Source organism: Thomasclavelia sp. (assembly GCF_047249845.1).
In the GTDB taxonomy this organism is placed as follows: domain Bacteria; phylum Bacillota_I; class Bacilli_A; order Erysipelotrichales; family Coprobacillaceae; genus Thomasclavelia.
In genome coordinates, this window is record NZ_JBKTWO010000018.1 from 1 (window position 1) to 49,713 (window position 49,713).

At 26.9% G+C, this 49,713-nt stretch carries 54 protein-coding genes; 40 read left to right on the forward strand and 14 right to left on the reverse strand.

All coding sequences use genetic code 11. The features are described from left to right. Window positions 1–31 precede the first annotated feature (31 nt). Window positions 32–691 carry a LytR/AlgR family response regulator transcription factor gene (locus ACLR9T_RS06395; RefSeq protein WP_413108705.1) on the reverse strand — a complete coding sequence of 220 codons (660 nt, stop codon included), beginning with the start codon at window positions 689–691 and terminating at the stop codon, window positions 32–34. Window positions 692–865: 174 nt separating this feature from the next. After that, the gene (locus ACLR9T_RS06400; RefSeq protein ID WP_413108706.1) at window positions 866–1,747 is read right to left on the reverse strand and encodes a hypothetical protein; all 882 of its coding nucleotides are present in this window, start codon (window positions 1,745–1,747) and stop codon (window positions 866–868) included. 1,061 nt (window positions 1,748–2,808) lie between these two features. On the opposite strand from ACLR9T_RS06400, the gene ACLR9T_RS06405 reads away from it, so the two are divergent. Then, window positions 2,809–3,483 carry a LytR/AlgR family response regulator transcription factor gene (locus ACLR9T_RS06405; RefSeq protein WP_413108707.1) on the forward strand — a complete coding sequence of 225 codons (675 nt, stop codon included), beginning with the start codon at window positions 2,809–2,811 and terminating at the stop codon, window positions 3,481–3,483. 120 nt (window positions 3,484–3,603) lie between these two features. Beyond that, entirely contained in the window at window positions 3,604–3,816 is a 213-nt protein-coding gene (locus ACLR9T_RS06410; protein ID WP_413108708.1) for a hypothetical protein, read from the forward strand. Window positions 3,817–3,845: 29 nt separating this feature from the next. Here ACLR9T_RS06410 and ACLR9T_RS06415 read toward each other — a convergent pair whose 3' ends face one another. Continuing rightward, window positions 3,846–4,382, reverse strand: coding sequence for a helix-turn-helix domain-containing protein (locus tag ACLR9T_RS06415; protein WP_413108709.1), 537 nt, complete (start codon window positions 4,380–4,382; stop codon window positions 3,846–3,848). 432 nt (window positions 4,383–4,814) lie between these two features. On the opposite strand from ACLR9T_RS06415, the gene ACLR9T_RS06420 reads away from it, so the two are divergent. Next, window positions 4,815–4,973 (forward strand): hypothetical protein, encoded by a 159-nt coding sequence (locus ACLR9T_RS06420; protein ID WP_413108710.1) that lies wholly within the window; start codon window positions 4,815–4,817, stop codon window positions 4,971–4,973. Window positions 4,974–5,073: 100 nt separating this feature from the next. Continuing rightward, window positions 5,074–5,940 (forward strand): AraC family transcriptional regulator, encoded by an 867-nt coding sequence (locus ACLR9T_RS06425; protein WP_413108711.1) that lies wholly within the window; start codon window positions 5,074–5,076, stop codon window positions 5,938–5,940. Between the two features lie 73 nt (window positions 5,941–6,013). Here the strand turns inward: ACLR9T_RS06425 and ACLR9T_RS06430 are convergent, their stop codons facing one another. The 3 genes from ACLR9T_RS06430 to ACLR9T_RS06440 form a co-directional block, all read right to left on the reverse strand. Beyond that, a complete protein-coding gene (locus ACLR9T_RS06430; RefSeq protein ID WP_413108712.1) occupies window positions 6,014–6,694 on the reverse strand; it encodes a dihydrofolate reductase family protein in 681 nt (226 codons plus the stop codon). Between the two features lie 256 nt (window positions 6,695–6,950). After that, window positions 6,951–7,892: a GTP-binding protein gene (locus ACLR9T_RS06435; protein WP_413108713.1), complete on the reverse strand. Its 942-nt coding sequence runs from the start codon at window positions 7,890–7,892 to the stop codon at window positions 6,951–6,953. Further along, window positions 7,892–8,872, reverse strand: a complete 981-nt coding sequence (locus ACLR9T_RS06440; RefSeq protein ID WP_413108714.1) for a CobW family GTP-binding protein — start codon at window positions 8,870–8,872, stop codon at window positions 7,892–7,894. The genes ACLR9T_RS06435 and ACLR9T_RS06440 overlap by 1 nt, the downstream gene beginning before the upstream one ends. 195 nt (window positions 8,873–9,067) lie before the next feature. Between ACLR9T_RS06440 and ACLR9T_RS06445 the strand changes: the two genes are divergently transcribed. From ACLR9T_RS06445 to ACLR9T_RS06515, 15 genes are all read left to right on the forward strand, one after another. After that, entirely contained in the window at window positions 9,068–9,655 is a 588-nt protein-coding gene (locus tag ACLR9T_RS06445; protein ID WP_413108715.1) for an AAA family ATPase, read from the forward strand. After that, window positions 9,655–10,995 carry an MATE family efflux transporter gene (locus ACLR9T_RS06450; RefSeq protein ID WP_413108716.1) on the forward strand — a complete coding sequence of 447 codons (1,341 nt, stop codon included), beginning with the start codon at window positions 9,655–9,657 and terminating at the stop codon, window positions 10,993–10,995. The genes ACLR9T_RS06445 and ACLR9T_RS06450 overlap by 1 nt, the downstream gene beginning before the upstream one ends. Window positions 10,996–11,082: 87 nt before the next feature. Continuing rightward, window positions 11,083–11,778: a biotin--[acetyl-CoA-carboxylase] ligase gene (locus ACLR9T_RS06455; protein WP_413108717.1), complete on the forward strand. Its 696-nt coding sequence runs from the start codon at window positions 11,083–11,085 to the stop codon at window positions 11,776–11,778. Window positions 11,779–12,289: 511 nt separating this feature from the next. Next, window positions 12,290–12,427 (forward strand): hypothetical protein, encoded by a 138-nt coding sequence (locus ACLR9T_RS06460; RefSeq protein ID WP_413108718.1) that lies wholly within the window; start codon window positions 12,290–12,292, stop codon window positions 12,425–12,427. A 59-nt stretch (window positions 12,428–12,486) separates the two neighbouring features. After that, window positions 12,487–12,660, forward strand: coding sequence for a hypothetical protein (locus tag ACLR9T_RS06465; protein ID WP_413108719.1), 174 nt, complete (start codon window positions 12,487–12,489; stop codon window positions 12,658–12,660). Continuing rightward, a complete protein-coding gene (locus tag ACLR9T_RS06470) occupies window positions 12,650–13,027 on the forward strand; it encodes a hypothetical protein (RefSeq protein WP_413108720.1) in 378 nt (125 codons plus the stop codon). The genes ACLR9T_RS06465 and ACLR9T_RS06470 overlap by 11 nt, the downstream gene beginning before the upstream one ends. Before the next feature lie 378 nt (window positions 13,028–13,405). Then, the gene (locus tag ACLR9T_RS06475) at window positions 13,406–13,606 is read left to right on the forward strand and encodes a hypothetical protein (protein WP_413108721.1); all 201 of its coding nucleotides are present in this window, start codon (window positions 13,406–13,408) and stop codon (window positions 13,604–13,606) included. Continuing rightward, complete coding sequence (locus tag ACLR9T_RS06480; RefSeq protein ID WP_413108722.1) at window positions 13,599–13,907, forward strand: spore coat protein; 309 nt, start codon at window positions 13,599–13,601, stop codon at window positions 13,905–13,907. Before ACLR9T_RS06475 ends, ACLR9T_RS06480 begins: the two co-directional genes overlap by 8 nt. Window positions 13,908–14,221: 314 nt before the next feature. Further along, on the forward strand, window positions 14,222–15,070 hold the full coding sequence (locus ACLR9T_RS06485; RefSeq protein WP_413108723.1) for a S66 peptidase family protein: 849 nt from the start codon (window positions 14,222–14,224) through the stop codon (window positions 15,068–15,070). Between the two features lie 102 nt (window positions 15,071–15,172). Continuing rightward, a complete protein-coding gene (locus tag ACLR9T_RS06490) occupies window positions 15,173–15,925 on the forward strand; it encodes a DeoR/GlpR family DNA-binding transcription regulator (RefSeq protein ID WP_413108724.1) in 753 nt (250 codons plus the stop codon). After that, window positions 15,922–16,842 carry a 1-phosphofructokinase gene (gene pfkB / locus ACLR9T_RS06495; protein WP_413108725.1) on the forward strand — a complete coding sequence of 307 codons (921 nt, stop codon included), beginning with the start codon at window positions 15,922–15,924 and terminating at the stop codon, window positions 16,840–16,842. Before ACLR9T_RS06490 ends, pfkB begins: the two co-directional genes overlap by 4 nt. Next, window positions 16,842–18,731 (forward strand): fructose-specific PTS transporter subunit EIIC, encoded by a 1,890-nt coding sequence (locus ACLR9T_RS06500; protein ID WP_413108726.1) that lies wholly within the window; start codon window positions 16,842–16,844, stop codon window positions 18,729–18,731. Before pfkB ends, ACLR9T_RS06500 begins: the two co-directional genes overlap by 1 nt. A gap of 145 nt (window positions 18,732–18,876) precedes the next feature. Further along, the gene (locus ACLR9T_RS06505; protein ID WP_413108727.1) at window positions 18,877–20,649 is read left to right on the forward strand and encodes a DUF885 domain-containing protein; all 1,773 of its coding nucleotides are present in this window, start codon (window positions 18,877–18,879) and stop codon (window positions 20,647–20,649) included. 225 nt (window positions 20,650–20,874) lie between these two features. Beyond that, window positions 20,875–21,735: an AraC family transcriptional regulator gene (locus tag ACLR9T_RS06510; RefSeq protein WP_413108728.1), complete on the forward strand. Its 861-nt coding sequence runs from the start codon at window positions 20,875–20,877 to the stop codon at window positions 21,733–21,735. 82 nt (window positions 21,736–21,817) lie between these two features. Further along, complete coding sequence (locus ACLR9T_RS06515) at window positions 21,818–23,146, forward strand: MATE family efflux transporter (RefSeq protein ID WP_413108729.1); 1,329 nt, start codon at window positions 21,818–21,820, stop codon at window positions 23,144–23,146. 6 nt (window positions 23,147–23,152) lie between these two features. Here the strand turns inward: ACLR9T_RS06515 and ACLR9T_RS06520 are convergent, their stop codons facing one another. Both ACLR9T_RS06520 and ACLR9T_RS06525 read right to left on the reverse strand, forming a co-directional pair. Further along, window positions 23,153–23,653, reverse strand: coding sequence for a Gx transporter family protein (locus tag ACLR9T_RS06520; RefSeq protein ID WP_413108730.1), 501 nt, complete (start codon window positions 23,651–23,653; stop codon window positions 23,153–23,155). Between the two features lie 9 nt (window positions 23,654–23,662). Then, window positions 23,663–24,022 (reverse strand): NusG domain II-containing protein, encoded by a 360-nt coding sequence (locus tag ACLR9T_RS06525; RefSeq protein WP_413108731.1) that lies wholly within the window; start codon window positions 24,020–24,022, stop codon window positions 23,663–23,665. A 260-nt stretch (window positions 24,023–24,282) separates the two neighbouring features. Here ACLR9T_RS06525 and vanG point away from each other — a divergent pair, with 260 nt between their 5' ends. From vanG to ACLR9T_RS06565, 8 genes are all read left to right on the forward strand, one after another. Continuing rightward, the gene (gene vanG / locus ACLR9T_RS06530; RefSeq protein WP_413108732.1) at window positions 24,283–25,335 is read left to right on the forward strand and encodes a D-alanine--D-serine ligase VanG; all 1,053 of its coding nucleotides are present in this window, start codon (window positions 24,283–24,285) and stop codon (window positions 25,333–25,335) included. A 107-nt stretch (window positions 25,336–25,442) separates the two neighbouring features. Continuing rightward, a complete protein-coding gene (vanT, locus tag ACLR9T_RS06535; protein ID WP_413108733.1) occupies window positions 25,443–26,573 on the forward strand; it encodes a serine racemase VanT catalytic subunit in 1,131 nt (376 codons plus the stop codon). Window position 26,574: 1 nt separating this feature from the next. After that, window positions 26,575–27,759: a M15 family metallopeptidase gene (locus tag ACLR9T_RS06540; RefSeq protein WP_413108734.1), complete on the forward strand. Its 1,185-nt coding sequence runs from the start codon at window positions 26,575–26,577 to the stop codon at window positions 27,757–27,759. A 58-nt stretch (window positions 27,760–27,817) separates the two neighbouring features. Continuing rightward, on the forward strand, window positions 27,818–28,279 hold the full coding sequence (locus ACLR9T_RS06545) for a YbaK/EbsC family protein (protein WP_413108735.1): 462 nt from the start codon (window positions 27,818–27,820) through the stop codon (window positions 28,277–28,279). 190 nt (window positions 28,280–28,469) lie between these two features. Continuing rightward, window positions 28,470–28,997: an ECF transporter S component gene (locus ACLR9T_RS06550; protein WP_413108736.1), complete on the forward strand. Its 528-nt coding sequence runs from the start codon at window positions 28,470–28,472 to the stop codon at window positions 28,995–28,997. 5 nt (window positions 28,998–29,002) lie between these two features. Beyond that, entirely contained in the window at window positions 29,003–30,037 is a 1,035-nt protein-coding gene (locus tag ACLR9T_RS06555; protein ID WP_413108737.1) for a uridine kinase, read from the forward strand. A 657-nt stretch (window positions 30,038–30,694) separates the two neighbouring features. Next, the gene (locus ACLR9T_RS06560) at window positions 30,695–31,267 is read left to right on the forward strand and encodes a hypothetical protein (RefSeq protein ID WP_413108738.1); all 573 of its coding nucleotides are present in this window, start codon (window positions 30,695–30,697) and stop codon (window positions 31,265–31,267) included. A gap of 41 nt (window positions 31,268–31,308) precedes the next feature. Continuing rightward, window positions 31,309–31,530 carry a CDP-alcohol phosphatidyltransferase family protein gene (locus ACLR9T_RS06565; RefSeq protein ID WP_413108739.1) on the forward strand — a complete coding sequence of 74 codons (222 nt, stop codon included), beginning with the start codon at window positions 31,309–31,311 and terminating at the stop codon, window positions 31,528–31,530. A gap of 458 nt (window positions 31,531–31,988) precedes the next feature. On the opposite strand, the gene ACLR9T_RS06570 is transcribed toward ACLR9T_RS06565, so the two are convergent. Continuing rightward, the gene (locus ACLR9T_RS06570; protein ID WP_413108740.1) at window positions 31,989–32,417 is read right to left on the reverse strand and encodes a metal-dependent transcriptional regulator; all 429 of its coding nucleotides are present in this window, start codon (window positions 32,415–32,417) and stop codon (window positions 31,989–31,991) included. Window positions 32,418–32,516: 99 nt separating this feature from the next. Here ACLR9T_RS06570 and ACLR9T_RS06575 point away from each other — a divergent pair, with 99 nt between their 5' ends. From ACLR9T_RS06575 to trhA, 6 genes are all read left to right on the forward strand, one after another. Further along, window positions 32,517–32,774, forward strand: a complete 258-nt coding sequence (locus tag ACLR9T_RS06575; RefSeq protein ID WP_413108741.1) for a FeoA family protein — start codon at window positions 32,517–32,519, stop codon at window positions 32,772–32,774. Further along, the gene (gene feoB / locus ACLR9T_RS06580; RefSeq protein ID WP_413108758.1) at window positions 32,761–34,902 is read left to right on the forward strand and encodes a ferrous iron transport protein B; all 2,142 of its coding nucleotides are present in this window, start codon (window positions 32,761–32,763) and stop codon (window positions 34,900–34,902) included. The genes ACLR9T_RS06575 and feoB overlap by 14 nt, the downstream gene beginning before the upstream one ends. Before the next feature lie 182 nt (window positions 34,903–35,084). Beyond that, window positions 35,085–35,498, forward strand: a complete 414-nt coding sequence (locus ACLR9T_RS06585; RefSeq protein ID WP_413108742.1) for a peptide deformylase — start codon at window positions 35,085–35,087, stop codon at window positions 35,496–35,498. Window positions 35,499–35,792: 294 nt separating this feature from the next. Then, window positions 35,793–36,251 carry a GNAT family N-acetyltransferase gene (locus ACLR9T_RS06590; RefSeq protein WP_413108743.1) on the forward strand — a complete coding sequence of 153 codons (459 nt, stop codon included), beginning with the start codon at window positions 35,793–35,795 and terminating at the stop codon, window positions 36,249–36,251. A 23-nt stretch (window positions 36,252–36,274) separates the two neighbouring features. After that, window positions 36,275–36,787: a GNAT family N-acetyltransferase gene (locus ACLR9T_RS06595; protein WP_413108744.1), complete on the forward strand. Its 513-nt coding sequence runs from the start codon at window positions 36,275–36,277 to the stop codon at window positions 36,785–36,787. Window positions 36,788–37,005: 218 nt separating this feature from the next. Next, on the forward strand, window positions 37,006–37,680 hold the full coding sequence (gene trhA / locus ACLR9T_RS06600; RefSeq protein ID WP_413108745.1) for a PAQR family membrane homeostasis protein TrhA: 675 nt from the start codon (window positions 37,006–37,008) through the stop codon (window positions 37,678–37,680). 91 nt (window positions 37,681–37,771) lie between these two features. Here trhA and ACLR9T_RS06605 read toward each other — a convergent pair whose 3' ends face one another. Next, window positions 37,772–38,557, reverse strand: a complete 786-nt coding sequence (locus ACLR9T_RS06605; protein WP_413108746.1) for a class I SAM-dependent methyltransferase — start codon at window positions 38,555–38,557, stop codon at window positions 37,772–37,774. A gap of 181 nt (window positions 38,558–38,738) precedes the next feature. Between ACLR9T_RS06605 and ACLR9T_RS06610 the strand changes: the two genes are divergently transcribed. After that, window positions 38,739–39,593 carry a DMT family transporter gene (locus ACLR9T_RS06610; protein WP_413108747.1) on the forward strand — a complete coding sequence of 285 codons (855 nt, stop codon included), beginning with the start codon at window positions 38,739–38,741 and terminating at the stop codon, window positions 39,591–39,593. 44 nt (window positions 39,594–39,637) lie between these two features. Here the strand turns inward: ACLR9T_RS06610 and ACLR9T_RS06615 are convergent, their stop codons facing one another. Further along, the gene (locus tag ACLR9T_RS06615; RefSeq protein WP_413108748.1) at window positions 39,638–40,591 is read right to left on the reverse strand and encodes a Gfo/Idh/MocA family protein; all 954 of its coding nucleotides are present in this window, start codon (window positions 40,589–40,591) and stop codon (window positions 39,638–39,640) included. A gap of 107 nt (window positions 40,592–40,698) precedes the next feature. On the opposite strand from ACLR9T_RS06615, the gene ACLR9T_RS06620 reads away from it, so the two are divergent. The 3 genes from ACLR9T_RS06620 (at window position 40,699) to ACLR9T_RS06630 (ending at window position 42,618) form a co-directional block, all read left to right on the forward strand. Continuing rightward, window positions 40,699–41,289 carry an HdeD family acid-resistance protein gene (locus ACLR9T_RS06620; protein ID WP_413108749.1) on the forward strand — a complete coding sequence of 197 codons (591 nt, stop codon included), beginning with the start codon at window positions 40,699–40,701 and terminating at the stop codon, window positions 41,287–41,289. A gap of 116 nt (window positions 41,290–41,405) precedes the next feature. Beyond that, window positions 41,406–42,254, forward strand: coding sequence for a YwqG family protein (locus tag ACLR9T_RS06625; RefSeq protein WP_413108750.1), 849 nt, complete (start codon window positions 41,406–41,408; stop codon window positions 42,252–42,254). Between the two features lie 4 nt (window positions 42,255–42,258). After that, on the forward strand, window positions 42,259–42,618 hold the full coding sequence (locus tag ACLR9T_RS06630; protein ID WP_413108751.1) for a YkvA family protein: 360 nt from the start codon (window positions 42,259–42,261) through the stop codon (window positions 42,616–42,618). On the opposite strand, the gene ACLR9T_RS06635 is transcribed toward ACLR9T_RS06630, so the two are convergent. From ACLR9T_RS06635 to ACLR9T_RS06645, 3 genes are read right to left on the reverse strand one after another with little or no spacing between them, the layout of a single operon-like run. Then, window positions 42,613–43,329 carry a DNA alkylation repair protein gene (locus ACLR9T_RS06635; RefSeq protein ID WP_413108752.1) on the reverse strand — a complete coding sequence of 239 codons (717 nt, stop codon included), beginning with the start codon at window positions 43,327–43,329 and terminating at the stop codon, window positions 42,613–42,615. The two genes, ACLR9T_RS06630 and ACLR9T_RS06635, sit on opposite strands and share 6 nt — an antisense overlap. Next, entirely contained in the window at window positions 43,326–43,727 is a 402-nt protein-coding gene (locus tag ACLR9T_RS06640; protein ID WP_413108753.1) for an SRPBCC family protein, read from the reverse strand. The genes ACLR9T_RS06635 and ACLR9T_RS06640 overlap by 4 nt, the downstream gene beginning before the upstream one ends. Window positions 43,728–43,732: 5 nt before the next feature. Beyond that, the gene (locus tag ACLR9T_RS06645; protein ID WP_413108754.1) at window positions 43,733–44,581 is read right to left on the reverse strand and encodes an AraC family transcriptional regulator; all 849 of its coding nucleotides are present in this window, start codon (window positions 44,579–44,581) and stop codon (window positions 43,733–43,735) included. Window positions 44,582–45,118: 537 nt separating this feature from the next. Here ACLR9T_RS06645 and ACLR9T_RS06650 point away from each other — a divergent pair. The 3 genes from ACLR9T_RS06650 (at window position 45,119) to ACLR9T_RS06660 (ending at window position 49,475) form a co-directional block, all read left to right on the forward strand. Next, window positions 45,119–46,636 (forward strand): diguanylate cyclase, encoded by a 1,518-nt coding sequence (locus tag ACLR9T_RS06650; protein WP_413108755.1) that lies wholly within the window; start codon window positions 45,119–45,121, stop codon window positions 46,634–46,636. A gap of 82 nt (window positions 46,637–46,718) precedes the next feature. Next, window positions 46,719–48,272, forward strand: coding sequence for an ABC-F family ATP-binding cassette domain-containing protein (locus ACLR9T_RS06655; protein ID WP_413108756.1), 1,554 nt, complete (start codon window positions 46,719–46,721; stop codon window positions 48,270–48,272). Window positions 48,273–48,386: 114 nt separating this feature from the next. After that, complete coding sequence (locus ACLR9T_RS06660) at window positions 48,387–49,475, forward strand: glycosyltransferase (protein ID WP_413108757.1); 1,089 nt, start codon at window positions 48,387–48,389, stop codon at window positions 49,473–49,475. Window positions 49,476–49,713: the final 238 nt, after the last annotated feature.

The following is a 49,713-nucleotide window of genomic DNA, read 5'->3' on the forward strand; positions in this document are numbered from 1 at the left end:
ATATTTGAAAGTATAGTGTTTATACGGATAATCAAAAATTAGATATAAAATTTATAGATAACTTATTGTGAAATTCAACTGCCCGTTTTTGAGAAAGGGGAATTGAAATACCATTTACTAATATTATTTCATTTCTTTTAACAGATTGTATTTTATTTAAATTTATTATAAATGATTGATGAGGTATAAAAAAAATCTCATTGTCTAATTTTTTATACAATTTATTGATATTAGTTTTAATTGCATATTTATGATTTATTGTATTTAAAACAACAACTCTATTTGGATATAAAATACTTTTTTCTAAATATTCAAAATAAATAATTTGATTATATTTAATACTAATAAATCCTTCTATAGTATTTATATAAATTGATTTATTAATCATATCAAAATCGATATATTTAAAAAGTTCTTTAAATAGATATTTTATTTTATCATCACTGATAGGCTTCATTATACAATCAAATATATGATTGTGAAATAGATGATGAGTATATTCTTCTGTTTCTACGAAAATACAAATCTTACAATTTTTATTTAAGCTTCTTATATGCTGAACAACTTTTAATACGTTATCATTAGATAACGTTAAATCAATAATAACAACATCAAAATTATTCATCGACTTTAGTAAATACTTAATGTCAGAAAATGTATGTAAATGGATTTTTATATTGGTATTTTTCAAAAAAGTTTTAGCTATTAATTTAAAACTATTAATTAAAATTTCGTTATTAGCTACTAATGCAAATTGTAAAATATATTTCCCTCCCCAACTTTTGAAAACTTTAATTTAGTAAAAAAGGCAGTCTACAGCTTTTGTAGCTGCCATTTTTTATAAATATATTGAAAAGAGTAAAAATTAGTCTGTTATTTCATATAAAGGTTTACAATAAACCCAAATAGTTTTTCCGCCAATTGTAATTTGTGCAGCATCGGTAGGAATATCTATTCCTGTTACTTTGAAAGTTTGATCACAAAAGAAATAATCACCAACACTAAATACTTGATTAGATGTTACATTACCATTAGCATCACATTTTGTAAGTGGTTCTGCTGGAATAGATGAGCCTCCATCACCAGTTAGTACTTCAGACCAAATTGAGTTTTGGGCAGCAAGAACTTGATCAACTCTAAAGACACCATTTAGTTTTACTGTGCTGCCTACTTGAATAATTTGATCTGCTCCGCTACTGCTTTCACCTGTTTTTTTCCAATTCCAACCTGTAGTTACTCCTACTAAGATTGTATCATCGATAAAGCAGGCATTTTCAATAGGTCTATTATTAGGAAGATGATAAACACCATACTCATTTTGGTCATAAGCATGCGTATATTTTCCACGTGCTATCTCAAAGTGTAAATGATTACCTGTTGCATTACCTGCAGTTCCTTCTTGAGCCATTTGTACGCCTTGTTTATATGTAACCCCTACATAAATCCCTGATGTATTGTTATCATGGATAACTAACATACATGCATAATCGATATCTCCGTTTGCAAAACGAACTTTATCGACAGATTGCCAAATTACTGCATTTCCATTTGCAGGGCTATCTACAAACTTACAAATAGCATCATATGGAAAGTATGCTAAATCTCTTCCTGTATCTCTTCCTGCGCAATCCATGGCATATGTTCCCAAATGTGTTCCTTCATTATCACCTTGTGTACAGTTAGCATATTCCATTGGGAATAGAATATTTTGTACACCGTTTGTATAACTTGTTTGTCCTGGTTTCATTTTATAATTTCTCCTTTATTGTTGTTTGTAATATAAATTGAAATGAAAATTAAATCACTAGCTAGCAACTACATCATAGACTACTGAAGTAAGAATATGAATACAATTAACGGAAAGCAATAATTTGTAAACGAAATGTAAGCTTATTTTTAAGATAAAGTATTAAAATCTAATTAACCTCTTAAAAAAGGTTGAAATATTATTTAGATAAAATGGTTTTAGTTTTCGTTTCTATTAAAAAATAAGAAAAAGCGCTAAGCGCTTTTCAGTTAAAAAAATATCATATCAATATTTTAATATATTCAAAAAGTGTCAAAAATTATTTTTTCTGAACATTATTTTATTATATTCAAAACATTAATAACTAATATAACTTTTGATTAGCTATTTAGTTTATTTTTGGTATTTAATCAAATATCTTTGCAAGATTTAAAAATTTCTTTAGTTTTTCATCACTGTACTCAATTATCTAAAAAGTATTTTAATCTGTAGATGCATCTATATTGTCTCTCATTATTTATATCACTATTAAAAAGATCATAACTTTCTGCATAAATTATGATTTGTCTATATTTATATAGCTATGATCCTTTCAAAATAATCTTATCATATCATACTTTAATTATATTTTATCTTTATTATTTTTATGTTTGTTTTATTAGTTATATTTGCATTTAAGACTTTTAATATTAATCTCTTGTGAAATTATGTTTGTATCTTAATTAGTAACTAGCACTTTTTTGTTGATTACTCAATCGGTTGATATGTTTCTGTGGATATTGTTTCAATTTTTTATTCCTTTTAATTTAGTTATTGTGAAGTAGATAATTTTTAGATTATAGATTTGTGAGAAACTAAAGTTAAATAATTATATTTTTGTCTTTTTAACAAAGGTTTTTATAAATTTCCTTTTCAAGAAAAAAATATTAAGTTATACTATGCGTGTAATGTTCCTTTCCACTTATTATCCCAGTAATATAATAAAAGGGCTTTACATTGTCGGCTGATTTTATTCAAATTTTTTAGTCGGCTTTTTTAATATTTAAGAAAGGGGGTAAAAAATGATTGCGATAATTGACGATGATCTTTTATTTGCCGGTATTTTAAAAGAGAAGTTATTGCAATACAATAAAAATTACGAAATAAAAGTATTATCCTATTTTGATGAAAAATTTTTAGATAATAATGATATAGAAATATTATTTCTTGATATCGAATTAGGTGATCAAGACGGTATAGAATTAGCAAGCAAATACCGTGAAAGTGGGCATGATAAGGTTGAAATAGTTTTTGTTTCTGTACACAATGGATTAGTATTTCATTCTATGGTAGCATATCCACGTTACTTTGTTAGAAAATTAAATCTTGATCAAGATTTAGAAGAATGTATGCATGTAATTAGGAATAGAAATAGAAGAAAAAATGCTAAAATTTTAGTTAATGATGAAATGATTATGATAACAGATATATTATTTGTAAAGTCTAAGCGGAACTATGTATATTATACTTTGCTTAATAAAGAAACAATTAAGCAAAGAACAAAAATTTCTATAGTAGAAGAGGTATTGAAAGAGTACAATTTTGTTAGATGTCATTTATCATATCTAATAAATGTTGCTTATATAGAACGTGTTGGAAAAGATTTTGTAGCTTTAAAAAATAATATACTTATTTCTGTAAGTAAATCGAGGTATAATGAAGTTTTGAATACGTATAAGCAATATCGGTTTGAATAATTATAAAAAGCGCCCCTAAAAATATAAAAGTGTCCCATGTTATCTATATAATTAGTTTTATAATTGTTAGAATGTATACGTAGACAATGTAGACAAAAATAATTATTAAGGGGTAAAATTATGAATGAGAAAACAATAAAAAAGGGTAAAAATGAAGAAGAAAGGATCGAAAGAAAAAGGACAATAAATATTATTATAAATATATTGAATATTATGGATAACAATGATTTAGAATATATTTATAATATTGTGATTAGTAGACTGTTGCGACTTGAATCTGATTTTGATAAAGGCTATATATTAGCATTATTACAAAATAATAAGATAAATTAATAGACCACTGTTAAATAAGCAGTGGTCTATTAATAATCAATAATATTTATTTTATTATCTCTCAAGTCTAACATAGCACTTATAAAACCTAATACAAATTCAATTGATATATTTAATGCTTTTAGAATATTATCAATTTTATCAATATCTATCTTAGCATTATAATTTTCAAATCTTAAATATTCATCAATATCTATATTTGATAAATCAGATACTTTTTTTTCTGTCCACTCAATTTGAATTCTTTTATTTTTACATAATCTTACTAAACTTTTATATGCTAATTCTGACTCTGTATCAATCAGTCTTTTTAGAGCTTTTAAATTAAAAGGTTGTGATTCCTTTTTTCTATTTTCTACTATAGAATCAAGTCCCATTAATGTTGAAGGATTAGTATCTAGAGCTTTTGCTATTAGTGCTATTTTTGATATAGGTAAATCAACTTCTCCATTTTCAATTTTTGCTATTGAAGATCTAGAAGTATAACCTGTTTTTTTGGCTAGTTCTTGTTGAGACATTCCTAAGTTTTTTCTTAAATTTCTAATTTGTAAATATAACGGTTCCAAATTTATCACCTCAGTAAAATATTAACATTAAGTATAATTAAATTCAACAAATATTTATTTATAGATACTCTTATGTTGACTTAAATTCACTTAAATGATATGTTATATATTGTTGGTGAATTATATTCAACTTATATATAATGAATCAGTAATTATAAAAATAAAAGTATGCTTAATAATCTAAAGAAAATGTTCCATATATAAATTTTTAAAGATAAAAGTTTTAATAGAATATCTAGTTTGAATAAGTTATTAAAATACTTTACAAGGGCAATGATTAGATTAATGTTGAGTTACTGTAAGTGCTAATAAATTTTTCAAAAGAATGATTAAGTGTGAATAATTATATTTTTGTATTAGTGAAGATAATTATTGGAGTTATCAAAAAATAGCTTCTTGTATACTAATAGTGAATAAGGAGTAATTATCAAGATGTCAACAGAAGAAGAAAATAATTTAAAAATAATTGAAGATATTAAGGGTAGTGTGCAAAGATGTGATGATTGTTGTAATGAGTCAACATGTTTAATTGAAACTGAAATTGGGTATTTATGTCCTAAATGTTTTAATGATTTTATAGAAAGAGAATAAAAATTACTCAAAATAACTAAATAATATGAAATTATATTTAGCAATAATGATGTAAAACTAAAATTAAAAATATGTTATCTTTTATTTAGGAGATGATAAAATGAAAAATATTAAAATAATTGAACAGGTACTAGATTATATTGAGGAACATTTACAAGATGAACAATTGAATTTAGAAACAATATCTAAACAAATTGGATATTCAAAATATCACTTACATCGTATGTTTGCTTCGGTAATTGGTTTTAATATCCATAATTATATACAAAGACGTCGATTAACTGAATCAGCACGAATGTTGATTTACAGTAATCTATCAATTATTGAAATAGCATTATGTTCAGGTTATGAAAGTCAGCGAGCGTTTAGTAAAGTCTTTAAAAATATATTTAAAGTTTCACCAGGTAAGTATCGTAAATGTCAAGAGTTTTATCCATTACAATTAAAGTTTGATATTCATAATCATAATAAATTGAGAGGGGATATGATTTTAGATATTAAGACGATAGATTATAATCAAGTAAAAATAGTAGGATATAACAGTAGTACTAAAAATGGTTTTCATGTGATAGGAAAATGTTGGCACAAGTTACATAAAAATAAAACTAAAATTATTGATAGATTAGATCAACAATTTCTAATTGGAGTTAATGATTACTCTGAATTTAAAACTATCAAATCAAAACCAATATTTAATTTTATTGCTGGAGCTGAAGTGTCAACGTTTAATCAAATTCCTAAAGAAATGAAAACATTTATTTTACCTGCAAGTAAATATATAATATTTGTTTATAAAGGTAGAAGTGAAGATAGTGTTCAACCAATAGTTGATTATATATATCATGAATGGCTATTAAATTCAAGCTGTCAACTTAATGAAAAAAATCGATATGATATAGTAAAATATGGCGAAGAAGTAGATAAAGATGGTTTAAGTGAGATACAATATTGGATACCGGTTAACTAAGCTGTAGTCTTAGCTATTTATAAATATATATACTTTTTTAATAATGTTGATGATTTTTATAGCTAATATTTAATTAAGAAATTACTTTATATCTTAATCTGATATATGAGGCATTTAAAGGAGTAACACTTTCCAATTCCAATACACCTAATTCTGAAAGCTGATTTGTTGTATAAAGAGATTTACCGTCTATTAGAGTTGAAGTATTTTTACCTCCAACAAGTATAGGAGCAACTATAATATCTACATAATCAAATAATTTTTCTCTTAGAAATAATTCATTTAGAGTTCCACCTGTTTGTATTGTAATTCTTTCACAGTTATATTTAGTTTTCAATATTTCTAACATACTTACAAGATTCAGCTCTTCTTGATAAATAATATATAAATTTTCTTTATTTACAAAAAATGCAGGATGATTTTTATTAGAGGTCACAAGAATAAATTTTTTTGAACGAGTACAAAAATATTGAATCCCCTGTGTTGTAAGGTGATTATTATCAATTAATACAAAAGATATGGATGTTTTGGATGTTGTTTTATATTTATTCACACCTATCTTAGCCTGAACTCTACCTGAATTTAAAGACCATAAGTCAGTTGTTTGTTCTATATTATAATATTGTTGCAGACCTTCTTTTACTCCTATGATATTTGGTAAGTCTTTATCAAAATCTAATTCGTCACTCTCTCCAGTTGAAATTTTTCCATCAACTGACATTAACATAAATAAAGTTGTTATAGGTCTATTCATTAATTTATATCCTCCATTATTTAATTTATTGATTCATTTATAGTTTATTATAGTATGGGTAAATATAGAAGTTATTTCTTTTTTGGTTTATTAAAAATTATAATATGTAATTCTTGATAAATCATATTTTAAATAGAAAATAGAGAAAAGACGCTATATTTAAAGCGTCATTTTTAATATCTCTAATTTTTATTACATTAGCTTCATGAAAGGTATTATTAACTATTGTAATATGGATTGTAAATTCTTTGATTTTTTAGTCAAAGGTCACATATTGGTTTTTTAATGGTGGAACAACTTCTAAATGTTCCACATTTAAAATAGGTATTTTAATTTGATATTCATGATCAAAAATAGCTGAAACTTTTCCTTCTACAATGATCCATTCATCAGGAATTAATTTTTTAGCTAGTTTACTAATACAAACTAGACCAATCAGCGATGTATCTTCTTCACAACAAACCATGGCTTGTCTGCCTAAAACAAAACCATTTTCAATAACTTTATCTAATCCAATAAATTTGCCTTTTATTTTAATTATTTTATCAGTATATTTATCAGGATGATCCATTGCATCCATACAAAATATACCAAAATCATGATCTTTAATTTCTAAATGGTCTTCTTGAATATCATAAGGTAATTCTATTTCTGGATTCATTGTATCAATAGTACCATTAGGAAATTCATAAATTATTTGGGTATTACTATTTATTGCTTTTATATTATTTCTTAACATTGATTTTTTAATGTTTTGATTATATCGATTAAAAATTACGAGATCACTAAATACAACTTGTCCATATACTAATGAACGCATATTATTCAAATACATAGAAAAAGTTGAAGCATCAAAAGTTGTTAAAACTTGAACAACTTTCCAATTTTCAGGAATAATTTCTTTAACAAAAATATTTAGATCCATCATTCCATTAGCTTCAATCATAATTTGGGTAGGATGATACTCTAATTCTAAGTGTTTTAAATCATATGTAGTGAAATTCTCATGGTCCAAAGTAACTAGTGAAGTATTAGATTTTTTTAAATATATTTCATCATAAGAAATTTCTCCACTTTCAAAACTAATTAATAATGTATCTTCGTCACTATAAAAATCAGGATTCATTAAAGTATCATTTATAAATGAAGTTTTACCACTATCTAAAAAGCCTGCAAAAATATATACTCTTGTTTCCATTAGGCGACCTCATTAAATAAATTATCTAACTTTTTCTCATTTAGATTTTCACCAATCACACAAATACGACCTGTAAAGTCAGCTTTACCTGTGCGAATCTCATATTCCCCTGGTACTAAGTCAAAATACCACCAGTCACCTTCGATATTATCTAAATAACCTTTTGCACGTAAAATATTTCCATAACTTGAATTTTCACTAAGTTTTTTTAGAATGGTTTCTAATTGAATTTTAGTATATTTTTTAGGTGTTTGTATACCCCAACTGGTAAATATTTCATCTGCATGGTGGTGTTCATGTTCACATTCATGATCATGATGGTGTTCATGATGATGACCACACTCAGGGCAAATATCTAACTCATTAAACAATTGGTCACGAAGATTATCGCTATGATCAAAAGCATCAATTAATGTTTTTTGATTTAATTGACTCCATGTAGTTGTAATTATATTGGCTTTATTGTTATGCTCCTTAATAATTTTTATACATTCATCTAGTTGAAGTTCCGTTATATCTTCAGTCCTGCTTAAAATAATCAATGAAGCATATTTAATTTGATTATTAAAAAACTCACCAAAGTTTTTAGTATATAGACGACATTTTTTAGCATCAATAACAGTAATATGGTTCTCAAGTAATAGTTTATCACTATGAACTTCATTTACAGCTTTTATTACATCAGATAATTTTCCTACTCCAGAGGGTTCGATAATGATACGATCAGGATGATATTTTTCAATAACTTCTACTAGCGAAGTTTCAAAATCACCTACGAGACTGCAACAGATACATCCAGAGTTAATCTCAGTTACTTCAATTCCGGAATCATGCATAAATGTTCCATCAATTCCAATTTCACCAAATTCATTTTCAATCAATACAATTTGTTCATCAGGATATACTTCTTTAATTAATTTTTTTATAAAAGTTGTTTTTCCAGCTCCAAGAAAACCAGATATTATATCTACTTTTATCATCTAACTCATCTCCTATCTAAATTATTATAACACTAAGTTTTTTATGGTTCAAATATTGAAATCTTTAGAATTATTACCATTGTTTAAAAAACTAGAACAAAATTAGTTCTAAGTTAGACAGATTTTCAAAATATGACAAAAATAGTAACATAACTCAAATTATGTTAGAATATAAAGTATAGAGGAGGAGTATTTATGAGTAAAAAAGTTATAACTATTGCAAGAGAATACGGCTCTGGGGGACGATTAATTGCTCAGAAAGTCGCAGAAAAGTTAGGAATAGTTTATTATGATAATGAGGTTATTGATTTAGCTGCAAAGGAAATGGGATTTGATGTAGATGTAATTAGAAAAGTTTCAGAGGAAAAATCATCAGGGTTTATGTATAGTTTATCTTCAAGCGCTTTTACCCTTCCTTTAAATGATCAGGTCTATACGATGCAATCAAAAATCATTCGGCATCTAGCAAATTATGATGCTTGTATTATAGTTAGTGGTTGTGCTGATTATATTTTGGAAGATTATGATAATGTTTTAAAGGTTTTTATTCATGCACCATTAGAGTCAAGAATTCGTCGAGTTAAAGAAGATTATAAAGAAACTCATAGTGATTTTAAAAAGTATGTAATAAAAAAAGATAAATCTAGAAGTAATTATTATAACTATTATACAACTAAAAAGTGGGGACAACTAAAAAATTTTGATCTAACAATTAATAGTGATTTGGGTATTGATAAAGTGGCAGATATAATTTCAAGATTATATTTAGAAGGAAATTATTAATGATGTCAGAAAATAAAATGGGTGTAATGCCTGTAAATAAACTATTAATTACCATGTCTTTACCAATGATAGTTTCTATGTTGGTTCAAGCAATGTATAATATTGTTGATAGTATATTCGTTGCTCAAATCAGCGAGAATGCTCTAACAGCTGTTTCTTTGGCCTTTCCCTTGCAAAATTTAATGATTGCTTTTGCAGGGGGAACAGCTGTTGGAGTCAATGCTTTATTATCTAGAAGTTTAGGTGAAAGAAATCTTGATCATGTAAATAAAACAGCGACAAATTCAATTTTTATTTATTTAATTACAGCAATAATTTTTATGATCGGTGGATTGTTATTATCTAATATATTTTTTAGCATTCAAACTACTAATCGAGAAATTATTAGTTATGGAACAATTTATACCTCAATTATTGTAGGGAGTTCATTTGGTTTATTTGGACAGTTTTTATTTGAACGACTTTTACAGGCTACAGGAAGAACTATGTTTACGATGTGCACTCAGGGTATTGGAGCAATAATTAATATAATACTAGATCCAATTTTTATCTTTGGTTTATTTGGAATGCCAAAAATGGGTGTTGCGGGAGCTGCATTAGCAACAGTTACTGGACAAATAATTGCATTTATATTAGCAGTATTTTTTAATTTGAAATATAATCATGATGTCAATTTTTTGTTTAAGCGATTTAAACCTGATTTTCATATTATTAAACAGATTTATTCAGTAGGTATTCCATCCATTATTATGTTATCTATAGGTAGTATCATGACTTTTGGAATGAATACGATTTTAATAACTTTTTCTACTACAGCAACAGCTGTATTTGGAGTGTATTTTAAATTACAAAGTTTTGTTTTTATGCCTATTTTTGGTTTAAATAATGGAATAATTCCAATTATTGCATATAATTTAGGTGCTAAGAAAAAAGACAGAATGTTTAAAACTATTAATCTAGCAATGATTTATGCTATATCTATTATGATTATTGGAGTAATAATTTTTGAATGTTTGCCACAAACTTTATTAGGTTATTTTAATGCATCATCAGATATGATTAAAATAGGTATTCCAGCATTAAGGATAATTGCAATTCACTTTATTTTTGCAGGATATTCAATTGTTTGTAGTGCTGTATTTCAAGCAGTTGGTAAAGGTACATATAGTTTATTGACATCTTTAATTAGACAATTGTTTATATTGTTACCAAGTGCCTACATCTTATCTTTATTTGGTAATATTGATTTGATTTGGTTATCTTTTCCGATTGCAGAAATTGTCTCAGTAATTATCTCATCAATATTATTCTCTAAAGTAAAAAAACATTTAGTATTTTAGAATGCTATACATAGCTTTATTTAATGGTAGAATTGTGAAATAAATTGAGATATTGTATAATACTACATATAGGTTAGGGGTGACAATATGAATTATATTGAGCTAGATGAGGTAGATTCAACTAATGACTATATAAAAAGAAACTTAGATAAATTACCTAATTATAGTGTAGTAAAATGTAATTATCAAACCGCAGGACGAGGACGTAGTGGACATATATGGCAGAGTAAAAAAGAACAGGATTTATTAATGAGTATTCTTGTTAAAGATTTTAAGAACCCACAAGATTTGCACAAAATGACTCAAATAGCTGCTTGTAGTGTAACAGGTTTATTAGATAGATATGGGATCAAAGCAAAAATAAAATGGCCTAATGATGTTTATGTTGATGATTTAAAAATATGTGGTATTTTAGTTGAAGCAATATATCAAGATGGCTTAAAAGGAGTAGTAATTGGAATAGGTTTAAATGTTAATTCTATAAGCGGTGAATACACATCAATGAAAATGAAATTGGGTCAAGATTATTTAATTAAACCGATTATGATTACAATGTTAACATATTTTAAAATTTATTATAATCTTTATCAACAAGGATGCTATGATCAAATTCTTGAATATACGAATAATATATCTTATTTAAAAAATAGACAAGTATCTTTTCAAGATTATGGATTAGTAACTTTTACAAAACTTAATGAAGATGGAACTGTGGATTTTATTGATAGTAATTATCAGCAACATAGTATACTAATAAATGAAATTTCTTTACATCAGAAATAAAGGAATACTAAATTAATCTTAACAGGTTTGTGAAATTTTATATTGTATGAAAATCGTATTTTAGGCATTGTTTAAACTCTCTTTATAATAAGGAGAGTTTTTTATTTAAATATTTAATAGCACATAAAAAATGCTATAAGTGTTTATTTATAATATAGCTAAAGATATTTTAAATAAAATTTATAAATATAAAATATTACATAACTTTAACACCAACATAACACTAAAGATATTCAATTATTTTACAATAGGGAGGAAAATATAGTGAATTATTATAATTGATTAAAAAAGGGCTGTCTATTTTATTAGTTCTAGTAATAGATATCACAATCATTATTTGCTTGTAGCAGTATTAATGAGGCAAAGAGTTCATTGAAAATTGCAACATTATCTGATACACATTATTTATCTCCAACAATGATTAAAGATACCGAAGATTATACAACACATTTAAATAGTAATCGTAAAAGGTTTACTTGATGAAATCGGGAAGGATAAATCAGATGATGTAATGATGATTATTGGGGATTTTACAAAGGATGGAGAATTAGCAGGTAAATTAAAAGAATTGAAAAAGAGATTACCAAATCTGCACATATATGTTACACCAGACAATTATGATATTTGTAATAATAATGTAATGAATTAATGGTAAAGCAATGCTATAAACTCGTACAAATCCTAAAGATTTTAAAGAATGTTATAAAGATGTTACATACAATGATGAAAGTATTTAGAACACCAATTGGTAAAGAGGCAGGAGGATTATTTTATGTAGCTTGTCAAGCACCGGAATTTACAATTATTTCAATTGACTCAGCAAGATATAGTAAAGATAATACGGATGCTTGTAAGGATGACCATGAAGCAAATGGTATTTAGAAAAATAGATTTTAAAACAAATTACAGCAGTAAAATTACGTGGTATCATGGAATAATTGAACATTTTACGATGGATCCTGAGATATTATCGATATACTTAGTCAATGATTGTTTGTATGATGAATTTGCTAATGCAGGAATACAATATATTTTTACAGGAGATATGCATGCAAATTATATAGCTGAATATACAACTACAACTGGAAATAAATTATATGATATTGAAACTAGATCAGTTGTTACTTATTCTTCACCAATCCGTCTTGTTACAATTGACTGTAAAGTTACAAATGATCAGGTAAAAGAAAGCTTAGATATTAAAACAATTATGAGATTTGATCCCCTGCATATATTATTAATGTTGTAGATTATGGTAAATAACATGGTTTTTCTAATGATATTGTTGGTAATAACAGTAATAAGTGTTAAAAGGATTTATTAGGAGTAAATTAATTAATAAATGGTAACCTCTAGATAATAGAATCCCTCTGTTACAAGCAGCTAATGATAATAATGATTCAATATAAAAAATAACCTATCCTTTACTAACATCAAAAAATTAAGTTACTAGTGAGGATAAGTGAATGTTAATAATTTATGCAATATTAAATTATCTAAAATATTATAGGAGTTATTAATATTATTTATATATTAGTTTGGTTAATAAAATATTACTTAATACATGTCATAATGAATAATGAGATATAAAAAGAAACAAACTAATTATGAAGGAGGAATCTATCATATGAATCAACCACCAAAAATGATATCTACTAAAGATAGTGGTTCATTTAATGATCAATTAAATAGTTTGTATGTATTATGTAAAAAGTTAAAATCTTATGAAGAAAGTGTTGAAGATAAAGATATTCAAATGACTTTAGATCGGGTAAATAGTACCCTTAAAAAACATTATAGTGAATTATTGGGGTGTTTAAATGGATAATAACCCAACTAAACAGCCAATTCTTCCTAATGAAAATGTATTTAATGATTATGATAAACTCAATGATATATTATTGTGTTTAAAATCTTTATTAAGCGATTATACAACATTTATTATTGAATGCTCACATCAACAACTTGCAAACAAATTAATTGATATTCAAAAAGAAGTTTATCAAACTCAAAGAGAAGTATTTGATTTAATGTATTCTAAAGGATGGTATCCTTTAGAACAAGAAACACCACAAAAGATTCAAAAAATTGTCCAAGAATATACTACAAAAGAATCACAATTAGTATAAATTTAGATATTATAAACAACAGAATTATTACAATTCTGTTGTTTTAAATTTCATAAGATTTATATTGATAATTAAATCTAACAATGATATTTTATAGAGGGCAAAGATAAAATTTTAAAAGTAATTATAAAGATTTAATATGAGGGTTTTGTATATTTATAATCTAGATATGACAATAGTCTATTAAACAATTTGATAACGATAAATAGTAAGTTTAGGATTAGATAAATTATTATTTGTATTTTAAATACTTAATTATAAAATATCGAATAAATATAATGCATGAGTTTTTTTATTGTAAAGAGGGGGCATAAATGAAAAATAATGATAAAGTAGCAATTGTTTGCTGTTCTAATGGAATTAAATTAAAAGATAAATATAAAATTGATATGTTAATATGTTTATTTATTAAGTTTAAATTAGTTCCTGTTATTAGTGAATACATATTTGAACAAGATACTGTTTTTAGTGGTAATGCAAAACAAAGAGCTGAAGTATTGATGAAATTTTATCAAGATAAAGAAATAAAAGCAATTTTTGACATTTCAGGTGGTGATGTGGCTAATGAAATTTTACCATTTTTAGATTTTGAAGTTATTAAAAAGAATAAAAAGATATTTTGGGGATATAGTGATTTAACTACTATTATAAATGCTATTTATACAAAAACGAATAACGAGTCAATTTTATATCAGATAAAAAATTTAGTTGTTAAGAATATAGAAGGACAAGTAGAAAATTTTTATAATTCTTTATTTTATGGAACTGATGATTTGTATAGTTTTAGCTATGAATTTATTCAGGGGAATTCTATGCAGGGAATAGTTGTTGGAGGGAATATTAGATGTTTTTTAAAACTAGCAGGAACTGAATATTGGCCAGATATGAAAAATAAAGTATTGTTACTTGAAGCTAGAAGTGGTACTGTTGGACAAATGACTACATATTTGAGCCAGTTAAAGCAGATTGGAATATTAGAAAAAATTAGTGGAATTATTTTGGGGACGTTTATAGAAATGGAAGATAAATGTTTAACACCAACAATTATTGATTTAGTAAAGAACTATATTAGTGAAGATCTACCGCTTATAAAAACTACTGAAATAGGTCATAATTTTAATTCAAAAGCAATTATTATTGGAAAAATGATAAACTTACTTTAATTAGTAAGTTTTTATTTTTGTTCAAATTCTTTCAAAAACAATCATAAAATAGTTGACTATATAACTGAATGGTCATATAATGTACTTGTGAGGTGAACGAAGATGATTACAGAGGAAAGACATCGACTGATTTTGAAAGAATTAAAAAGAAAAGGGAGTCTAAATGTATTAGAGCTAGTAAATATAACGAAAGCTTCAGAATCAACAATACGACGTGATTTATTAGAATTAGATCATCAAGGACTATTGAAAAGAGTTCATGGTGGAGCGGTTCTTATTGAAAGAGCTAGTCTAGCAGTTGAGAATCCATTAAGTGAACGACAATCACAAAATTCGATAGAAAAAGAATTAATTGGAAAATATACTAGTAAATTAGTTGAAGAAAATGACACTGTATATATTGATGCAGGATCGACTACAATTAAAGTAATTGATCATTTAATTGAAAAAAAAGCAACTTATGTAACTAATGGATTATTGCAAGCACAAATGTTAGCTCAAAAGGGATTTAAAGTAATTTGTCTTGGGGGAGAGATAAGAGGAATTACTGGTGCTTGTGTTGGTGCAAGTACTTATCAGGAATTAAGAAGATATCATTTTAATAAAGGTTTTTTTGGAACTAATGGTGTTGATATTGAACATGGTTTTACAACTCCTGATAACGAAGAAGCATTAATTAAGGAAACTGCTTTTAATCGTTGTGAAATGAATTATGTATTATGTGATCATAGTAAATTTAATAAATTAAGTCCAGTTCATTTTGGTGATATAAATGAGGCAATTATTATTTGTGATTATTGTAAAGAAAATCAGATAAAGGAGCATACTACAGTTGTGGAGGTAGATAAGATATGATTTATACAATAACATTTAATCCTTCATTAGATTATATTATGAAGGTTAAAGATTTTGAAGAAGGAGAAACCAATCGCTCTTATCAAGAGAACGTTTATCCTGGGGGAAAGGGTTTTAATGTATCTACAATTTTACAACGTCTAGGTCTTGAAAATACTGCATTAGGATTTATTGCAGGGTTTACAGGAAAAGAAATTAAAAATCAGTTAGAAAAAAGAGGCTTTAATTTAGATTTATGTGTACTAGATGAAGGTATTTCAAGAATAAATGTAAAAATGAAAAGTAAGAAAGAAACAGAGATAAATGGTAATGGACCAAATATTAATGACGTAAATTTAGATGAATTATTATCAAAATTAGATTGCTTAAATAAAGGTGATATTTTGATATTAGCAGGTAGTATCCCTTTATCATTGCCCGATGATATTTATGAAAGAATTATTAAAAGATTAATTTCGAAAGAAATTAAAGTAGTTGTAGATGCAACAGATAAGTTATTATCAAATGTATTACCATATCATCCATATTTAATCAAACCTAATCATCGTGAATTAGAAGAACTTTTTAAAACAAAAATTAATAATCAAGAAGAAATAATATTCTATGCTAAAAAATTAAAACAGCAAGGAGCAGCAAATGTTCTAGTATCATTAGGAAAAGATGGGGCATTATTAGTAAGTGAAGATAATCATGTATATGCTTGTAACAGTGGTAGTGGAACATTAATTAATTCGGTTGGAAGTGGAGATTCAATGGTTGCAGGATTTATCGCTGGTTATTTAAAAAGCAAAAGTTATCAAGAAGCAATTCATCTAGGTAGTGCATGTGGCAGTGCAACTGCTTTTAGTGATGACTTAGCAGAAAAAGAGATGATTGATAAAGTTTATCAACAAATAAATGTGGAGGTTATTGAATAATGAAAATTACAGATTTATTAAAAATTATATCTGTTGATGTTAATGCAGTTATCAAAACAAAAGATGAAGCCATTAATCATCTAGTTGATTTAATGGATAAACAGGGAAATTTAAAAGATAAAGAGGTTTTCAAACAAGGAATATATGCACGCGAAGAATTGAGTACAACAGGAATTGGTGAAGGGATAGCTATACCACATGCTCAAAGTGAAACCGTTATGGTACCTGGTCTGGCTGCAATGGTTGTTAAAGATGGGGTTGATTACCAGTCTCTTGATGGAAATCCAGCACAATTATTTTTTATGATTGCTGTACCTAAATCTGGTGGAAATGAGCATTTACAGATTTTAGCGATGTTGTCACAAATGTTAATGGATAATGATTTTAAAGAAGCGTTAATTAATGCAAAGAGTAAAGAAGATTTTGTGAAAATCATCGATGAAAAAGAAGCAAGTCAAAAAGAAAAAGAAACTCAAAAAGAAATTGCTCAAAAGTCATTTGATGGAAAATATCAGATTATTGCTGTAACTGCTTGCCCAACTGGAATTGCTCATACTTATATGGCTGCAGAAGCATTAGAAGAAAAAGCAAAAGAAATGAATGTAACAATAAAGGTAGAAACAAATGGAAGTGGAGGGACTAAAAATTCTCCTACAGCAAAGGAAATAGCTGAATGTCAGGCAATTATTGTTGCCGCAGATAAAAATGTTGAGATGGCACGTTTTGATGGTAAACCAGTAATTCAAGTAAAAGTAGCCGATGGAATCAATAAAGCAGCAGAATTAATTAAACAGGCACTAAGTGGTGATGCCCCAATTTATCATAGTGACCATACGGTTAATCAAGATGTAAATGATTCTAATGAAGGAATTGGTCGAACAATATATAAACATCTTATGAATGGTGTTAGTCATATGTTACCATTTGTTATTGGTGGTGGGATTTTAATAGCATTAGCATTTTTGTTTGATGATTATACTATTGATCCAAAAAATTTTGGGAGTAACACAGAATTAGCAGCTTTTTTAAAAAATGCTGGTGATACAGCATTTGGATTCATGTTACCAATTTTATCTGGATTTATTGCTATGTCGATTGCAGATCGACCAGGTTTAGCAGTAGGGTTTGTTGGTGGAGCTTTAGCTTCTGCTGGAGGTTCAGGTTTTTTAGGAGCTTTAGTAGCAGGTTTTGCAGCTGGGTATCTATTAACTGGTTTAAGACAATTATTTGATTATTTACCAGATGCATTTGAAGGACTAAAACCAGTCTTATTATATCCGTTTTTTGGAATATTGATTATGGCAGCGGGAATGGTTTTTATTATTAATCCACCAGTTGCAGCTCTTAATGATGGAATTACTAATATTTTAAATTCAATGGGAGGTTCTAGTAAGGTATTATTAGGGTTAGTTTTAGGAGGAATGATGGCTGCTGATATGGGTGGTCCAATCAATAAGGCTGCCTATGTTTTTGGAACAGCATCTATTGCAAGTGGAAATTATGATATCATGGCAGCAGTAATGATTGGCGGTATGGTTCCACCATTAGCAATTGCTCTAGCAACATTATTCTTTAAGAATCGCTTTACTAAAAAAGAACAAAGTACAACAGTTACCAATTTTATTATGGGATTTTCCTTTATCACTGAAGGAGCAATACCTTTTGCAGCTAGTGACCCGATACATATTTTACCAGCGTGTATTGCGGGTTCCGCTGTTGCTGGTGCATTATCAATGGCTTTTGGATGTACATTAATGGCTCCACATGGTGGGATATTTGTTATCGGAGTAATTAGCAATCCACTTGGATATTTTATCGCTTTAGCCGCTGGTGCCATTGTGGGCATGATATTACTTGGAATATTAAAAAAACCAATAGCTTCAAAATAGTTAATATGTCATACTTTTATGTATGGCATATTTCATTTATATAATAATTAAACATAGAAATGATGAATTATAATATCAGTAGTAGAAAAATCAGGTGGTTTTAGGTTATAATATATTTATATATAAATAAAGGAATGTTGATAAGATGAAAAATTACAAAAAAATTATTTCAATTGTACTTGGTTTGTTATTGGTATTAAATATTGCTGGGTGTACTAATAATGAAAAAGAAAAGCCGACAACAAAAAAGGAAGATTTCGATACTTTTATCGAAAAAATGCCTAATTTAGTATTATCTGATGATGATATGAATCTTGAATTTACTTTTCAAGATCCAAGTAATTATGGATTTGAAGAGCAGTTATTAACTTTGCCATATAGTAATGAAAAAAGCTATAAAGAAAGTAAAAAAGAAAATGAAAAAATACTTAAGGAATTAAAATCATATGATTATGATAAATTAACTGATGATCAAAAATTAACATATGATATTTTAGAAGACTATTTACAAAGAAGTTCTTATCAGTATGAATATTATGATCTTGATAATAATTACTTGGGTAGTTTTGTTAGTTTCCAAGCTCAACTACCACTATTATTAAGTGAGTATACATTTGAACGCCAAAATGATTTAGACAGTTATTTCAATATGCTAGAAACTAGTGAAGAAACGTTTTTAAAATATGCAGAAATTGAAAAAAAACGTCAGGAGAAAAATTCTGGACTAGCTAAAAATATTTTAGAAAAAACGATTGAACAGTGTCAAAATTATACTAGCAGTACAGATGATTATTTAATAGAGCGAATTAATCAAAGAATAGATAAAGTGGATTTTTTAAATGATGAAGAAAAGAATGCAGCAAAACAAAAAAATCAAGAATTAGTTTCTGTAAATTTAAAAAATGCATATAAAAGTCTAGAAGAACAATTAAAACAAATTACACCAACTAACCAGGAAAACAAGGGATTATATAGTAGTCCTAATGGTAAGGAATACTATGAGGCTATGCTTCAAGGTAGAGTTGGGACAGATATGAATATTAAAGAAGTAAAAAGTTATTTAGAAGAAAAGAAAAATGAATTACTTCAAGAAGCAATAACTTTAATGTCTAAGAATCCTGAATTAGCTCAAGTAAATGGTTTTTCAGAAATAGTTTATTCGGATTTTACTTCTGCTAGTCAAACATTAGATTATTTGAAAACAGCAATAACAGAAGATTATCCTAAAATTGATAATCTCAACTATGAAATTATAACAGTTCCAGATGCATGGAAAGATAACTTTTCTCCGGCTGCATATTTACAAGGTAAAATTGATGCTCCAATTGATACACCAGAATTAATCTATATAAATGGTGAATATTCACAATCTTTGTTTGATACAATAGAGCATGAGGGATATCCTGGACATATGTATCAGCATACGTATTTTAAACAACAAAAAAATATTCCAACAATCCGCTATCTAATTGATTATAATGGATATAGCGAGGGATGGGCTACTTATGTTGAATGGAATGGTTATAAATATGCACCTGTTGAAGATAAAACGCTTTTAGAGTATAAAAGTTTAAATGATCGTTTAACATCAGTATTTGTCTGTTTAATGGATATTGGTATTCATTATGATGGTTGGGATTTTGATGATTATAAAGAATACTGGAATCAAAATTTTGGTGAAGTTAGTGAAGATTCAATGTTAGAGCAATATAATCTATTTTTAGAAACACCAACAAATTATTTACAGTATTATTTATCTGGATTCTTGTTCCAAGACCTTTATGATAAAGCAGAAGATAAGTTGAAAGATAAGTTTTCTGCGGTAAAATTTCATGATGTTATATTATCTACAGGACCAGCACCATTTAAGATATTAGAAAAACAAGTTGATAAATATATTGAAAAAGATAGTAAATAAAATGGAAGATAAAACTTCCATTTTTTATTGTGAAACAAAAACCACGTGCTATGCGCGTGGTAACAATAAAGCTTTAGCGTCTGGGTAAAAAACCTCCTCGTGATATAATAATTGTAGCCTGGCAGCTGCAAATAAAATAACGAGGAGGTTTTTTTATAAGAGCACTTATAGATAAGCATAAAAAAAAGATGAATGTTAAACTGTATATGTAAGGAGGCGATGATAATGAATTCATGGCAAGAGATTCAAAAAACAATTGAATATATAGAGGAACATTTTGATGAAGAAATAGATATAGATAAATTAGCTGCAATCGCTCATTTATCAAAATATTATTATCAGCGTTTATTCTATCGTTTAACAAATAAAACTGTAAAGGAATATGTTAAATTACGACGTCTGGCTAAGGCATCAAAATTATTGAAAGAAACAGATTTACGAATATTAGATATAGCTATTAAATGTGGCTTTTCTAATCATGGAAATTTCAGTAAAGTATTTAAAGAGGTTTATCATATTTCACCTGATAGATATCGTAAAATGGATATTCATTTAGATCATTTTATAAAACCTGATATTGCTTTAAATTATATACTAATTGATACTGGTGTTCCTTTGATCGTAGATAAAATGGTTTTAGAAATTAATGAAGAAGCAATAGAGTCAGATAAGTATTTTATTGGTAAAAGTAAATTGGCATTAATAAAAGATTTAAATCAACCTAAGATCAATAATTTTTTAGATTTATGGCAAAATCTAAAGTTAAATAAAGATCAAATTGGAGTAGATATTTTAACATTATCTGACCAGCCAGAATATTTTGATTATTTCGTTGGGGTGGAATCAAATAATTATAGAGAAGATTATGAGATTCGTGTAATGCCAAAAGGGAAATATATTGTTTGTAGTTATGAAGCAGAACATTTTGATGAATTAGTAAATGAAGCATTATATAAAGCAAGTCATTATTTATTCGATACGTGGTTACCTAACCATGATTTAACACCTGATAGTTTATTAGTACAAAAGTATTTTAATCCTTTCGATGAAAATTGTTTTATTGAATTATGGGCTAAATTAAAATAATTTTTTATGTTTCAAAAATAGAAATAATTTACTATCTAAAATAGATTAGCGTATAATATGTCAACATAGGGGGCGATTATACGTGTTATTTACTAATAAAGATTTAAAAAGATTAATTGTACCACTTGTAGTTGAACAATTATTAGTTATTTTGGTTGGTTTTTTTGATACTGTAATGGTTGCAAGTGTTGGCGAGGCAGCAGTTTCTGCAGTTTCCCTAGTTGATGGAATTAATATTCTTTTGATTAATATATTTGCAGCCTTGGGGACAGGGGGTGCAGTTGTAACAGCACAATTTATTGGACAAGGAGCTTCTAATAAAGCAAGATATTCTGCAAAACAATTAATTCTTATTACAGCTATTATTTCATTAATTATGATGGTGATAGTAATTATTTTTAATACTGCACTTTTACATTTGATATTTGGAAACGTTGATGTAGATGTAATGAAAAATGCAGAAATCTATTTTTTATTTTCTGCTATGTCATATCCTTTTATTGCTTTATATAATTCTGGGGCAGCTTTATTTAGAGCGATTGGAAATTCAAAAATTTCAATGATTAATAGTGCAATAATGAATGTAATAAATATTATATTAAATGCAATATTTATTTTTGGTTTTAAATGGGGAGTGTTTGGAGCTGTTCTTGCAACTTTGATTGCTAGAGCGGTAGCTTGTTATGTGATTTTAAAAATGCTAGGACAAAAGGACTTAGATATTTGTATAGATGATTATTTTCATTGGAAATTTGATTTTATATATATAAAAAAAATCCTGCAAATTGGAATTCCTTCAGGATTAGAAAATGGAATGTTTCAGTTTGGTAAGATATTAGTTCAAAGCTTAATTGCAACATTTGGTACTTATTCAATTGCTGCTAATGCTGTTTCAAATAATTTAGCACAAATGCAAATTATTCCTGGAATGGCAATGTCATTAGCTATGGTAACGGTAATTGGACAGTGTATAGGTGCAAATGATTACCAGCAGGCAAAATATTATGTAAAAAAGCTAATGAAAATTACTTACATTTCAATGGCTATTTTAATTGGGATTTTGGTTTTAATCACACCTGTAATTTTAAATTTATATGCGCTATCAAGTAAAACTACAGATCTTGCTTTTCAATGTATTTTTTTACATGCTTTTGTTGCAGCTACAGTTTGGCCTTTATCATTTACTTTTCCAAATGTATTAAGAGCAGCAAATGATGCTAAATTTACAATGGTTATATCAGCCGCATCAATGTTAATTTTTAGATTATGCTTTAGTTATATTTTAGGACAATATATGGCTCTTGGATTGATGGGGGTTTGGATAGCTATGTTTATTGATTGGGTAGTGCGCTGCATTTTCTTTGTTTGGCGATATTATAGTGGAAAATGGATGAATCGTAAACTAGTTTAGGATATCTTAGGATATCCTATTTTTTATTTTGGGTGGTATTTTTTGAATTAAAGATATTGCTATAAGACCCATTAATGTACCAGTAATACAGGCAATAATTATTAAATATGGTAAGTAATAAATAATATTGAATCCTAAAAATATAATTGCAATAATTAACTGTCCTAAATTATGACTAATTGCTCCAGTAATACTAATAATTATAATAGAGAATGATTTTGTTTGTTTGAGTAAATACATTGTAAAGATACTAAGTATAGCACCACTTATACTATAGATAAACATGTATAGGTTAGTAAAAGTAATAGCAATAATTAAACATCTTAGTAATGAGACGATTAGTGATTCTTTAAAACCATAGTAAAATAATGTGATTATGCTAATGATGTTGGCTAAACCAATTTTAGAACCGGGAATACTAAAACTAAAAGGAATCAAACTTTCAATATATCCTAGAATAATTGCAATTGCAGTTAATAAGGAGAGATAGGTTATTTTTTTAGTCATATAAACCTCCTAGTATGAAGATGTATCAATATTATTATTTTGATTAGTAATAATTTCAATAGTTACTTGATTAGGTAAACATATTATTTGTTGACCATTTTTAGATATTTTGCCTTGTTTTTGACATAATTTATCGGGGCAAGTTGAATCTGTAATATAAACTTTGTTATTTTTAATTACAACAGTATTTTTGTTTTTTATATTTATAGTTTGATCAAGCCCTAAAGGGATGGTTTGATACTCTTTGCCACTAACTTTAATTTTAACATACATTCCTGTTTGATAAAAAAAGAAGTGATTAAATATAAAACTACTAACTATTATAAAAATAATAATAACTATAATAATAAAATCCTTTTTTTTAGTCATATAACCTCCAATTAATCTAATTGTAAATTAATAATTTGAACTTTACAATAATAAGTCAAAATAATAATTTGCAGATATTCAATGATATAAAAATAATCATAATTATGAGCCAGTAAAAAATAATTTATGATGTAAGAAAAAAGTAAGAATTTAAAAAGAAATTTGTTATCTTTTCTTATGAGGATATTGAAAAACAAGACCTTTATTTTAGATATGATATAAATATCAAATAAAAGTTTTTATTGAAAGGAAGGATATAAATGAAGTTAAAATCTATAGCAATATTATTTGGTGGAAATTCAAGTGAATATGAGGTATCACTACAATCGGCTGGTGCAATCATAAAAAATTTTCCATATGATAAATATACTCTTTACATGATAGGTATTACTAAAACAGGTAAATGGTATCATTATCAAGGTGAGGTAGAAAATATTTTAAATGATACATGGTCGCAAGAGACAATGAACAGTGTAAGCATAAGTTTGGGCATAAATTATGGCACTATGATAGAAATTACTAATAATAAAGTTGTGTATTATCATATAGATGCAGTTTTACCAGTCTTGCATGGGAAAAATGGTGAAGATGGTACAATACAAGGGTTAATGTGTTTAGCAAATATTCCAATTATCGGTAGTGGTATTTTAGCATCAGCTTTATGTATGGATAAATATCGAGCTCATGAGCTAGTTAAGTCTCAGGGCATAAAAGTAGCAAAATCTTTTGTTATATCAAGAAATGGTTTAAATGAAGAAATATTTGATTTGAAGTTTCCTGTCTTTGTAAAGCCTCTAAAAGCTGGTTCATCATATGGGATATCTAAAGTATTAGAGCATAAGGATTTAAAATATGCAATTAGCTTAGCTTTTAAATATGATGATGAGGTAGTTATTGAAGAGGAAGTAATAGGATTTGAAGTTGGCTGTGGAGTTATTGGTAATAAACATTTGGAAGTAGGAGTAGTTGATGAAATAGAGTTAACAGGAGAATTTTTTAATTTTGATGAAAAGTATACACTTAAATCATCAAAAATACATCTTCCAGCCCGGGTCGATCAAAAAACAATAAAAAAAATTCAAGATACTGCAAAAAAAATTTATCGTATTTTAGGATGTCAGATATTTGCTCGAGTAGATATGTTTTTAACACCTCAAAATGAGATTTATTTCAATGAAGTTAATACTATTCCTGGTTTTACATCACATAGTCGTTTTCCGCAGATGATGAAAGTAGCCGGATATGAGTTTTCTAGATTAATAGATGTAATTATTGAAATGGGGCTTAATAATGAAAGTAATCTCTTTAGATAATAAAAGGAGTTATAGAAAATATTTAGTTTTTAGTAAGGGAATATTTTATTATAATCGTGGATCAATATTACTATTACCATATTCAAATATAAAAGGTAAGAAAAAATATGGCTAATATTTCTACAAGTCGCAGCTGGGTTGAAATTGATTTAGATGCACTTAGCCATAATATTAATTACTTATCATTGTTACTAAAACCAAAAACTAAATTTATGGCAGTTGTCAAAGCAGATGGCTATGGACATGGTTTAACTGCGATTGCGAGACATTGTCAAAAAATAGGAATAACAGCTTACGCAGTAGCTACTATTGATGAAGGAATTAAGTTAAGAAAGGCGGGAATTAGGGGGGAAATATTAATTTTAGGATTTACTCATCCAATAAGAGCATTTGAACTGTACAAATATCATTTAATTCAAAGTGTTATTGATTCTAAATATGCTTGTGAGTTAAATTGGTGTGGATTTGATATTGATGTTCATGTAAAGATTGACAGTGGAATGCATCGATTAGGCTTTGATGTAAATGATATCGATAGTATTGAAAAACTATATGAATATAATAATTTACATATAAAAGGATATTTCACACATTTATGTGTTTGTGATAGTAATAAAAGAAGTGATGTCTCATTTACAAAATTACAAATTAATAGTTTTAATAAATTAATAAATAAGTTAAAAAAATATAATAATGTAGGAAAAATACATATTCAAAGTAGCTATGGATTAATTAATTATCCTAAAATAAATTGTGATTATGCACGTATTGGTATTTTCATGTATGGAATAAAATCATCTTATAGCGATTACTTAAAAATTAAATTAGATTTAAGACCTGTTTTATCAATAAAATCACGAATAGCAACAATCCATCATCTTGTAAAAGGAACAAAGATTGGTTATGGACTTACGTATCAGGTTACTAAAGATAGCATAGTTGCAACGCTCCCAATAGGTTATGGAGATGGTATACCAAGGCAGTTATCATCAAATGGATATGTTTTAGTTAAAGGGCAAAAGTGCCCAATTATTGGACGGATATGTATGGATCAGATGCTAGTAGATGTTAGTAGAGTTACGAACCTTACTAGTAATGAAGTAGTAACGATTGTAGGCAAAGATGGCAATAATGAAATCAGAATTGAACAACTTGCTTTAGCAGCCGATACAATTAGTAATGAAATATTGTGTCGAATTAAGAGTCGCTTACCAAGGGTATATAAAGGAGGAAATTAATTTGAAAAAGATAAATAAGTTTTCATATGAAATAATAATTGTGATAATAGGAGTATTAATAATTATAGGGACAGTTACTATTTTAAATCTTGAAAGAATTCATTTAATGGCAAAGGGGTATAATTTTAGTGAACAAGATATCATTTTGAGGTTAGATGATGAAGAGGTAGAGCGTTTTATAAAGTTTGATAAAGTTGTTAATATTGCTTCATGGAATAAAATCTCTAATGCTAATCATTATTTAGAATATGAAATTTATCATGGGTATAAGAAAGATTTATCAGCAAAAGAAGTGGTAGAGTATATAGATGAATTTTATCAGCAATATTATCAACCATTAAAAAATTTAAAATATAATTATGATCAAATGATTAACTTAATGTCTTTTGCAGATTTAGAAGATTTTAAAGTACTTACAGATAATAAATTTACCTATGCAGCTATAAAGTCCTATTTAAATATAAAAGGGATGATTTTTAAAGACTTACCTAAATACATAGAATCAAATCTAGAACCAATAACTGCAGTACTATCACAATCATATCCTTTTATAAACGCTAAAAATAAACCAACTAATGAATATCAAATATTACAACCAGAAAACACTTTAGTTTTAATTAAAAAAGGATTTGTTATACCAAAAGAATATGAACCAAAAGACTTAACTATACCAAATATACCAATAGCACCTGATACAGAAAATAAAAAATTACGAAAAGATGCTGCACTAGCATTAGAAAATATGTATCAAGATGCTTTAAAAGAAGATTATCAATTAGTTTTAAATAGTGGTTATCGATCATATGAAAGTCAAACAGAGATATATGAAGAGTATTTTAAAAAATATGATGAAGTTACAGCGGCTGGGCTAGTTGCAAAACCTGGTTCTAGTGAACATCAATTGGGTTTGGGTGTAGATTTAACAAGTCAAAGTGTTATTGATAAAAAAAGACTTGTGTTTGGTGATACTAATGAATATAGATGGGTTGTTAAAAATGCCTATAAATATGGTTTTATTATACGTTATCCAAAAGATCGTTCTAGTCTAACTGGTACGGCCAATGAACCATGGCATTTACGCTATGTTGGTAAAAAAGCAGCTAAAATTATCTATGATAATAATTGGGTTCTAGAGGATTATATTTTAAAATATGGTTTTAGTTATGATTTAAAAAAAATTAATTAATTTATTCGTGACATTAATAAATAAATTAATTACAATCATATTTATATGAGGTGTTAATATGGATGTTTATAAATACTTAGCGAGTTTAAAGATCGATTATGAAAAGATGGAACATAAACCAGTAGCAACAGCAAAAGAGGCATTATTTATTGAGGAAACAATGAATGGTGAGGGTGTAAAGAATTTGTTTTTAAAAAATAATCATCACAATTATTATTTATATATTATGAAAAGTGATAAAAGAGCTGATCTTAAAGCATTGGCAGATTATTTGAATAGTGGCAAGTTACATTTTGCTGATGAAGAGGAGTTAAAAAAATATTTAGGATTGAGACCAGGTTCAGTTTCTTTATTAGGAATTATTAATGATATGGGTAAAGTTAAAATAATTATTGATAAGGATTTGGTTGGTAAACGGTTACTAATGCATCCTAATATTAATACAGTGACCCTATCAATTACTTATAACAATGTATTAAAAATTATTGATGAGTGTAAAAATGATTATTTAATCTTTTAAATTTTATTTAATCATTTCAGTTTGATAATTGACAAAAAACTATGGGCTTGTTATACTTTTTATACATGAATAAAGCTAAATCAATTATCAAGAAGATAATCTATTTCATGCCATGAAGGTATTGAGTTACACATGTAAGTGTAATACATTTATGGCTTTTTTTCATGTTTAGATGAAAGGAAGAAAGATAATGAAAGGATTTTCAGTAAGAAATATTGTATTATCAGCTTTATTTTTAGCTTTAGGTTTTATTTTACCTTTTTTTACAATGCAAATACCATCGATTGGAAGTATGCTATTGCCTATGCATATACCAGTGATTATTTGTGGTTTTGTTTGCGGAGCACCATTAGGATTGATTGTGGGATTTATTTTACCTTTACTAAGAAGTTTGGTATTTACAATGCCTCCAATGTTTCCTACAGCTATAGCAATGGCATTTGAATTAGCTGCTTATGGAATGATAAGTGGTTATTTATATAATAAAAGTAATAAGAAAGTGTTTGATGTTTATTTTTCTCTAATTATCTCAATGATTGGTGGACGAATCATTTGGGGATTAGTAAGTGCATTATTATATGGGTTTAGTGATCAAGTATTTGGGTTAACAGTGTTTGTAGCAGGTGCATTTAGTAATGCCATTCCTGGAATTATTTTACAATTAATTTTAATACCTGTATTAATTATAGTTTTACAAAAGGCAAAATTAATTAAATAATGATTATGAAAGAGATTATTTTAGAGCATTTACAATCTTATCCATTAATGACAGGTAAGGATATAATTAAGCTGTTTTTTCAATACGAATTTGCAGGTGAACATATGATTAAAAATTCATCACAAACTTATTATATTTTAAAACAAGAATGTCACAGTTTAAATAATAAAACATATCGAATAGAACCAATAGGAAATAACCTAGTTCGTTTTTATTTATTTAATGGTAGTGAAATAGAATTATATACGATTAATCAATTATTTGTTTGTTCAGCTAATTTTCATAATGGAAGTAAAGAACACTTGATTAAAACTTTAAAGCAAATCAAACAATTATATTTACCTATTGATGATTTAAATTATGAAATTGATAATTATCTTCAACAAGACTGTCCTATAATTAGTCATAGTAATATTTATAAAGAAACATATAAACCTCATTATCGAGTTATGAAAGCAGAATTAGCATATTATTATCCAATAATATTAGAAATTAATAAATTATTATTAGTTAAATCTGAAATAAAAATTGCAATAGATGGAATGAGTGCTTCAGGTAAGAGTACACTAGCTAATATACTAAATACAATTTATGATTGTAATATCTTTCATATGGATGATTTTTTCTTACAACCATTTCAACGTAATGAAAAACGTTTAAATAGGATAGGTGAAAATATCGATCATGAACGTTTTAAAGATGAGGTACTTATTCCTTTATCAAAATGTGAAAAGGTATATTATCAAAAATTTGATTGTTCGAAAATGAAGTTAGAGAAGAATATTAAAAAAATAGATTATAAAAATATAAATATTATTGAAGGGGCTTATAGTATGCATCCGGATTTAATAAGCTATTATGATTATAAAATTGTTTTAAAAATAAATTCTAATAAGCAAATAGAGAGAATTATTAAGAGAAATGGTATAAATATGCTTGAAAATTTTAAAAATACTTGGATTCCAATGGAAAATAATTATCTTAAGTTTTTTGATATATATAAACAGGCAGATATAGTTTTTGATAATAGTGAAATATAAGTAGATTAATTTCTAGTGATTAAGCGAGGAGTACTTTATTAGCATTAACAAGAGATATGATTGATAATTATGTAAATGAGCTATTGATGTGAAAATAGCTTTTTTATATATCAATGGGGTAAAAATAACTAAGTTTTTTTAGTTGTGATAGTAAAACTAATTATTTTTGTAGTATTTATATTTTGATAATTTTCTTAGTTTACTCTAAAATTTCCTGGGAAATAAACAAATAAGTCCCTTAATTTCAATATTAAATTTAAAAAGATTATTTGTAAGAGATTTGATATATTATGTAAACCTTTCTTACTTCGTTATAAGCTAATGATAAAATTGAAATAAGTAATAGATAAAATCAAGCTAATTAAGGAGGCAAAAAATGTTAAAAAAGTTTTAGTGACAGGAGGAACTGTATTTGTAAGTAAGTTTGTGGCAACTACTTTGTTGCTAAAAATTATGATGTTTATGTATTAAATCGTGATAATCATCAACAGGTAGATGGAGTTACTTTAATTAAAGGTGACCGTAATAAATTAGGAAAGTTACTTAGTGATTATAAGTTTGATGCAATATTTGATAATACTGCCTATAATAAACAGGATATTGTTGACTTATTAAAAGGATTAAGCAATATTAAAGATTATATTTTAATAAGTTCATGTGCTGTTTTATCCTGAAACATTACCACAACCATATATTGAAGAGCAAGAAGTAGGAATTAATTCTATTTGGGGTCCTTATGGAAGTAATAAAATAACTGCGGAGCAATATTTATTACAACAAACACCACATGCTTATATATTAAGACCACCATATCTATATGGATCAATACGAAATTTATATCGTGAGCCATTTGTATTTGAATGTGCTTTAAAGAAACGCCCTTTTTATATACTGGATGATGGAAAAATGTTATTACAATTCTTTCACGTTGAAGATCTATATAATTTGTTAGAGAAAATCATAAATGACCATCCAATAATTGATATTAATCGATTTGCTGAGTTATACTACCAGGTAGTGGGTGAACCATTAAAAAAGATATATGTATCTAATTATAAAAATCAACGGGATTATTTCAGTTTTCACAAGTATGAGTATATTCTTGATGTTTCAAAACAAAAAGATTTGTTTTTTGGATTAAAGGAATCATTTGTTTGGTATTTAGAGCATAAAGATGATGTAATTAAGAAAGATTGTCTTGAGTTTATTGATCATGAATTATTTACCTAATACTATTACAATAACAAGAGTTATTGGGGCTTTGTATTTTATTGAACCATACCCTCTTTTTGATTGTATATATCTATTGTGGGGTGAGTGATATGTTAGATGGATATCTTGCTAGAAGGTTTAATATTATTAGTGATTTTGGAACAAATTTAGATAGTATTGCAAAAGTAAAATTAATTCCTATAATAGAATTAACACACTGGTTAGTGATAGAAAGCTGGTTGATTTTTATTATTAGGATTATTGGTATCTTAGTTGGTTAATACAAAAATCATGAGTTAATTATGATGCATACCTATGCTAATAAGTTAATGGGATTAGTTTTATTTTGCTTTCCAATTTTTTGGTAATTTAATCTTGTGCAATTAAATATAGGAATAATACTTTTAGGTTTCTATTCATCAATTAAAGAATTGTAATTAATTATAGCTCAAAATGTAGATTGCAATATTAAATCATTTAGAGAGATATATAAAGATTGATTTATTAGGTTAATGAAGAGAAATAAATACTTAGTTTATATACTAATGATTTTATAAAAATTATGTCTTATAAGTATAGTGTTAATATTTTAATAGTATGAAAATTATATATGAGGTAATAAAATAGAAATATTATTTGTGATTTACAAGGAATTGATAAAATAATAAATACTAATTTTATTTTTTATTATTAAATAATTTAAAATTAAGGTAACAATCTTTAATGATCGTTACCTAATTTATAATTTTTTAAGTTCTGATGTTAGTAATGCTAGATTATCAATTGTTTTTTTATCAAGAAAGTGTTCAATTTTTTCTACTTGTTCTAATTCACTATAACTGCTATTTAATATACATAGAAAGTTGTTTAAAACTTGATGACGATATATAAAATACTCGCCCCACTTTTTCCCTAAAGTAGTTAATGAAATTACTCCATACTTTTGATATTTTAAATATCCTTCTTGACTTAGTTTTACGACCATTTTTGAGGCAGATGAAGGTTTAACATGGAGTTTTTTAGCTAGTACATTTATTCTTACAATTTCATTTTTTTCTTTTAAACGAACAATCATTTCTAAATAATCTTCCATTGAAGAAGTAAGTTTACTATCACTATTTAGTTGATAGCCTTTAAAAGTAAAATAGCCATTATCTTTATCATCCATTTTTTTCTCCTTTTTAGTAACGCTTTTTAAATAAATTAATATTATAGTATTAGGAAACAAAGTTTCCTTAGTCTAATATACGATGAGGAGAAATTTATTATGATAAAAAATATATGCTTAAATGATTTAAAGATGGGGGAGATGGGGATAATTACTTCTTTATCAGCTCAGGGAACTATTAAAAGAAGACTGTTAGATATTGGTTTAGTTGATAATACTGAAGTTCAGTGTATCCTAGATAGTCCTAGTAAAGATCCTAAAGCTTTTTTGATTCGAGGTGCAGTAATTGCTTTAAGAAATGAAGATTGCCAAAATGTATTAATTAGAAAAGATGTTGAGAATTATGGGCTTAACTAATAAATCAACAGGAATTAATGCTAGTGATACAAGTTTGGTTATAAAAAAACAAAATCCCAATGATAAAATTATTGCAATTGCAGGAAACCCTAATGTTGGAAAAAGTACCGTTTTTAATGGATTAACCGGATTACACCAACATACTGGAAATTGGCCAGGAAAAACTGTAACTAATGCTCAAGGGTATTGTAAGGGGAATAAGTATTCGTTTGTTTTAGTAGATTTACCAGGGACGTATTCTTTATTAGCACATTCAGCAGAAGAGGAGGTTGCTCGTAACTTTATTTGTTTTGAACATCCTGATGCAATTGTTGTAGTTTGTGATGCAACATGTTTAGAAAGAAGCTTAAATCTTGTTATTCAAACAATAGAAGTCCATCAAAATGTTATTGTTTGTGTTAATTTGTTGGATGAAGCTAAGAAAAAAGGGATTGAAATCGATCTTGAAGAATTAGAAGAATTGTTAGGTGTATCAGTTATTGGGATCACAGCTCGTAAAAAAGGTGATTTAGATCAAGTTATTAAAATTTTAGATCAAGTTATTGATAAACCTAAAAATAAAAATTCTTTAAAAATCGCATATAGTGATGTTTTGTTAGAAGCGATAAATATAATAAAGCCAGTAATTAAAAATAGAATTATTACTAATCTTAGTTATCAATGGTTGTGTTTGCGTTTAATTGAAAGTGATCAATCTTTAATAACAGAAATATCTAAACAATTCAACTTGGATCTTAATGATTCTGAACTTATAGAAACAATAAATAAAGCAAATAGCTTTTTAAATGATCATGGAATAAATAATCATAATCTACAGGATAAAATAGTTGTTTCATTTATTCATAGTGCTCATTTAATTTGTCAAAAAGTAGTTCATTTCAAGAAGCAGGATTATAACCAAAGAGATCGAAGGATAGATAAAATACTAACAAATCGTTGGACTGGATATCCAATCATGTTAATGTTATTAGCGCTGATTTTTTGGATTACAATAACTGGTGCAAATTATCCATCACAGTGGTTATCGGATTTCTTATTTGGCTTAGAGAAACCAATAAGTCAATTTTTACAAGTTTTAGGAGTATCAACATGGTTTAATGATATGTTAGTAACAGGAGTTTACCGAGTTTTAGCATGGGTAGTAAGTGTAATGTTGCCACCGATGGCTATTTTTTTCCCACTATTTACATTGATGGAGGATTTAGGTTATTTACCAAGAGTTGCCTTTAATTTGGATCATGCATTTAAAAAGTGCAGTGCTTGTGGCAAACAGGCATTAACGATGTGTATGGGGTTTGGATGTAATGCAGCAGGTATAGTAGGGTGTCGAATTATTGATTCACCTCGTGAACGTTTGATAGCAATGATTACTAATAATTTTGTTCCATGTAATGGTAGATTTCCTACGTTAATTGCTATTCTTACAATGTTTTTTATTGGAACAGAGGCTAGTTTTCAAAACTCTTTATTATCAGCTGTTTTTCTCACTTTATTAATTGTAATAGGGATAATAATGACTTTAGTAATTTCAAAGTTATTATCAAAAACGATATTAAAAGGGGTACCATCATCATTTACTTTAGAGTTACCACCATATCGTAAACCACAAGTTGGAAAAGTGATTGTAAGATCTATATTCGATCGAACATTGTTTGTTTTATCTAGAGCAGTTGCTGTAGCTGCCCCGGCAGGATTAGTAATTTGGTTGATGGCTAATATTAGCATTGATGGGGCTACGATCTTAAACATTACTTCTGATTTTCTTGATCCTTTTGCTCACTGTATTGGTTTAGATGGGGTTATATTGTTAGCTTTTATTTTAGGTTTTCCTGCCAATGAGATAGTCATTCCAATTATGATCATGACATATCTTGCAAATAGTAGTTTAATTGAAATGGATAATTTAGTAGCTCTTAAAAGTCTATTAATTCAAAATGGCTGGACTTGGATTACAGCAATTAATGTAATGTTATTTTCTCTTATGCATTGGCCTTGTTCAACAACTCTTTTAACAATAAAAAAAGAAGCTAATAGTTGGAAATGGGCAATAATATCTTTTATTGTTCCAGCACTTACAGGTATTATAATTTGTTTTATCTTTACTAAATGTGCAAATTTCTTTATTTAAAAGGTTATCTTAAATGATAACTTTTTGTTTTGTTGTGATATAAGAATATTGATGTTATGATAAAAGAGTATAAATGGAGTAATTAGTTTATGATGAAATTAGTTATTGTTTGAAGTTAAATAGATAAAGATCATGTGCTATTATTAGAAGAATATCTTAAGGATAAAATTTGGAGGGTATAAATGATAAAACCAATAATTACTGATCAATTTATATTAAGTCAAAAATCAACGTTAGCAACTCAGGAGGATTTACCAATCGTTCAAGATTTATTAGATACTATCAAGGCTCATGAAACTCATTGTGTGGGGATGGCTGCTAATATGATCGGGATAAATAAAAGGATTATTGTTATTAATGATGATGGAATATATTTGGTAATGATTAATCCCGAAATTATTAAAGAAATGGGACAGCTATATGAAATCGAGGAGGGATGTTTATCACATTTAGGAGCAAAAAAAACAAAACGTTATGAAAAAATAAAAGTTGCTTTTTATGATAAAGATTTTAAAAAGAAGATCAAGACATTTAATAATTATTCAGCTCAAATCATTCAACATGAAATAGATCATTGTAATGGAGTTTTAATTTAATTAAAAAGGTTAGTAAAACTATTTTAAAAAATATATAGATAAATACTTAATTACAATGGTTATAAATTATTAATTTATAATGGTAGTGGGGAACATTATCTAGATGCTGTTTGAATTGAGTGTGGATAATTATGCTGAGTGTAAAAATTTAAAATAGAGCAATTATTGTATCTCATTCTTTTGTAATAAAAGGGGTTCAATTTTGCACATATAATAAAAAAGTTATTACCATTGTTATGTAATGAGGATATAGCAGAGGTAAAATAAATAAAATTATTGTTAGTGGTAAGAAAAATGAAATTTAGAGAATATCAATCTTCTGATTTAAAAGAAATTTGTGAATTATTTTATGAAACAATTACAACAATAAATAAATATGATTATAATAATGATCAAATTAAAGTATGGTCTAATCGTCGAGATATTCTTTTACAACAAGATAATTTTTTTAAATTATTATATACAATTGTAGCGATTGAAAATGATAAAATTGTTGGTTATGGAAATATTAATAAAAATGGATACTTAGACCATTTATATGTTCATAAAGATTATCAAGGAAGACATATAGCAACATTGCTTTGTGATAAGTTAGAGAATTATTATAAAGAGGTAAAAGAACTGACGGTCCATGCTTCAATTAGTGCAAAACCTTTTTTTGAAAAAAGAGGTTATAAAGTAATTAAAGAACGAACAGTTCAGTTAGATGGAATAAATATTAAGAATTATTTAATGAAAAAAATAATATTATAAAATTAATTATTGGAGGAAAAAAATTGAAATTTAGATTAGCAGAAGTAAAAGACTATCAAAATATTTATCAATTAGTAAAAACAGCATTTGAAACAGCAAAGGTATCTGATGGTAATGAACAAGATTTTGTATTAAAATTACGTAATAGTAATAATTTTATTCCTGAACTTGAATTTGTTTGTGAAAATAAAAATGAGTTAGTTGCTCATATCATGATGACCAGTCAAACTATCAGTACAAAGAAAGGTGAATATTTAGGATTGCTTGTAGCACCGTTATGTGTAAAGTTAGAAAATCGTAATAGTGGGGTAGGTCAAGCATTATTAAAATATGCTCATAAAGAGGCTTTAAAATTAGGCTATAGTGCTACATTTTTAGTTGGAGATCCAAATTATTATGGAAAGTTTGGTTATTGTCAAGTAAGTGAATTTAAGATTATCAATAATACTGGGATTCCTGATCAGTTTGTTCTTGGTTGTGAATTGATACCAGGTGTTTTATCAGAGATTGAAGGAAGTATAGACATAGTTGAATAGAAAATAAAATGGGAGGCGTATCTGATTTAACAGTTGCCTCTTTTAATTTATAAAATATGGAGATGATAATTATCAATTATTTTAATTGATATAAAATAATTTAAAGAGTAAAATATAACCAATAAAAGAATACCTATTTTTAGACATAAAAATTGGCTGATAGTTTTAATTAGTCATTAATTTAAAATGTATTCATAATTATAAATTGGAGGTATTTAATGAAGCGAACAAAATTAGATGATCGTGTATTACCAGATTATACACGTGGTGAAGAAATATTTAATATGGTTACACATATTGTTGGTGGAGCTTTTGGAATAGTTGCATTAGTATTATGTATTGTGTTTGGTGCAATTAGGGGAAATGGTTATGGAATAATTTCAGGGATAATTTATGGTATTTCGATGATTCTTTTATATACTATGAGTAGTATTTACCATGGATTATCACCAAATACAAAGAGTAAAAAAGTTTTTCAAATCATGGATCATTGTTCAATCTTTGTTTTAATTGCAGGAACATATACACCAATTGTCTTATGTTCAATTAGACCTGTAGATTCATTTTGGGCTTGGATAATTTTTGCTGTTGTATGGGGATGTACAATTTTAGGCATTATTTTAAATGCAATTGATATTAAGAGCAATGAAAAGTTTTCAATGATTTGTTATTTAGCAATGGGCTGGTGTATTATTTTTAAATTTAATTTATTACCTTCAGCTATGGGATATAGTGGAATTATATTGCTTGTACTTGGTGGAGTTGCATATACAGTTGGTACAATATTCTATGGACTTCAAAATAAGTATCGCTATATGCACAGTATTTGGCATTTGTGGATTTTATTGGGAAGTGTGCTTCATTTTTTATGCATTATTATATATGTGATTTAATGAACAATAATTAATTTTGTATGTGTTATCAAGATATTATTAAATATAATTATAACAGCAGCTTTTTATTTAAGCTGCTGTTATATATTAGTTATTTCTTTTTTAGTTCAACAATGGCTGCATAATGTAAAATATTAAACTCAGCAGGAGCAATTTTAATAAGTAGTTTAGTATGTTCTTCTTCCCAATTATTGATTTCTTCTTTTGTAAGTGAAGCGCCAATTCCTCGACATGCTTTCATTCTGCCATTCCAGCTTTCACGGGTAAAATGAACATTTAAAGGATATTCATCATGATAAGTGAGTTCAAATTTTTTATTATAGCATTCGGGTATAGATATTGGGTGTATTGTTTCTCTGGCACCGTCCCATTTAGGATTATATTTTAACACTAATTTTTCGCTTGCTTCTGCAATTTTATCTTTAAAGGGTAACCATGCCATATATAATATGACAATGCGTCCATTTGTTTTAAGCATATTATAAAATTTAGGCATAACCAGTTCATGATCAAAATACCAAAAACACTGACAAGCAGTTATTATATCAAAAGAATTATCAGGAAAGCTTATATTTTCTGTAGGTAATGCATAATATTCAATATCCATGCCCTTTGAAAGAATTTTTGCTTGCTTAATTTGATTTTCTGAAATATCTGTACCGATCCATTTTGCACCATAATGATACATATTTCTGGGGAGGACACCTGTTCCTGTACCTATGTCAAGAACATTTTGACCATTTATACAAAGATTGCGATTTATTATTTTGTCATAAAATTTTTGGGGATAAATATCTCGAAATTTTGCGTAGTCTTTTGAGGTTTTTCCCCAGTCAAAAGCTTTCCCATCATCTATATTTTTATCTGTAATTTTCATGTTAATTTCTCCACTTTATATCTATCATTCATTTAATTCTAATCTTGATGGTTATAAATGTCAAATAGCTAAATATTGTATGTTGGTTAAATTTACATCTTTATATTTTTATAGTAGAAAATTGGCTTATTATAGCGTATTATAAAAATTAAATAGTAATTTTAATAAATGGAGTAGTAAAATGAAGAATAAAGAAATTTTTTTATTACATTTAGCAGTAATGTTATTTGGTTTAGCAGGCGTAATTGGTAAATTTGTTTCTCTTCCTGCAGTTATAGTTACATTTGGACGAGTATTTTTTTCTTCAACTTTTTTATTAATAATGGTGTTAATAAAGAAAGAGAAGATAAGTTTAGCTAATAAGCGTGATTATGTACTAATTATAATAGCTGGAGTTATAATGGCCATTCACTGGTTCACTTTTTTACAAACTATTCAAATGTCTACTGTTGCTATTGGGACAATTACGTTTTCTACATTTCCGCTTTTTGTTACTTTTCTTGAACCGATTATATATAAGGAAAGGTTGAAAGTAAAAGATATTATTATAGCATTAATCATGTTTTTAGGGATATTGATTACAATTCCTGAATTTACATTAAATAATCAAGTAACTTTAGCGATTATCATAGGTTTAATAGGATCATTAAGTTATGCTGTTTTATGCTTAATGAATCGTTATTTTTCTTGTATATATTCAGGAAGAATAATTTGTTTATATGAACAAGGGGTAGCAGCCATTATTTTATTTCCAACATTATTTATTATTAAAGTAATACCAACGGTTATAGATCTATTAGCAATCATATTTTTAGGAATTGTATGTACAGCATTAGCTCATAGTATTTATGTCAGTAGTTTGAAAAAGGTAAAAGTGCAAACAGCAGGAATTATATCTGGAATGGAAACAGTATATGGTATAGTATTTGCATATATTTTATTGAAGGAAACCTTAGGAGTAAGGGAATTATTAGGGGGATTAATTATATTTGGAGTAGCGCTTTATTCCTCAATAGAAAAGGATAAAGTAAAATAATGTTTGTATTAAGAAAAAGAGATAACTTTGTATCTCTTGGTTGTCTATTGCCATTTTTGATATAGCTGATTGACTAATTCAATTGTTTCAAATGTTTTTTCCTTATTCATAATAGGACTTTCAATCAGATTATTTTTTAAGCAATTATGAATATGCTCAATTTCATATACAAATTCACTCTGGTAAGAAAAATCAAAATGTTGATGTTGACCATTATGAAGATATAAATCTAATTGATTTGATTTCCAATAATATGGTACAACAATATAACCTAATTCACCATAAAATACAGCTTCATTTATTAAGTTTACATTCATTGCAATAGTTGATGAAACTAAAACAGAATTATTTACTTTTAATTGAAAGTTACAAATTTCATCTGTACCCGTTGGACTTTTTATACAACTACCATCAATTTGAAAATGTGGCTGATTGAACAAATATTGTAGGTATTCAATGGTGTAGGTTGCGCTAGCATTAAGAGTTCCACCACCTAAAGATAGATCATACATCCAGTGATCATAATCATATTTTCCTGGAAAACCAGCTTTAAATTCAATATATTTTAGTTCACCAATTATTTTATTATCAATTAATTGCTTAACTTTATTAGTTGCTGGTAAAAAAACAGCTTTTTGTGCTTCCATTAAAAAACAACTATTAATTTTTGCTAATTCAAATAACTCTTTAGCATCTTGAGTTGATAAAGTAAAAGGTTTTTCAACAATAACATGTTTATGATGTTTTAAAGCATTTTTACAATCACGATAGTGATACCCATTAACAGTAGGAATATAAATAATATCAATATTGTTATCTTTATATAATTCTTCATAACTACCATAATAATTATCAATATTTAATTTCTTAGCAGCTTTTTTAGCATTTTCTAAAGTTCTTGAAGCTAGAGCTTGAACATGACCTTCTTTGCTTTCTCTGATTCCTGCAACAAAACGGTCAATAATTGATGCAGTACTTAATATACCATATTTAAACATAACGAACCTCCTTACAATATTATAAATGCTTTTAGACAAAAGAACAAATTTGTTTATATTTTTCTATAATTAATTGATTTATAATATAAGTATAGAAGGTGATAAATATGTTAAGGTTTAGTGATGGTTTTGATTTCAGAAGTGAGTTTACAGAAAAGTGGAATAAAAAAATTCACTTATTAAGAGTTGTAGGAATTATTGTTTCAATATTAATGATTTTATGTGCAATTTTATGTATTATTTACCCAATTAAATCTGTAACATTAATTGGCGATATTGCAGCAGTATTAATATTTATTTTAGGTATTTATCAAATTGTTGATTATTTTGCTGCTCCACAATTATTTAGGTGGCCAGGTAGTTTAGTTAGTGCCGTATGTAATTTATTAATTGGATTATTATTGATTTGTTCACCAATTGAAATTACAATTAATACTTTTGCATTTATTTTTGGTTTTATATTAGTAGTATATGGGCTTAATAAATTAAGTTTCGCTCATCAATTAAGCTATTTTGGAATACAGGATTATGGCTGGGTTATTTTTACAGGTATAGTTAATATCTTAGCAGCTTTAGCATTTATTATAGCACCAATGTTATTGACGGTAGTACTAAATTATATTGTTGCTGCATACTTATTAGTTGGTGGAATCGTTTTATTGATTGAAGTGATTGAGATGAAAGATTTAAGATTATAAATAAACCTTGTATACAGGGTTTATTTTTTATCTTATTATTGCTTGGGCTTGAATATAAATAGTAGAATTAAAATGATTAAATATTTAATTTAATGGTTTTGATCTGGAGGAATAAGATGTTTAAAATAATTAAAAAAAATAAAAAGACAGAGGAAATAACGCAAGAGATGGTTTTAAAAGTTATGGATTTATTATATAAAAAAACATCTAAAGAAGTTATTAAAATAAATTTAAAAGATGAAAAATGTAGTATTTTTGATAGCAGGTTTGGAGGTCTGCCATATTTAGGAAAAGAGGATCAAGTACCAGTTGCAGATAATGGTCAGCAGCTAAGATTACTTGGACAAATTAATCTTAATGAATTACCTATAAATGAATACAACTTGAATGAAGGATTAATTCAATTTTGGATACTAAATAATGATTTATATGGTTTAGATTTTAATGATATGACATCTCAAAAAGAAAGTAGAGTTATATATTATCCAAGTCTTGATCCTACAGTTAGTGAAAATGATATTGTGGATAAATATCATTTTAATCAAGAAAGTGACTTTCCAATCAATGATACATTTAAATTGATCCTTGAAAAATCAAAAGAAGGTGTTAGTATTGGCGATTATACTTTTGAAAAGTTATTTATTCAGGAATGGAATAATAGTTATCCAAATATGTTGATTAAATCATTTAATGATATACCAAATGAAGTACTTTATGAAGATAGTTATAATAAATATAGTGGTTTTGGTCATAAATTGTTGGGTTATCCAGCGTTTACCCAAGTAGATCCTCGGGAATATGGAGAATATGAAGAATATTTATTATTATTACAAATAGATAGTATAGGTATTAAAAATAAAGAGATTATGTGGGGAGATTGTGGTATCTGTAATTTCTTTATTACAAAAAAAGCTTTAGAAAATAAAGATTTTTCTAAAGTATTATATAATTGGGATTGTTACTAAGGCTATGAATTTAAAAGAAAAAGCAAGAAAATTAAAATCTGATATTCCAATAGTTTATCTATCATTAAAAGATAAAGAGACACCAATCATTGCTAAAGTTTTAGCAATGATTACAATAGTATATGCACTTTCTCCAATCGATTTAATACCAGATTTTATACCTATACTAGGCTATATAGATGATGTAATTATATTACCTTTATTAGTTATTTTAACATGCAAACTTATTCCAAAAGATATATGGCAAAAAAATCAAAAAAAAGCTAAAGGTCTATGGGAAAATGGAAAGCCTAAAAGATGGTATTATTCTATTCCAATTATATTGATATGGATATTAATAATTATAATGTTAATGAAATTATAGATTTCCTTTGCCCATTTTTGAATTACGAGAAATTAATCTAGTTCGTCCATTAACCTTAATGAGATTTTCAAGTTCTTTAAGAGTATTTTTGGCTATCCATTGTTGATTTTTATCACCATTTTCATATAATTCATAAGCTAAAATTAATGCTTTATCATGATAATTATAATTTTTTTTACCAATTTCTTTAAGGGCCCAGATAATAGCTTTTTTTATATGAATTTGATTATCATGGGAATGATTTTTGATAAGGGTAAGATAATTATTGATAGTAGAATCAGAGATTTTTTTATTATGTATTACGTCACTTGCAATTAAAGTAAATGCAGCTCTTTTTGTATATGTTTGGCTAGAAGTTATACATTCATAAATCAAATTCTCATATCCTGTTATTTTAATAACTAAATTTTTACAAAGATGATCGCATAAATCCCATGACTTAACATCATCAATTAAAATTTTGATTTCTGATAAAGTAATATCTTTTTTTTCAAATATTAATACTGATAATAATTGGGCTTCATGATAACCGCTATGCCATAATTGATAGGCAATTTCATTGGATTTAGGTATGGATTTAGCAAGGTTACGAATGTTACTAATTGAAACTCCTAAACTATTATTTTCTGGAATGCCCATTTTAGTTACGTTTGCTTTATATTTTTTAGATGATAGGGCCAATAATTTTTCTATTATTTCTTGATAATTCATTTGACACCTAAAGCCCTTTTTAAATCATTTATATAATTTGTTTGTTGTTTTTTTAAATAACTTCTTACTAATGGTTTCAGGTATATTTTTTTAGCTATCACATCTTCAGTAAAATCAATTGTAGTTTTACCATCATGATAGTTAAATAAACCTGTCCAATGTCCTTTTATATTTGTGTTTTCCATATCAAATTCATAGCGTTTATATTGTTGATATGTAGTAATTATAAAGGTAGTAGGGTAATTATCATGAGTGAATTCAATAAATTCTCGTTGTGGATCAATAATTTTAATTTTTGATATATCACTTCGCCATGAATAATTATCTAGGGAAGTAACAAACTCCCAAACTACTTTAATATCAATTGGTAATGTTACTTTAATATTTGTAATTGCCATAATTATTACTCCTTATTTTTTATCACTGGTAACCAATATTCATAGATGCAGTCATTTGGATCAGCTTTTAGATATACTTCAATATCAGGAATATTAGCATATTTATATCCTGAAGTTGGTAACCATTCAGTAATTACCCGCCGTTGTAATTCTTGAAGACTTTTGTTTGTTCCATGACCTGAAAATATTGCCCATGTTGCTTCATTGATGGAATAATCTTCAAATTGCTCATTAGAACTATTTGAACTAACCGCAATAAAATAACGCCAATCATTTTGATAATGAATACTTACCCCTAATAATCCTTGTGGAAATTGGTTGTTTAAATTTATTAATTGCATCAAAGTTCCATTATTTAAAGCATTATTCCATATATTAGGAATATTGTTGAAGTTTTCTAAAAGATCTTTACTTAAAGGATAGCTGATACCTAATATTTTAAAACTGATTTTATTTTCGATTCGGTAGTTTAACTCCTCAAATCCTTGCAATGAAAAACTAAATTTTAGTGGTGGGAAAGATTTTAACTTAACGCTTTTCTTTCTAATTGTAGATGGAGCAATACCATGTATAGATTGAAATGCCCGATTAAATGCTGTTGGGGACTCATAACCATATTTTAATGCAATATCAATAATTTTGTCTTTACCACTTTGAATATCAACTGCAGCAAGTGAGATTTTACGTTTTCGGATATATTCATTTAATGAAATGTTGGTCATGTAAAGAAATGTTTTTTGAAAATGGTAACTTGGGCAGCCAGCAATTTTAGAAAGTTGCTCGTAATCTATCTTCTCTATTAGATGTTCTTCAATATAATCCATTGTATTATTTAGACGCTCTATCCATTCCATATCACTTTACCTTCTTTATTGTATCTATTTTATTATTTATTTCCTCTCTTTTTAGGAAATAAAAAAGCGAGGTTACTAATATTATAATGGAAAAATAAAAAATATCATTAATCATATATACTTTTATTTTTAAAATTAAAGGAATTGAAATAGTAGATTAAAATTATTCTCAATAAATAAATTGGTAGATTAATTGAAAAATTAGATAAATATTTATGGGTTTTACTAATATTGTGAGTAGAAATAAAATTATGATATATTTTTAAATCATAGGTATGAATATCAGACATTTCATTTAATAGATATTAAAAATGCTTAGTATGTATAATTTGTCTATTTGCTAAAAAGTGGAGAGAGAAGAAGTATGTTTAACTATATAGATTAAATATACTGAGGAATTATAAAATATTTTAAATATTTGAAAAGTCTTGTATCTATTAAACAATTTTTTGATAATTCAAAAGATAAACAATATTTGAATTACTAATTTATGTGTTATAATGTACTTATTTAAGTACTCAAAGAGGTGAGATTCTGATGCGCGAGATTGATCATTTAGTTCAAGAAATTCGATGGTTACAGTATGATAATATTGAAGAAATGTACCAATATTGTTTACAATTAAAAAAACTTGCAATTGCCCAAAAAGATGATTATACATTGTGTCTAGTTAGTAATTATATTATAGATTATTATTATTCTTGTAAAACCCAGCAGGAAACTATTAAACTTGCAAATGAAGTACTTGCATTAAATGAGGAAAAAGGATACCCTGATTTATTAATGCAGGTATATAATCTATATGCTATTGCTATTAGTAATAGTGATTATTCACTTGCTACAGGTTACTATTTAAAAGGTTTAAAATTAGCAAAAGAATTAAATGATCATGCGATGATGGCAAAATTTAATTGTAATTTAGGTGATGTATTTTTAAATTTAGGTCAACATAATTTAGCCTTACCTTATTTTTTAAAGTCTCTTGAACATATAAAAAATATTTCTCCTAATCTTCCAGAATATAAGATTAAGAGTTTTGTCTTATGTTATATTGTAATGGTTTACTGTCAAAAAGGAATGATTAATGAGGCGATAAAATTAATAAAAGAAAACCAGGAATTATTTAATGATAATCTTTTTGATCCAATGAATCAGTTATGGCGAGCATTAAAAGCATTGATTTATTTTGCACATAAAAAAACAGATCAGGCATTAGAGTGTATTGATAATATTCTAAATCATGATATTAAGGGGTTTAGGGCTAAAGAGGTTATTTATTTGATTCATCATATCTTATTGTATATAACATTTGAAATAAAAGATAAGGAAAGAACAAAATGTTTAAATAAACTAATAGAAGAAAATAGTTTTGGAAGAACAGATAACCGCTATAAAATAGAAATATTAGAAATGAAAATAAAATATTGTAAAGTATTTAATGAAAATAATGAATTATCAAATTTATATGAGCAATATTATAATTTAATGCATGAAAATCAAAAAGAAAATATTGATTTTTGTTTAAACAGTGTATTATATAAAATTGAGTTATTTAAAGAGAAAGAAGAAAAGGATGATCTTGTAAAAAGAACACAATTAGATGATCTAACAAAAATTTATAATCGACGTTTTTTTCATTATAAATATAGTGAATTAAAAAATAAAAGTCGTTTATTAGGTGTAATCATTTATGATTTAGATCATTTTAAACAACATAATGATAATTTGGGACATCTTAATGGAGATTTGATTTTAAAAGAATTTGCACTTAGTTTACAACAAAATGATGAAAAGATCATTCCCTGTCGTTTTGGTGGAGATGAGTTTATTTGTATTTGTATTGATTGTAATGAGTGGGATCTGATCAGTTTTATTGAACGGGTTTATAGTTCTTTTGAGGAATATAATCATCCTGATATTACTATTTCTTGTGGTTATTATAATACGTATAGCAATTGTTTATCAAAAGAAGAATTGATTAATAATGCAGATTATTATTTATATTATGTTAAGGAAAATGGTAAAAATGGGTATTATGGTTTTTCAATTGAATAAGGCTCGACAGTAAATAATTTTAATGTATAATATATACAAGATCAAAGAAGATTAATTTCTTCTTTTTATTGTGAGGTAGAGGATGAGTATATTAAATGTAGAAAATGTTAGTCATGATTTTGGGGGACGAACAATTTTAGAAAATGCAAGTTTTAGATTGTTAAATGGAGAACATATTGGTCTTGTTGGAGCAAACGGTGAAGGTAAATCAACCTTTTTAAATATTATTACAGGTAAAATTGCTCCTGATTCAGGCAAAATTGAGTGGTGTAAAAGAATTACAACTGGTTATTTAGATCAACATACAGTATTAAAGCCAGGACAAACTATTTATGAAGTATTACAAGATGCATTTAAATATTACTATGATTTAGAACAAGAGATGTTATCAATGTATGAACAAATGGCTGATTGTGATGATAAAACGATGAATAAATTAATGGAAGAAGTTGGTGAAATTCAAGAGATTTTAGATCATGGTGGTTTTTATACAATTGATGTTAAAATTAAAGAAGTGGCAGGTGGCTTAGGGTTGAATGATATTGGTTTAGATAAACCAGTAGATGCTTTATCAGGGGGACAGCGTTCTAAAGTCTTATTAACTAAGTTATTATTAGAAAATCCAATGATTTTAATCCTTGATGAGCCAACAAATTATTTAGATGAAAATCATATTAATTGGCTAATAAGTTTTTTAAAGAATTATGAAAATGCATTTATTTTAGTTAGTCATGATGTAAGTTTTTTAAATCAGGTAATTAATATCATTTATCATTTAGAGGAAGGAATATTAACTCGATATAAAGGTGATTATGATTATTATTTGCAACAAGTAGAATTAAAAAAGCGTCAGCAAGCAACTGATTATCAAAAGCAACAAAAAGAAATCGCAGACCTTGAAGATTTTATTGCTCGTAATAAAGCTCGTGTAGCTACTAGAAATATGGCTAGTTCTAGACAAAAGAAATTAGATAAAATGAATTTGATTTCAAAACCTAAAGAAAAGATTAAACCAGTTTTTTCTTTTATTGAAGCTAGAACTCCAGGAAAAGTATTGTTTGATTGTAAAGATTTAGTAATTGGTTATGATACCCCACTAACAAAACCAATGAATCTTGTTTTTGAAAGAAATAAAAAGATTGCAATTAAAGGTGTTAATGGTTTGGGGAAAACAACTTTACTTAAAACTTTGATTGGTATGCAAAAAGCATACAGTGGTAAAGTAGAAAAAGATCCATTTGTAGAAATAGGTTTTTTTGAACAAGAAGAAGCAGCTTCATCACAGAAGGCATTAGATTATTTATGGGAAGAATTCCCAGATCGAAATAATGGTGAGATTAGGGCTATGTTAGCAAAGTGCGGTTTAACAACTGATCATATTGAATCATTAATGAAAGTATTATCAGGCGGTGAAAATGCTAAAGTAAGATTATGTAAAATTATGAATCGAGGAGCAAATGTTTTAGTTTTAGATGAGCCCACTAATCACTTAGATGTTGATGCTAAAGATTCTTTACAGAGTGCTTTAAAAAAATATAAAGGTAGTATTATTTTAGTTAGTCATGAACCGGATTTTTATTTACCAATTGTAGATGAGGTAATAAATCTGGAAGATTGTTCTACTAAAATTATATAGGAATAGATGTTCTTTAATTAGAGCATCTTTTATATTAATGGAGTCATTTTTTAATTATAATTGTCTGAAATTCACATTTTGTTATAAATAGCATATATTATATTGGTGAAATATATGATAACAATTAGTTTATGTATGATTGTAAAAGATGAAGAAGAGGTATTAGAACGAGCATTAAAATCAGTTGATGGTATAGCCGATGAGATAATTATTGTAGATACTGGATCAACTGATCAAACTAAGAAAATAGCTTTGAAGTATACTGATAAGGTATATGATTTTGTATGGTGTGATGATTTTGCAAAAGCTCGGAACTATTCTTTTTCAAAAGCTACAATGGATTATTGTATGTGGTTAGATGCAGATGATATTATTAGCGAAGAAAATCGAGAAGATTTGATTAATTTAAAGAAAACTTTATCTGATGATACTTCAGTAGTTATGTTAAAGTATAATGCTCAATTTGATCACAATAACAAACCAACCTTTACTTATTATCGTGAAAGATTATTAAGGAGAAGGGATAATTTTAAGTGGGAAGGATTTATTCATGAGGTAATAAGTCCAAGAGGTAAGATTCTTTATAGTGATATTGCAATAACTCATAGTAAAATTAAGAATAGTGATGCAAATCGTAATTTAAGAATATTTAGAGAAAAATTAAATGAAGGAGTAATTTTTACGCCTAGAGAAATTTTTTATTATGCTCGGGAGTTGTTTTATCATCAGTTATATCAAGAGGCAATAGCTGAATTCAAAAGATTTTTAAATACAAAAAGAGGGTGGATAGAAAATAATATTTCAGCATGTCAATTTTTAGGATATTGCTATCATAATTTAGGGGATATGCAAGAAGCTATATCATGGCTATTAAAAAGCCTATGCTATGATCTCCCACGTGCTGAAATATGTTGCGATTTAGGTAAATACTTTTTTGAATTAAAACAATATGAACAATCAATTTATTGGAGTGCAGTAGCTTTATCTTGTGAGCGTGATGATACATCTGGAGCATTTGTATCACCAGATTGCTATGATTATATACCATATATGCAATTATGTTTATGTTATGATAGATTAAATAATTATGAAATAGCTGAACACTATAATGAATTAGCAGGAAAGTGTAAACCTAATGATCATGCTTATCTGCATAATAAACTATATTTTAATAGGATTGATAAAAACTCTTTAGAAAACTAAAGAGTTTTTACTTTTTGGAGATTAATGTCTCAGTAACGAATATGTAAAATACATATATTAATATTAGATAAAGGAGGTGAAAAAATGAAATATTGTAATTATTATGGTTGTATATGGTGCCCTTGTTGTCGTTGCAAAGCACCTATTATCATAAGATGTCCAAAAAATTTAACTGGACCAACCGGACCAACAGGAGCAACTGGAAATACGGGAGCAGATGGGGCAACAGGACCAACAG

Bases quoted from the DNA above. Each gene is read 5' to 3' on its own strand.
- ACLR9T_RS06440 (WP_413108714.1), bottom strand. From the start codon at position 8,872: ATGATAAAAGTAGATATAATATCTGGTTTTCTTGGAGCTGGAAAAACA.
- ACLR9T_RS06400 (WP_413108706.1), bottom strand. From the start codon at position 1,747: ATGAAACCAGGACAAACAAGTTATACAAACGGTGTACAAAATATTCTA.
- ACLR9T_RS06550 (WP_413108736.1), top strand. From the start codon at position 28,470: ATGAAAGGATTTTCAGTAAGAAATATTGTATTATCAGCTTTATTTTTA.
- ACLR9T_RS06645 (WP_413108754.1), bottom strand. From the start codon at position 44,581: ATGGAATGGATAGAGCGTCTAAATAATACAATGGATTATATTGAAGAA.
- ACLR9T_RS06450 (WP_413108716.1), top strand. From the start codon at position 9,655: ATGATGTCAGAAAATAAAATGGGTGTAATGCCTGTAAATAAACTATTA.
- ACLR9T_RS06500 (WP_413108726.1), top strand. From the start codon at position 16,842: ATGAAAATTACAGATTTATTAAAAATTATATCTGTTGATGTTAATGCA.
- trhA (WP_413108745.1), top strand. From the start codon at position 37,006: ATGAAGCGAACAAAATTAGATGATCGTGTATTACCAGATTATACACGT.
- ACLR9T_RS06620 (WP_413108749.1), top strand. From the start codon at position 40,699: ATGTTAAGGTTTAGTGATGGTTTTGATTTCAGAAGTGAGTTTACAGAA.
- ACLR9T_RS06485 (WP_413108723.1), top strand. From the start codon at position 14,222: ATGAAAAATAATGATAAAGTAGCAATTGTTTGCTGTTCTAATGGAATT.
- ACLR9T_RS06470 (WP_413108720.1), top strand. From the start codon at position 12,650: ATGGTATTTAGAAAAATAGATTTTAAAACAAATTACAGCAGTAAAATT.
- ACLR9T_RS06425 (WP_413108711.1), top strand. From the start codon at position 5,074: ATGAAAAATATTAAAATAATTGAACAGGTACTAGATTATATTGAGGAA.
- ACLR9T_RS06635 (WP_413108752.1), bottom strand. From the start codon at position 43,329: ATGAATTATCAAGAAATAATAGAAAAATTATTGGCCCTATCATCTAAA.
- ACLR9T_RS06610 (WP_413108747.1), top strand. From the start codon at position 38,739: ATGAAGAATAAAGAAATTTTTTTATTACATTTAGCAGTAATGTTATTT.
- ACLR9T_RS06660 (WP_413108757.1), top strand. From the start codon at position 48,387: ATGATAACAATTAGTTTATGTATGATTGTAAAAGATGAAGAAGAGGTA.
- ACLR9T_RS06430 (WP_413108712.1), bottom strand. From the start codon at position 6,694: ATGAATAGACCTATAACAACTTTATTTATGTTAATGTCAGTTGATGGA.
- feoB (WP_413108758.1), top strand. From the start codon at position 32,761: ATGGGCTTAACTAATAAATCAACAGGAATTAATGCTAGTGATACAAGT.
- vanT (WP_413108733.1), top strand. From the start codon at position 25,443: ATGGCTAATATTTCTACAAGTCGCAGCTGGGTTGAAATTGATTTAGAT.
- ACLR9T_RS06465 (WP_413108719.1), top strand. From the start codon at position 12,487: ATGTTACATACAATGATGAAAGTATTTAGAACACCAATTGGTAAAGAG.
- pfkB (WP_413108725.1), top strand. From the start codon at position 15,922: ATGATTTATACAATAACATTTAATCCTTCATTAGATTATATTATGAAG.
- ACLR9T_RS06655 (WP_413108756.1), top strand. From the start codon at position 46,719: ATGAGTATATTAAATGTAGAAAATGTTAGTCATGATTTTGGGGGACGA.
- ACLR9T_RS06640 (WP_413108753.1), bottom strand. From the start codon at position 43,727: ATGGCAATTACAAATATTAAAGTAACATTACCAATTGATATTAAAGTA.
- ACLR9T_RS06585 (WP_413108742.1), top strand. From the start codon at position 35,085: ATGATAAAACCAATAATTACTGATCAATTTATATTAAGTCAAAAATCA.
- ACLR9T_RS06575 (WP_413108741.1), top strand. From the start codon at position 32,517: ATGATAAAAAATATATGCTTAAATGATTTAAAGATGGGGGAGATGGGG.
- ACLR9T_RS06590 (WP_413108743.1), top strand. From the start codon at position 35,793: ATGAAATTTAGAGAATATCAATCTTCTGATTTAAAAGAAATTTGTGAA.
- ACLR9T_RS06445 (WP_413108715.1), top strand. From the start codon at position 9,068: ATGAGTAAAAAAGTTATAACTATTGCAAGAGAATACGGCTCTGGGGGA.
- ACLR9T_RS06460 (WP_413108718.1), top strand. From the start codon at position 12,290: ATGATGATTATTGGGGATTTTACAAAGGATGGAGAATTAGCAGGTAAA.
- ACLR9T_RS06475 (WP_413108721.1), top strand. From the start codon at position 13,406: ATGAATCAACCACCAAAAATGATATCTACTAAAGATAGTGGTTCATTT.
- ACLR9T_RS06405 (WP_413108707.1), top strand. From the start codon at position 2,809: ATGATTGCGATAATTGACGATGATCTTTTATTTGCCGGTATTTTAAAA.
- ACLR9T_RS06555 (WP_413108737.1), top strand. From the start codon at position 29,003: ATGAAAGAGATTATTTTAGAGCATTTACAATCTTATCCATTAATGACA.
- ACLR9T_RS06570 (WP_413108740.1), bottom strand. From the start codon at position 32,417: ATGGATGATAAAGATAATGGCTATTTTACTTTTAAAGGCTATCAACTA.
- ACLR9T_RS06480 (WP_413108722.1), top strand. From the start codon at position 13,599: ATGGATAATAACCCAACTAAACAGCCAATTCTTCCTAATGAAAATGTA.
- ACLR9T_RS06615 (WP_413108748.1), bottom strand. From the start codon at position 40,591: ATGTTTAAATATGGTATATTAAGTACTGCATCAATTATTGACCGTTTT.
- ACLR9T_RS06420 (WP_413108710.1), top strand. From the start codon at position 4,815: ATGTCAACAGAAGAAGAAAATAATTTAAAAATAATTGAAGATATTAAG.
- ACLR9T_RS06545 (WP_413108735.1), top strand. From the start codon at position 27,818: ATGGATGTTTATAAATACTTAGCGAGTTTAAAGATCGATTATGAAAAG.
- ACLR9T_RS06490 (WP_413108724.1), top strand. From the start codon at position 15,173: ATGATTACAGAGGAAAGACATCGACTGATTTTGAAAGAATTAAAAAGA.
- ACLR9T_RS06510 (WP_413108728.1), top strand. From the start codon at position 20,875: ATGAATTCATGGCAAGAGATTCAAAAAACAATTGAATATATAGAGGAA.
- ACLR9T_RS06505 (WP_413108727.1), top strand. From the start codon at position 18,877: ATGAAAAATTACAAAAAAATTATTTCAATTGTACTTGGTTTGTTATTG.
- ACLR9T_RS06605 (WP_413108746.1), bottom strand. From the start codon at position 38,557: ATGAAAATTACAGATAAAAATATAGATGATGGGAAAGCTTTTGACTGG.
- vanG (WP_413108732.1), top strand. From the start codon at position 24,283: ATGAAGTTAAAATCTATAGCAATATTATTTGGTGGAAATTCAAGTGAA.
- ACLR9T_RS06625 (WP_413108750.1), top strand. From the start codon at position 41,406: ATGTTTAAAATAATTAAAAAAAATAAAAAGACAGAGGAAATAACGCAA.
- ACLR9T_RS06435 (WP_413108713.1), bottom strand. From the start codon at position 7,892: ATGGAAACAAGAGTATATATTTTTGCAGGCTTTTTAGATAGTGGTAAA.
- ACLR9T_RS06455 (WP_413108717.1), top strand. From the start codon at position 11,083: ATGAATTATATTGAGCTAGATGAGGTAGATTCAACTAATGACTATATA.
- ACLR9T_RS06630 (WP_413108751.1), top strand. From the start codon at position 42,259: ATGAATTTAAAAGAAAAAGCAAGAAAATTAAAATCTGATATTCCAATA.
- ACLR9T_RS06525 (WP_413108731.1), bottom strand. From the start codon at position 24,022: ATGACTAAAAAAAAGGATTTTATTATTATAGTTATTATTATTTTTATA.
- ACLR9T_RS06650 (WP_413108755.1), top strand. From the start codon at position 45,119: ATGCGCGAGATTGATCATTTAGTTCAAGAAATTCGATGGTTACAGTAT.
- ACLR9T_RS06410 (WP_413108708.1), top strand. From the start codon at position 3,604: ATGAATGAGAAAACAATAAAAAAGGGTAAAAATGAAGAAGAAAGGATC.
- ACLR9T_RS06520 (WP_413108730.1), bottom strand. From the start codon at position 23,653: ATGACTAAAAAAATAACCTATCTCTCCTTATTAACTGCAATTGCAATT.